The 57,019-nt window shown below is 64.6% G+C and carries 53 protein-coding genes and 2 tRNA genes (1 of these 55 cut by a window edge); 12 read left to right on the top strand and 43 right to left on the bottom strand.

All coding sequences use genetic code 11. The features are described 5' to 3' along the window. The 3 genes from OO12_RS17530 to OO12_RS17520 all read right to left on the bottom strand — a co-directional run. A protein-coding gene (locus tag OO12_RS17530) for a DUF885 domain-containing protein (protein WP_034160020.1) crosses the window boundary here: on the bottom strand, window positions 1–589 show its start. Its footprint begins 1,196 nt before the window's first position; 589 of the gene's 1,785 nt are visible here — the first part of the coding sequence; it begins with the start codon at window positions 587–589; its stop codon lies off the left edge, out of view. A gap of 100 nt (window positions 590–689) precedes the next feature. Next, window positions 690–1,325 (bottom strand): cysteine hydrolase family protein, encoded by a 636-nt coding sequence (locus OO12_RS17525; RefSeq protein ID WP_034160019.1) that lies wholly within the window; start codon window positions 1,323–1,325, stop codon window positions 690–692. Window positions 1,326–1,329: 4 nt separating this feature from the next. Beyond that, window positions 1,330–1,668 (bottom strand): hypothetical protein, encoded by a 339-nt coding sequence (locus tag OO12_RS17520; protein ID WP_034160018.1) that lies wholly within the window; start codon window positions 1,666–1,668, stop codon window positions 1,330–1,332. A 224-nt stretch (window positions 1,669–1,892) separates the two neighbouring features. On the opposite strand from OO12_RS17520, the gene nadC reads away from it, so the two are divergent. The 3 genes from nadC to OO12_RS17505 are packed head-to-tail and all read left to right on the top strand — an operon-like array spanning window position 1,893 to window position 3,970. Then, complete coding sequence (nadC, locus tag OO12_RS17515) at window positions 1,893–2,738, top strand: carboxylating nicotinate-nucleotide diphosphorylase (RefSeq protein ID WP_034160017.1); 846 nt, start codon at window positions 1,893–1,895, stop codon at window positions 2,736–2,738. Between the two features lie 30 nt (window positions 2,739–2,768). Continuing rightward, a complete protein-coding gene (locus tag OO12_RS17510) occupies window positions 2,769–3,257 on the top strand; it encodes a hypothetical protein (RefSeq protein WP_235364850.1) in 489 nt (162 codons plus the stop codon). Further along, window positions 3,257–3,970: a ribonuclease T2 family protein gene (locus OO12_RS17505; RefSeq protein WP_034160055.1), complete on the top strand. Its 714-nt coding sequence runs from the start codon at window positions 3,257–3,259 to the stop codon at window positions 3,968–3,970. Before OO12_RS17510 ends, OO12_RS17505 begins: the two co-directional genes overlap by 1 nt. A 30-nt stretch (window positions 3,971–4,000) precedes the next feature. Here OO12_RS17505 and OO12_RS17500 read toward each other — a convergent pair whose 3' ends face one another. From OO12_RS17500 to OO12_RS17480, 5 genes are all read right to left on the bottom strand, one after another. Beyond that, window positions 4,001–4,432, bottom strand: a complete 432-nt coding sequence (locus tag OO12_RS17500) for a DUF4112 domain-containing protein (RefSeq protein ID WP_034160015.1) — start codon at window positions 4,430–4,432, stop codon at window positions 4,001–4,003. A 6-nt stretch (window positions 4,433–4,438) separates the two neighbouring features. Further along, the gene (locus OO12_RS17495; RefSeq protein ID WP_034160014.1) at window positions 4,439–5,902 is read right to left on the bottom strand and encodes an ABC transporter substrate-binding protein; all 1,464 of its coding nucleotides are present in this window, start codon (window positions 5,900–5,902) and stop codon (window positions 4,439–4,441) included. Between the two features lie 328 nt (window positions 5,903–6,230). Next, a complete protein-coding gene (phnX, locus tag OO12_RS17490) occupies window positions 6,231–7,061 on the bottom strand; it encodes a phosphonoacetaldehyde hydrolase (protein WP_034160013.1) in 831 nt (276 codons plus the stop codon). Further along, window positions 7,058–8,197 (bottom strand): TIGR03364 family FAD-dependent oxidoreductase, encoded by a 1,140-nt coding sequence (locus OO12_RS17485; RefSeq protein ID WP_034160012.1) that lies wholly within the window; start codon window positions 8,195–8,197, stop codon window positions 7,058–7,060. Before OO12_RS17485 ends, phnX begins: the two co-directional genes overlap by 4 nt. Window positions 8,198–8,258: 61 nt before the next feature. Further along, the gene (locus OO12_RS17480) at window positions 8,259–10,712 is read right to left on the bottom strand and encodes a TonB-dependent receptor (protein WP_034160011.1); all 2,454 of its coding nucleotides are present in this window, start codon (window positions 10,710–10,712) and stop codon (window positions 8,259–8,261) included. Window positions 10,713–10,873: 161 nt separating this feature from the next. Here OO12_RS17480 and OO12_RS17475 point away from each other — a divergent pair, with 161 nt between their 5' ends. The 3 genes from OO12_RS17475 to OO12_RS17465 are packed head-to-tail and all read left to right on the top strand — an operon-like array spanning window position 10,874 to window position 14,334. Beyond that, entirely contained in the window at window positions 10,874–11,830 is a 957-nt protein-coding gene (locus tag OO12_RS17475; RefSeq protein WP_235364849.1) for a LysR substrate-binding domain-containing protein, read from the top strand. Next, entirely contained in the window at window positions 11,827–13,113 is a 1,287-nt protein-coding gene (locus OO12_RS17470; protein ID WP_034160010.1) for a DUF5690 family protein, read from the top strand. Before OO12_RS17475 ends, OO12_RS17470 begins: the two co-directional genes overlap by 4 nt. Before the next feature lie 15 nt (window positions 13,114–13,128). Then, entirely contained in the window at window positions 13,129–14,334 is a 1,206-nt protein-coding gene (locus OO12_RS17465) for an aromatic ring-hydroxylating oxygenase subunit alpha (RefSeq protein ID WP_034160009.1), read from the top strand. A 277-nt stretch (window positions 14,335–14,611) separates the two neighbouring features. Here OO12_RS17465 and OO12_RS17460 read toward each other — a convergent pair whose 3' ends face one another. The 30 genes from OO12_RS17460 to aroA form a co-directional block, all read right to left on the bottom strand. Continuing rightward, window positions 14,612–17,236, bottom strand: coding sequence for a vWA domain-containing protein (locus tag OO12_RS17460; protein ID WP_034160008.1), 2,625 nt, complete (start codon window positions 17,234–17,236; stop codon window positions 14,612–14,614). 12 nt (window positions 17,237–17,248) lie between these two features. After that, window positions 17,249–19,228: a hypothetical protein gene (locus tag OO12_RS17455; protein ID WP_034160007.1), complete on the bottom strand. Its 1,980-nt coding sequence runs from the start codon at window positions 19,226–19,228 to the stop codon at window positions 17,249–17,251. Window positions 19,229–19,247: 19 nt separating this feature from the next. Beyond that, on the bottom strand, window positions 19,248–19,784 hold the full coding sequence (locus tag OO12_RS17450; protein ID WP_152616496.1) for a hypothetical protein: 537 nt from the start codon (window positions 19,782–19,784) through the stop codon (window positions 19,248–19,250). Between the two features lie 28 nt (window positions 19,785–19,812). Then, complete coding sequence (locus OO12_RS17445) at window positions 19,813–23,871, bottom strand: two-component regulator propeller domain-containing protein (RefSeq protein ID WP_034160005.1); 4,059 nt, start codon at window positions 23,869–23,871, stop codon at window positions 19,813–19,815. Then, window positions 23,868–25,463 carry a putative baseplate assembly protein gene (locus OO12_RS17440; protein ID WP_034160004.1) on the bottom strand — a complete coding sequence of 532 codons (1,596 nt, stop codon included), beginning with the start codon at window positions 25,461–25,463 and terminating at the stop codon, window positions 23,868–23,870. Before OO12_RS17440 ends, OO12_RS17445 begins: the two co-directional genes overlap by 4 nt. Before the next feature lie 4 nt (window positions 25,464–25,467). Beyond that, a complete protein-coding gene (locus tag OO12_RS17435; protein WP_034160003.1) occupies window positions 25,468–25,848 on the bottom strand; it encodes a GPW/gp25 family protein in 381 nt (126 codons plus the stop codon). Then, window positions 25,845–26,069: a hypothetical protein gene (locus OO12_RS17430; protein ID WP_034160002.1), complete on the bottom strand. Its 225-nt coding sequence runs from the start codon at window positions 26,067–26,069 to the stop codon at window positions 25,845–25,847. Before OO12_RS17430 ends, OO12_RS17435 begins: the two co-directional genes overlap by 4 nt. A 12-nt stretch (window positions 26,070–26,081) precedes the next feature. Continuing rightward, on the bottom strand, window positions 26,082–26,444 hold the full coding sequence (locus OO12_RS17425) for a hypothetical protein (protein WP_052216000.1): 363 nt from the start codon (window positions 26,442–26,444) through the stop codon (window positions 26,082–26,084). Further along, window positions 26,441–27,250: a phage baseplate assembly protein V gene (locus OO12_RS17420; protein WP_034160001.1), complete on the bottom strand. Its 810-nt coding sequence runs from the start codon at window positions 27,248–27,250 to the stop codon at window positions 26,441–26,443. The genes OO12_RS17425 and OO12_RS17420 overlap by 4 nt, the downstream gene beginning before the upstream one ends. After that, window positions 27,247–28,425 carry a hypothetical protein gene (locus tag OO12_RS17415; RefSeq protein ID WP_034160000.1) on the bottom strand — a complete coding sequence of 393 codons (1,179 nt, stop codon included), beginning with the start codon at window positions 28,423–28,425 and terminating at the stop codon, window positions 27,247–27,249. The genes OO12_RS17420 and OO12_RS17415 overlap by 4 nt, the downstream gene beginning before the upstream one ends. Before the next feature lie 2 nt (window positions 28,426–28,427). After that, complete coding sequence (locus OO12_RS17410) at window positions 28,428–28,739, bottom strand: hypothetical protein (protein WP_034159999.1); 312 nt, start codon at window positions 28,737–28,739, stop codon at window positions 28,428–28,430. Between the two features lie 9 nt (window positions 28,740–28,748). Then, entirely contained in the window at window positions 28,749–29,480 is a 732-nt protein-coding gene (locus tag OO12_RS17405; protein ID WP_034159998.1) for a CIS tube protein, read from the bottom strand. Between the two features lie 9 nt (window positions 29,481–29,489). Next, on the bottom strand, window positions 29,490–31,400 hold the full coding sequence (locus tag OO12_RS17400; protein ID WP_034159997.1) for a hypothetical protein: 1,911 nt from the start codon (window positions 31,398–31,400) through the stop codon (window positions 29,490–29,492). Window positions 31,401–31,410: 10 nt separating this feature from the next. Continuing rightward, entirely contained in the window at window positions 31,411–33,435 is a 2,025-nt protein-coding gene (locus OO12_RS17395) for a hypothetical protein (protein WP_034159996.1), read from the bottom strand. Window positions 33,436–33,444: 9 nt separating this feature from the next. Further along, entirely contained in the window at window positions 33,445–35,283 is a 1,839-nt protein-coding gene (locus OO12_RS17390; protein WP_034159995.1) for a hypothetical protein, read from the bottom strand. A 4-nt stretch (window positions 35,284–35,287) separates the two neighbouring features. Continuing rightward, window positions 35,288–35,458: a DUF6760 family protein gene (locus OO12_RS28645; RefSeq protein WP_160296834.1), complete on the bottom strand. Its 171-nt coding sequence runs from the start codon at window positions 35,456–35,458 to the stop codon at window positions 35,288–35,290. After that, on the bottom strand, window positions 35,455–36,225 hold the full coding sequence (locus OO12_RS17385) for a T4 family baseplate hub assembly chaperone (protein WP_034159994.1): 771 nt from the start codon (window positions 36,223–36,225) through the stop codon (window positions 35,455–35,457). Before OO12_RS17385 ends, OO12_RS28645 begins: the two co-directional genes overlap by 4 nt. A 26-nt stretch (window positions 36,226–36,251) precedes the next feature. Further along, the gene (locus OO12_RS17380) at window positions 36,252–36,728 is read right to left on the bottom strand and encodes a phage tail protein (protein ID WP_034159993.1); all 477 of its coding nucleotides are present in this window, start codon (window positions 36,726–36,728) and stop codon (window positions 36,252–36,254) included. 41 nt (window positions 36,729–36,769) lie between these two features. Then, entirely contained in the window at window positions 36,770–38,881 is a 2,112-nt protein-coding gene (locus tag OO12_RS27035; RefSeq protein WP_052215999.1) for a phage tail sheath family protein, read from the bottom strand. Continuing rightward, window positions 38,878–39,195 carry a hypothetical protein gene (locus tag OO12_RS17370; protein WP_034159992.1) on the bottom strand — a complete coding sequence of 106 codons (318 nt, stop codon included), beginning with the start codon at window positions 39,193–39,195 and terminating at the stop codon, window positions 38,878–38,880. The genes OO12_RS27035 and OO12_RS17370 overlap by 4 nt, the downstream gene beginning before the upstream one ends. Then, the gene (locus tag OO12_RS17365) at window positions 39,192–40,214 is read right to left on the bottom strand and encodes a hypothetical protein (RefSeq protein ID WP_152616495.1); all 1,023 of its coding nucleotides are present in this window, start codon (window positions 40,212–40,214) and stop codon (window positions 39,192–39,194) included. Before OO12_RS17365 ends, OO12_RS17370 begins: the two co-directional genes overlap by 4 nt. A 204-nt stretch (window positions 40,215–40,418) precedes the next feature. Next, the gene (locus tag OO12_RS17360; protein ID WP_034159990.1) at window positions 40,419–41,324 is read right to left on the bottom strand and encodes an AfsR/SARP family transcriptional regulator; all 906 of its coding nucleotides are present in this window, start codon (window positions 41,322–41,324) and stop codon (window positions 40,419–40,421) included. Window positions 41,325–41,711: 387 nt separating this feature from the next. Further along, window positions 41,712–41,843 (bottom strand): hypothetical protein, encoded by a 132-nt coding sequence (locus OO12_RS29305; RefSeq protein ID WP_268747927.1) that lies wholly within the window; start codon window positions 41,841–41,843, stop codon window positions 41,712–41,714. Beyond that, complete coding sequence (locus OO12_RS17355; protein WP_160296833.1) at window positions 41,809–43,011, bottom strand: DNA glycosylase AlkZ-like family protein; 1,203 nt, start codon at window positions 43,009–43,011, stop codon at window positions 41,809–41,811. Before OO12_RS17355 ends, OO12_RS29305 begins: the two co-directional genes overlap by 35 nt. A 240-nt stretch (window positions 43,012–43,251) precedes the next feature. Beyond that, a tRNA-Leu gene (locus tag OO12_RS17345) sits at window positions 43,252–43,334 on the bottom strand. Between the two features lie 58 nt (window positions 43,335–43,392). Then, window positions 43,393–43,671, bottom strand: coding sequence for an integration host factor subunit beta (locus OO12_RS17340; RefSeq protein WP_034159987.1), 279 nt, complete (start codon window positions 43,669–43,671; stop codon window positions 43,393–43,395). Window positions 43,672–43,866: 195 nt separating this feature from the next. Next, a complete protein-coding gene (rpsA, locus tag OO12_RS17335; RefSeq protein ID WP_034159986.1) occupies window positions 43,867–45,606 on the bottom strand; it encodes a 30S ribosomal protein S1 in 1,740 nt (579 codons plus the stop codon). 261 nt (window positions 45,607–45,867) lie between these two features. Further along, window positions 45,868–46,419, bottom strand: coding sequence for a hypothetical protein (locus OO12_RS17330; RefSeq protein WP_034159985.1), 552 nt, complete (start codon window positions 46,417–46,419; stop codon window positions 45,868–45,870). A 154-nt stretch (window positions 46,420–46,573) separates the two neighbouring features. After that, complete coding sequence (gene cmk / locus OO12_RS17325; protein WP_034160051.1) at window positions 46,574–47,221, bottom strand: (d)CMP kinase; 648 nt, start codon at window positions 47,219–47,221, stop codon at window positions 46,574–46,576. An 8-nt stretch (window positions 47,222–47,229) separates the two neighbouring features. After that, window positions 47,230–48,564, bottom strand: a complete 1,335-nt coding sequence (gene aroA, locus OO12_RS17320; protein WP_034159984.1) for a 3-phosphoshikimate 1-carboxyvinyltransferase — start codon at window positions 48,562–48,564, stop codon at window positions 47,230–47,232. Window positions 48,565–48,679: 115 nt separating this feature from the next. On the opposite strand from aroA, the gene OO12_RS17315 reads away from it, so the two are divergent. After that, complete coding sequence (locus OO12_RS17315; protein WP_034159983.1) at window positions 48,680–48,997, top strand: FYDLN acid domain-containing protein; 318 nt, start codon at window positions 48,680–48,682, stop codon at window positions 48,995–48,997. Window positions 48,998–49,138: 141 nt separating this feature from the next. After that, window positions 49,139–49,214, top strand: a tRNA-Ala gene (locus tag OO12_RS17310). 159 nt (window positions 49,215–49,373) lie between these two features. On the opposite strand, the gene OO12_RS17305 is transcribed toward OO12_RS17310, so the two are convergent. Continuing rightward, on the bottom strand, window positions 49,374–49,574 hold the full coding sequence (locus tag OO12_RS17305) for a helix-turn-helix transcriptional regulator (protein ID WP_034159982.1): 201 nt from the start codon (window positions 49,572–49,574) through the stop codon (window positions 49,374–49,376). A 570-nt stretch (window positions 49,575–50,144) separates the two neighbouring features. On the opposite strand from OO12_RS17305, the gene OO12_RS17300 reads away from it, so the two are divergent. The 3 genes from OO12_RS17300 (at window position 50,145) to OO12_RS17290 (ending at window position 52,284) form a co-directional block, all read left to right on the top strand. Further along, the gene (locus tag OO12_RS17300) at window positions 50,145–51,038 is read left to right on the top strand and encodes an ArdC family protein (protein WP_052216005.1); all 894 of its coding nucleotides are present in this window, start codon (window positions 50,145–50,147) and stop codon (window positions 51,036–51,038) included. Continuing rightward, window positions 51,038–51,310 carry a sigma factor-like helix-turn-helix DNA-binding protein gene (locus tag OO12_RS17295; RefSeq protein ID WP_082006610.1) on the top strand — a complete coding sequence of 91 codons (273 nt, stop codon included), beginning with the start codon at window positions 51,038–51,040 and terminating at the stop codon, window positions 51,308–51,310. The genes OO12_RS17300 and OO12_RS17295 overlap by 1 nt, the downstream gene beginning before the upstream one ends. A gap of 71 nt (window positions 51,311–51,381) precedes the next feature. After that, on the top strand, window positions 51,382–52,284 hold the full coding sequence (locus OO12_RS17290) for a HEPN domain-containing protein (RefSeq protein ID WP_034159980.1): 903 nt from the start codon (window positions 51,382–51,384) through the stop codon (window positions 52,282–52,284). Window positions 52,285–52,305: 21 nt separating this feature from the next. On the opposite strand, the gene OO12_RS17285 is transcribed toward OO12_RS17290, so the two are convergent. The 3 genes from OO12_RS17285 to OO12_RS27560 all read right to left on the bottom strand — a co-directional run bounded on the left by OO12_RS17285 (window position 52,306) and on the right by OO12_RS27560 (window position 53,470). Further along, on the bottom strand, window positions 52,306–52,809 hold the full coding sequence (locus OO12_RS17285; protein ID WP_034159979.1) for a MucR family transcriptional regulator: 504 nt from the start codon (window positions 52,807–52,809) through the stop codon (window positions 52,306–52,308). 105 nt (window positions 52,810–52,914) lie between these two features. Further along, window positions 52,915–53,127 carry a conjugal transfer protein TraD gene (locus OO12_RS27565; protein ID WP_082006609.1) on the bottom strand — a complete coding sequence of 71 codons (213 nt, stop codon included), beginning with the start codon at window positions 53,125–53,127 and terminating at the stop codon, window positions 52,915–52,917. 16 nt (window positions 53,128–53,143) lie between these two features. Then, on the bottom strand, window positions 53,144–53,470 hold the full coding sequence (locus tag OO12_RS27560) for a conjugal transfer protein TraD (protein ID WP_082006608.1): 327 nt from the start codon (window positions 53,468–53,470) through the stop codon (window positions 53,144–53,146). Between the two features lie 171 nt (window positions 53,471–53,641). Between OO12_RS27560 and traA the strand changes: the two genes are divergently transcribed. Next, window positions 53,642–56,527, top strand: coding sequence for a Ti-type conjugative transfer relaxase TraA (gene traA / locus OO12_RS17270; RefSeq protein WP_034159976.1), 2,886 nt, complete (start codon window positions 53,642–53,644; stop codon window positions 56,525–56,527). 61 nt (window positions 56,528–56,588) lie between these two features. On the opposite strand, the gene OO12_RS28640 is transcribed toward traA, so the two are convergent. Further along, the coding region (locus OO12_RS28640) for a hypothetical protein (RefSeq protein ID WP_034159975.1) at window positions 56,589–57,019 on the bottom strand (431 nt) is incomplete at its 5' end.

Below are 57,019 nucleotides of genomic sequence, written 5' to 3'. Positions count from 1 at the left end.
CCACGCCGCTATTCTGTTTCGCGACGGTGGTGGCGAAGACCTGCGGGACACGGGCGGGCACCAGCTGCGCACGTGCCTGGGCGAGGAAGGCGGGCATTGCCTCCATCCGTGCGGTCGCCGCCTTGAGTCGCTGCGGCCAGGGTGCGAAATCGCGCGCAGCCAGGCCGTACAGCGCGGTGCCGGCAATGTCGTTGTAGACCTGCGCATCCCACTTCCAGCTTTGCAGTGTCTGGAGGTCCCACAGATCGTAGCGCAGCGCATTGTCGAGCAACGCCGCATCGACCTGATTCTCGCGGCTCAGCTGCGCGCGATCGATCTTGCCGAGTTCGGCGAGCAGCGCGTTATCGTGCGCGATGCGCCGCGCGCGCGCCGTCGCCGAGACATCGCCGATGCGGTCGTCGAAGCGGTGGTCGCCAAGTGTGGTGCCATAAACCGGGGAGAATTGCGCGATGCCCTGAACATAACGTGCCGACAGGGCGGCAAAAACGCTTTCAGCCGTCTCTTGCGGCGCCGCCGCGACGACCGGCGTTGCAAGCGGCAGCATGGGCAGGGTAGCGGCGGCAAGCAACAGGGCAAAGGTGCGGCGCATCTGGGTTCCTCCTGAACGATTTTCTTATGCGTTCAGCCTAAGGGGTGCGCGCATTATCGGCAACGCCGGGCAAGACACCTTTCATCCCGCAGGTGGCGGCTCAGCCCAGGCCGGCCACGAAAGCGGCGACATCGGTGATGACGGTATCGCCGTTGAAGCGCAGTGCCGCGACCGATCTCGCCGCTGCCTCCGCATTGCCATGGCCGCACGCATCCTCGATCAGGATCGGCACGAACCCCAGGTCGGCGGCGTGGCGCAACGACGGATCGATGCCGATTTCCATAGCGATGCCACAGAAAGCAACTGCCTTCACCCCGCAATCGCGCAACGTGATGTGGAGCGGCGTGCCCTCGAACGCCGACATGGTGATCTTGTCGAACACCGCCTCATTCTCGTTCGGGGCCAATTCGGACATGATCTCGAACCCCGGCGTGCCGCGCAGGAACCAGGGTTTCACTGCCGCTGGATCGTCGGTTCGCTGCCAGGCCATCGCGGTGCGATAGGCAGTCGATCCCATCAGCGCTTTGGGCAGCGACAGATGCCGGGTGAAGATGGTGCGCACCCCCGCTGCGCGCGCTGCCTCCAGTACTTTCGTGCAAGCCGCAACGACCTGACCCCCGCCGCTGATCTGGCTGCAAATACCGACCTGCACGTCGTAGATGATCAGCGCGAGCTGTGTCGGGTCGAGCAGGTCCCCCAGCGACATCGGAATGGCGAGCCCGTTGAACTGCTTCATGTGACTATTCTCCTGCGCCGATGGTCCGGTCGAAAGGCTCGGCCACATCGATGGCCGCATCGTACAGATTTTCAAGCGGCCAAGGCGCGTCGAGCGGAATATAGTCCCATTCCAGTAACCCCGCACGCGACAGGGGGAAGTCGGCGACATAGCGTTTCGCCGTGTCCACCGAATCGCATTCGAAGACGATCACGACGCCTGGCTCGTCGGCGCGCGCGTAGTTTTCGCGGACGATTCCCGCCTTCCACAGCCGCCACACATTGGAGACTTCATCGCGCAGATAGGGTTGCACGGTCTCCATGGTGACGCCGGGCCTGAAACGGTCAAAGGCGATGATCTTCATGTGAGGCTTTCCTTGGCCGAGAATGGAGAATCGACCTAGGATCGCGACAATCGACGCTCAACGCACCGGATGGTGTGTAAGGTTGGCATTTCCGCCATGGCGAACTCAAGGCCGGCGACCTGTCGGTGAAAATCGGATCGGCAGATTGATCGCTACGCTGTTTCAAACCGAACCGGCCCGTGCAACATGGCCATGAATCGCCGCCAGATGTTCCGGAGACTCCATTGACCTTCACGCTTGACGGTTTCGACCTTGCCGCGTTCGTCGCCGCGACCCTTGCCGAAGACCTGGGCGGTATCGGCGACATTACGTCTGCGGCGGTGATCCCGGCCGATGCGCGTTTCACCGGTGTGATGGATAGCCGCGATGCCATCACCGTCGCCGGCTTGCCGATCGCCCAGGCTTTTTTCCGCGCGCTCGATCATGACGTAAAGATCGAGCTGTTGGTGGAGGAGGGGCAGAAGGTCGTTGCCGGCACCGACCTGATGCGGCTCGAGGGCAATGGCCGAGCGATGCTTACCGCCGAGCGGTCGGCGCTCAATACCGTCCAGCATCTGTCGGGCATCGCGACGATGACGCGCGCCTATGTCGACAAGATCCTTGGCACTGGCGCGATCCTGCTCGATACGCGGAAGACCATCCCGGGCCTGCGCGTGCTGGAGAAATATGCCACGCGCATGGGTGGCGCGACCAATCACCGCATGGGCCTGTGGGATGCGGCGATGATCAAGGACAATCATGTCGCGGTCGCCGGCGGCGTCGGCGAAGCGGTGCGGCGGGCGAAGGCGGCGGGGATCGAGCGGATCATCGTCGAGGTCGATTCGACCGACCAGATCGAGCCGGCGCTGGCGGCGGGGGCGACTCATCTGCTGCTCGACAATATGGCGCCGCCGATGCTGCGCGGCGCGGTCACTCTGGTTGGCGGACGTGTGCCGACCGAGGCGTCGGGCGGCGTGACGCTCGACACGATTCGCGCCATTGCCGAGACGGGCGTGACCTATGTCAGTGTGGGGCGCCTGACTCAGTCGGCGCCGGCGGCCGATATCGGTCTGGATTTTGCCGCCCTGTAACGGTTGCGGGGGCAATGCCCGCAAATCAGGTTGCGCGCGCGCGCGATCGGGCTAAATCTGCGATTTGAGAATAAAGGGGGAACGGGCATGGACCGGCCGGCATCGATCGTGACTTTCGAGCGCCTCTATCTGGGGGCATTGGCCCTCGGCGTGATCAATACCGTGCTGTCCTGGTCCAAGACCGAGGCGCTCATGGCCACGCAGACCGCGCAGGCCCCTCCGGAGGCCGCGCAGATCATCGGCTGGGTCGTGCCGCTGGCCACCGTGATCGGGTTCGGCATCATTTTGCTTCTCTGGTATTTCATCGCGCGCCGGGGCGCCGCAGTCGCAAAATGGATCGCGACCATATTGGTGGTGGCTGCGGTCGGCTTCATGGCCGCCGGGTTGTCGGCGGGCACCTATCGGCCTGGCCTTGGCGGCATTCTCGGGGTCGCTGGCAACCTGCTTCAGGCGGTGTCGATATGGTTCCTGTTCCGCCCGGATACAAAAAACTGGTTCGGCGAAGGAAGCGTCGCATGATGCCGCGTGTCGGGACATTGCTGATCGGTTGCGCCCTCATCGGCATGCCAATGGCAGCGCAGGCGCAGGCCTATAAATGCGCCCTGCCGGGCATGGTGCCCGATCCACGCCCGGACCTGCCCTCGGCCAGCGAGCCGCAACGCGTGCTGCCGATCGGCAGCTATACGCTCGCGATCACCTGGGCCCCGCAATATTGCCGCGATAATGGCCGCGAACCGTCGGCGCGGTTCCAGTGCGGCTCGGGTAATCGCTTCGGTTTCACGCTGCACGGCCTGTGGCCCGACGGCATGGGTAAGACCTGGCCGCAATATTGCACCGCGACGCCCATCGTGCCGCCCGCCGTGATCCGCAGCACATTATGCTCGACGCCCTCGGCGCAACTGATCCAGCATGAATGGGCCAAGCACGGGACCTGCATGGGCACGACACCGGCGGCCTATTTCGAGCGCTCGACCAAGCTGTTCGGTGGCTTGCGCTATCCAGATATGGATCGCCTGTCGCGACGCCCGCTGACCGTGTCGCGCTTCGCCTCGGCGCTCGCGGCGGCCAATCCGGGTCTGCCCGCCAGCGCGATCCGGGTGACCGGCAAGCGCGGCTGGCTCGATGAGGTCTGGCTCTGCCTCGACAAGGGCTTCCGTTATGAACGCTGCAAGGCGGGCAGCGGCGGGTTGTCCGGCAAGGCGCGGCTCAAGATCTGGCGCGGCAGCCGGTAACGGTGCCGGGTTCGGACTTGGGGCGAGACCTTAATTGTTGATGATTGCCGTCGAGGGATGATGACGGTCGAGATGGCGCTTGATGATCTTCAGGTTGCGGGTGTTGGAGCGGAAGAAGAAGTCTGGGATGATGCCGACGACCGGGATCAGCCCCAGCAGAAAGTCGACCCCGACATTGCCGAACATGCGCGCCATCTGAGTCTTCGACATGCCGAGATTGCGTGCTTCCCACACCATCCACGCACCCATCACCGATCCGATCACGTCGCCGCCCACCGGGATCACGTCGAGGATGACGTCGAGACCGATCTTGCGATTGATACCGGGAATGGTGATCAGCCCTTCGAGCAAATGCTCCATCGCCTCGATGCGCTGACGCACCGCGGCGACGTCGCGCCCGATCGGAATCATGCCGGCGATCTTGGCGGCGGCATCGGCGTGCAGTCGGGTCGTGTTGGCCATGTCACCTCAATTGGTGTCGCTACGTAGATGATTCAACGGGTGCCAGGCACGCGAGTTCCCTTGCCATTGCCGCAGCCTGAGCGCGACGAGCGACCAGCGCAAGGGACGGGCGATCGGGATGAAACCGCCATCGGCCGCCAAGGCGGTATCGGCTTCGGCCAGGTGGCGCGCACGCGATACGGCATCGGGTGCCTCGCGCGCTGCTTCTATCGCAGTCCGAGCGTCCTCGCCGCAAGGTGCGCATGCCGTCCCCAAATACCAACGCGCACTATCATAAGGCGCAACCGCATCGATCAGCCGCAGATCGGCATCGGCGTTGAGCGAGACCCGTACCGTGTCGATCCCGATGCTGCGCAGATTGGCGCCGATCAGGGCATAGAAAATGGTCGCGCCAGGCCCCGCGGGCATTGCGATGCGCAGTTGCAGCGGCCCGGGATTGGCGGCACGCCATTCCGACGCGCGTGCGCGTGCTTCGCTGAAGCGATCCGCGGCCGGCAAGGCTGTCCAGCCGGGAATGGTGGGCGGCGCGGCCGAATCGAGCTGTTCGGGCAAGAGCTGCGTGGCCGGAACCCAGTCGGTCGTGAAGGCCGCCAGCAACGCGGCTCGGTCGATCGCACCGGCGATGGCGATTCGGTTGCGTGCCTCGCCGAGGAATCCGGTGCGATTGACCACGACCAGCCCGAACAGGCCTGCCGCCGGATCGAGCCGGCGGTTCGCGGGCGCGACATCGACATGAGCGAGCAGCGGCCAGTCGACAAAGGTGCCGCCGCTGACCAGGTCCGAATCCCGCGCCGCGAAACGCAGCACGGCGCGCGCTGCACGTTCGCCGATCAAGCGCACGTTCGCCGCCGGGCCGGGTTCGGCAACGTCGTCGTCCGGTGATCGCGCAGGATCGAAGGCCGGATGCAGCATGGCATCGCGCTTGCCCGTCGTGGCGATCCGAAACGGGCCGCTGCCGCCGGGTGGGCGGGTGCGGAACACCGCCAACTCGGGCTGGGCGAACAATTTGAGCAAATCGGGGCGCGGACGCTTCAGCCGTACTTCGATCACCTCGGGTGTCATCTCGACCACTTCGTCGATCGCGCTGAGAAATGGCAGCAGCGGATTGTGCGATCCGCGCGCGATCTGGCGGCTCAGTACCGTGGCCACTTCCTCGGCAGTGACCTGGCGCCCATCGCTCCATTCCGCATCACGCAGGCGGAAGATATAGCTCATCCCATCGTCGATCACGATCCAGCGCTCGGCGATGCCGGGTTCGATCTGGCCGGCGGCGTCGAAGCGCACCAGCCCTTGCGCCGTCGAATCGAGCAGCAGGCGGCTCGGCAGTTCCTGGCCGCCGCGCGACGGGTCGTTTAGCCGTGGCGGCTCTCCGATCGCGCTGACGATCACCGGGCCGGCGTCGCTGCGGCGATTGCACCCGCCAAGCGCCAGCGCTGCGGCGATCATCACCGGGATGGCGCAGCGCATCATCGCGGGTGCGTGGATTGATGAAGGGGGCAAGAGAGTTTCATCACCCCATCCTGCCATCCGCGCACGGCGCAGAGAAGGGGCGATCGGTAGGAATTGGCGAAGCGGTGTCGAAGGTGAGTGATCTTGTCCGCGAAGAAATTGCCTCGCTCTTCCGGTTTCCGCCGTGCGCGGGTCATGTCTATCCACCTGAGCTGCCTCGATGCCGACAACACGCTTCGGCACGATATGCGTCATTTCGAATAAACGAAGCATCTGCTGCTCGAGTTGCTGGCGCTCCTTGCGGAGGCCGAGATCGAGCTGGCGGGTGACTGGCCGCCGACCGACGAAATCAGTCGCTCCGGCTGACGCAGTTCGTCGGTTGGCTCCCGGTTCGGCGGAGGGCCTCGATCTCGTCCAGGACCGGCAAGAGGTCGGCAACGCTGTCGATGACGACATGGGCGCCAGCTTCCCTGAGCAAGGCTGCCGACGCGGCGATCCGGCGGCCGCGCTCGGAGGGAGTGAGCGTCATCAATTGATCGGAGGTCAATCCGACGCCATTGCCGGATGCGGCAACGCCCACCGTCCATACGCCCGCGTTACGGCCTTCGGCGATCCCGACCGGCGCATCGTCGACCTTGACGCATGCCGCCGCCGGCCAGACGCCAAGCTCGACCAGCGCGCGCCAGAGCATCAGCGGCGATGGCCGTCCTTCGGCGGTTTCCCCGGCGCAAACCAGGGCGTCGGGCGCATAACCCTGAGCGGCGGCGCGTGGGAGGATCGCCGCCATCATCGCGCGGGTATAGCCGGTGTTCGACCCGATGCGGATACCGCGCGCGCGTAGCGCCTCGACGGTCGCGGCCGCACCAGGAATGAGCTCGGCGCATTCGGCGGCGGCGGCGATCATCAGCGGTTCGACCGCGTCATGGAGCCGGTCGATATCGGCCTGGCCGGATGCCCGGCCATGGATCGCCCGCCACTGCGCTGCCTGTTCCGGCATGGCGAGCAGACGGGCGATATGCGCTCGCTTGGCCATGCCCATGTCGCGCCGGATGTCGGCTTCGCTCGCCTGGATGCCGGCTTCGGCAAGCACTGACTGAAGCGCACGGACCGGCGCGCAACAGCCGAAATCGACCATCGTTCCGGCCCAGTCGAACACCACCGCCCTGATCGCATCGCTCATGCCGCCACTCCCAGGCTGACGTCGTAGAACTTGCCGACAACCTCTTCGGCGATCGCGAAACCGGTCGAGGCACCCGATCCGCTCGTGACCATCACCAACCGCACCGCAGGCTCCGGAGCATCGACGAAACTCTGGTCGGGGCCCGAGGCATAAGTACCGGTCCAGCGCTCCAGCACTGGCGGCGCCTGGCCGAGCAGCGCCGCATATTCATCGAGGATCAGGCGATCCACAGCCTCGGACGCGAATGGGCCGGGAGTCGCGGCATAATGGTGGCTGTCGCCCGCCACCAGCGAGCCGTCCGCACTCTGCACGACGATCAGATGGATGCCGTTGGCGAGATGGTCCGGTTGTTGGGTTTCGAGCAGCGCTTTCAGCGGCTCCGCCTCGGGGAGCGCGGCATAGCCGAGATAGCGCACCATGCTGAGGTCGGACATCAGCGCCCCGGGCATGCGCACCCCCGGATCGGCCAGTCGCAGCATCTGTAGTCGGCAGCGCATCAAGCCGCGCGCGGCGATACGATCGGCATAAAGGCCCGTGAAATCGTCACCCGGGCAGACCACGATCAATTCGGCGTGAAACGTGCCGTTGTTGGTGACGATCGCGGGTGCGGCGATCTCGCGCACAGCCGTCAGCCGTACGAAGGTCACGCCCCAGCGTTCCTCCAGCCATTTGGACAGACGGGGGATGGCAGTACGCGATTCGACGCGCAGGTCATGCGGGCTCCACAATGCCCCCGCCACGTTCCTCGTTCCCTGCAGGGGAAAGCGTGCCTGCATGTCGGCAGCGGACAGGACCATGCAGCCCTCCGCCATCTCGGTCTCGGCAAAGGCCTGGATCACGTTCAGCGCCTCGGGCCGCTGGGCGACCAGCATCAGTCCGCGTTGTTCGATCGCGATCCCGGCCTGGGCTGCGACCTCGGCCCAGATGTCGCGGGTGCGCCGCGCGCGACGCCAGGTGAGACCGCGTTCCTGTCCGGTCACCGTCACGAAACCGAAATTGCGGATCGATGCGCCATTGGCCTGCGCATCGCGATCAATGACCACCACGCGCTTGCCGAGCCGGGCGGCGGCAAGCGCATGCGCCAGGCCAATGATGCCCGCGCCCACGATCGCGACGTCGAATATAGTCTCTGACAAGATATTGTCCTCAGGAAAGCGGCCGGCCGCGCATCCCCCTGCGCGGCCGGCGCAATAGTCGTTAGAAACCCACGCTCAAGGTGGCGGAAACGGTGCGCGGTGCGCCACGCGTGTAGAGTCTGGTGAACTCGTCCAGCATTCCGCCGATATATTTCTCCTCGAACAGATTGGTGACGTTGAGCTGTGCGTCGAGGTAGCGCTTGTCATCGAGCTTGAACCGGTAACCGAGCGAGGCGTCGACGAGGGTATAGGCCGGCAGGTAAAGCGCCGGTGTGTTGACCGCGTCGCCCGGTGTCTTGCCGGTATATTTGGCCCGGATGCCGGCGCGGAAGTCACCGGCGTGGTAATTGGCGCCAAGCGATACCAGGGTAGTGGGCGCGCCCGGCACCTTGTTGTCCTTGGCCACGATCACGTCGGTGCCGGCATTGGCGGTGCCCCCCAGAAACGCCTGTTGATAGGTCGAGCGGTTCCAGGTGAAGGCCGCGTTGACGTCGAATGCGGGCGTCACACGATAGGCGAGGCTGGCCTCGACGCCGCGCGATGCGATGCCCTTGCCGGTATTGGCATAGGCGCCCGACGTGCCAGCGGTATAATTGATCCCGCCGCTCGATCCCGATGGCCCGCCGGCGATGAAGTCGGCGGAGTAGAAAGTGATCGCATGACGGTAATCGATATAATAGCCGGTGATCTGGGCGGTGACCCGACGGTTGCTGTAGCGCAAGCCGGCCTCATAATCATTGGCGACCGATGATTTGAGTTTCGAGGTGTCGGTCTGGGTCTTTTCGAGCGCCCAGTCGCCCACCGCGCCATAATTTTGCGAGAAGCCGGCGAATGCCTGTAGCGCATCGTCGACATGATACACCGCACCAAGGCTGAACAGCAGGTTGGAGTCGGCGTTGAGCTTGGTTCCAAGCGGAGCCACTGGCTTGCCGAACGCGTCCCAGCCCTCGGTCTGGCCGCGAATATCGATGAGGTATTTCTGCACGCCCCCGGTCAGCGTCAGCTTGCCGAGCGTCAGCGTGTCCTCGAGATAGAGTTTCCACTGGTTGGTCTGGAAATGCTGCTGGAAGTCGATCAACTGCGGATCGTTATAATAGGCGGCACCGCGCCGGGCATCGATCACTTGATGCCATTGCCGGCCGAAGTCGCGATTGAGTCGTTCGTACCACACGCCGCCCTCGATGCGGTTGCCGCCGAATTCCGCCGACACTTTCGACGTGAAGCCGAACCGGTCATGACCATAAAGGCTGGTGCGATAGGTCTGCGCCGGGGCGCATGACGCCTTCACCGCGCCGCCCGCATCGTAGCAATAGGACGACAACACCCTGGTCCCGTCGATGTCGGTATAGTCCAGGCCCTTGATGACCGGGCGCTGGCGCCCCGAGGCATCGATATAGTCGAAATAGGATTTCTTGCGCGACGCACCCGGTGCGGTCCCGCCGGCAATGGTGCGGACGCCATTGGGGTCGAGGGCGATCTGCTGATATGGCGGAACCCAGTCGCCCTGGCCCTTTTGCCAATGATAATAAGGCGAGACTTCGATGCTGATGCTGTCGCTCGCCTGATATTTCAACTTCAGATAGCCGAACACATTCTCACGGTGTGCTGACCAGGCATGGGCCCAATTCTCGTTGACGCCTGCGGGGATACCCAGCCAGACCGGCGACGAGCCGTCGGGCGCGTTGGTCGAGTCGAGAAAGCTGCGCGATGCCTCGATCAGGGGATCGTCGACCGCCTTGTCGTATGAAACGCGGCCAGTGATCGAGAATTTGCCGATCTCGCTGACGAACTTGGCCTCGCCATGCCATTCATCGGCACCGCTTTGGTCGGCGCAGCCATAGGCCCAGCGGCACGACGTCAGGCGCGAACCACCGATATAGGCGCGCGTGGTGCCATCGAGGATCCGGCCGGTCTCGACATAACCGGCATAGCGGCGGAGATTATAGTCACCGATCCCGACCGAGATCAGTCCGCCCATCTCTTCCGACGGCGCGCGGGTATAATAGGCGATCGTGCCGCCCAGCGCCGAAGCGGAGGCGGAGCCGACGCCTGCTGTCCCCTGATCGACGCGGATTTCGCCGACCAGTTCGTTGAGCAGATATTTCTGCGCCGGTGCGCCGCCGAGATAATAGGAGGCGTTGTACGCGGGCATGTCGTCGATCGTCTGGCCGATCTTCGACGAACGCAGGTTCACGTCGAACCCGCGAATGTTGATGCCATAGCTCCAGGGATCGGAGTTATAGGCGTCCGAGCCGCGGATCGACACGCCCGGCACATCGGCGATGGCGTTGACGATATTGAGCGTCGAGCCCTGCGTACGCAGCCGGTCCGCACTGACGATGCTGTTGCCGCGCGCAACCGAGGCCGCGGTCACGACGATGTCATCAGCAGGGGCCTCGGCGGCTGATTCCGCCGCCGTGTCGGCGGGCTTGTCCTCCGCGTGCGCGGCACTCGCCAGCGCCAATACGATCAGGGCCGCGCCCGTGGCGAGGCTCTGTCTGGTGGTCCGATGCATGTTGTCTGCTCCCCAGGAAATTCGGGGACGGGAGCGTCGTGCCGCCGTCCTGCGGCAGCCCAATGGTCGGATGTCGCGGCGGCTTCAAAGTCATTGCGTCTATGCCCCCCATAGAAAGGTCCAATTGGCGCGGCATCGCAAACGTCATCAAACGGACATCCATGGCGACTAAAGCGATCTCGTTCGGAACCGGGGTGTCGGTGAATTTCCAGCATCTGAGAGCATTTCACGCGATCGCGGTCGAGGCGAGCGTCAGCCGCGCCGCACGCCGCCTGAACGTGTCGCAGCCAACCCTTTCGCAGCAGCTGAAGGCACTTGAGGAACGCCATGGCGTTACTCTGTTCGAAAGCCGGAAATCGCCGCTCAAACTGTCGGAGACGGGCAAGCAATTGTTCCGGCTCAGCCAGAAACTCTTCTCGGCGAGTGCGGATATCAGCGAAATGCTGGATGGCGCGGTCGGGCTCGACGGCGCGACGCTGCGCATCGCTTCCGACTCGCCGCCCTATGCGGCGCAACTGGTCGCGGCATTTCACCGGCTGCATCCGAAGGTCCAGATCCGCGTCCGCATCGGCAATGCGCGCGAAGTGATTGAGCAATTGCGGCAGGCCGAGGCCGATGTCGCGATCGCCTCCGATCCGCCGGGCGACACGCTGTTCGCCTATGAGCCGCTCTATGCCGATCGCATCGTCATCGCTTTGCCCGCCGGGCATGAATTGGCCGGTTCGGCATGTTTCCCCATCGCAGCGCTGCACGGCGAGACGCTGCTGATCCGCGAGGAAACCTCGCGAACCCGGGCGATTTCCCAGTCGCTGATCGCAGGGGCGGAAATCGAGCCGGTCGCCACCATCGAGATGCACACCCGCGAGGCGATCCGCGAGGCGGTGGCGCTGGGCGTGGGGGTCGGTTTCTTCTTCTCATGCGAGGCACCGCCCGACCCGCGCATCGTCTATCTCCCGGTGGAGGGTGCGGAGGTCGGCTTCAGGCTTTCGGGCTATGTCGTCTGTCTCACCGATAGACGTCGTACGGCGCTGGTCCGCGAGGTCATGGCGATCGTCGAAACCTTGCGTCCATTGAGCCCCGTCCCCTTGCCCGGTGTCGAAAAGGGGGTTGCCCGATGACGCTCGCCGGCCGCCTCGAGCGTGCTCACTCCGTGTTTTTCTGCCTGTTTGCCGGCACGGCATCCTTTTCCGCCTATTTCGCGATGTATGCGTTCCGCAAACCGTTCGCTGCGGCAACCTTCGAGCATGTCTCGAGCTGGCATTTCATCCTCGATTACAAGATCGCGCTGATCATCGCCCAGGTAATGGGTTATGCCCTGTCGAAGATCATCGGCGTCAAGCTGATCTCTGAAATGGGGCAAGCCCATCGCGGCATAGCGATTATCGGCCTGATCGCGCTGTCCTGGATCGCATTGGTGCTGTTCGCGATCCTGCCTGCGCCGTGGAACGTCGCTGCGATGTTCCTCAACGGTCTGCCACTCGGGCTGATCTGGGGGCTGGTCTACAGTTATGTAGAGGGACGGCGGACCTCCGAAATGCTCGGCGCGATCCTGTGCTCCAGTTTCATCCTCTCTTCCGGTGTCGTGAAATCGGTCGGCAGCTGGCTGCTTAGTCTGGGCGTGACCGATTATTGGATGCCCGCGATCGCTGGCGCCTTGTTCTTTCCGCTGCTGCTGGTTGCGGTGATCGGCCTGTCCATGCTGCCTCCGCCCGATGAGGCCGATCGCGCCGAGCGGACGCCCCGCGCGCCGATGAACCGGATCCAGCGCGCGGCCTTTCTGCGCAAGCACGCCGCGGCGATCATCCCGCTGGTCATCGCCTATGTCCTGCTCACCGCGTTTCGCGATTTCCGCGACAATTTCGCGGCGGAGATCTGGCACGCGCTTGGCTACAGCAATGTGGCGACGATGTTCACCGCGAGCGAGGTGCCGGTCGCGTTGTTCTCACTTGTCACGCTCGGCGCATTGATGGGCGTGCGCGACAATCGCCGCGCGCTGCTTTTCGTGCACGGAGCGATCGTGGCCGGTGCACTGCTGATCGGCGGCTCGACCCTGGCATATCAATGCGGCTGGCTCGGCCCGGCGAGCTGGATGATCCTCGCCGGCGCCGGTCTCTACATGGCCTATACCCCATTCAATGCGATGCTGTTCGATCGGATCATCGCCGTCACCCGCGAGGTCGGCACCGCCGGCTTCCTGATCTATCTCGCCGATTCATGCGGATATGCCGGGACGGTGGGGCTGTTGTTGCTCAAGAATTTTTCGGCGATCCAGTTCGACTGGCTGCGCTTTTTCGAAGCGACTGCCTATTGCACCGCGCTTTTCTGCGCCCTCGGCGTGGCGCTGTCGGCACTGCATTTCACTCGGCCGCGATCCGCAATCGGCATGGTCGCCCTGGCCTGATCCGGAAGAACGACAATGACTGTTCAATTGCTCGCCGAGTATCGTCCCGGATACGGGCTACCACGCGAATCCTATCTCAGCGAGGCGGTCTATGCCGAGGAACAGGCGCGGATCTTTCGCCGCAACTGGTTCTTCGCCGGTCATTCGATCGAACTGGCCGGGGCCGGCGCCTATCTGACATTGGACGTCGGCAACGCGCCGGTGGTCATCGTGCGCGACGGCGATGGTGAGTTGCACGGTCACCTCAATATCTGCCGCCATCGCGGGTCGATCATCTGCACCAGCGAACAGGGCAGGGCGGCGCGCCTGACATGCCCCTATCATAGCTGGACCTATGCGCTGGACGGGAGGTTGATTGCCGCGCCGACGATGGGCGCCGAGTTCGACAAGGCGGCGCATAGGCTGAAGCCCGTCCAGGTCGCCGAGTTCGACGGCCTCGTCTTCGTCAATCTCGCTGAAAATCCCGCGCCGATCGATGCGCTGCGCGACCATCTCTCGCCGGTCCTGTCGTCACAGGGGATGGGCCGCGCGAAGATCGCGGTGATGCGCGATTACACGCTCGACCTGAACTGGAAGCTGGTCGTCGAGAACAACCGCGAATGCTATCATTGCACGGCCAACCATTCCGAATATGTTTCGGTGCAATATGACACCGAGAATGACAATCCGGCGTTGCGGGCCGAGATTGCCGAGCGTCTCGTCGACTGTTCGACGCGCTGGGAAAAGGCCGGCCTCGATATCAGCCGGGTCAACACCTCATCCGACTCCGCCGCCGACTGGTTCCGCGCCAACCGCACGCCGGTGCGCCGGGGCATGATCACGGAAAGCCCCGACGGACAGGCGGTGTGCACGGTGCTGATGGGTGGGTTCAACGACCCGGACATGGGCACGGCGCGCGCCAACACCAACATCAATTTCTGGTGCCACGCCAATGCCGATTACGCCCATACGGTACGCATCACGCCGGTCTCGCCGACGCGGACGATCGTGCGCGGCTATTGGCTGGTCGATGAAATGGCCGAGGAGGGGCGCGATTATGATGCGGACCGAGTCGCGGCATTCCATCACCAGGTGATGATGGAGGACTGGGAAATCTGCCGCCGGCAATGGCGAGGCGTCACCGCACCCGGCTTCGAACCCGGACCCTATTCGCCGCTCAAGGAACAGAATGTCGATCGCTATATCCGCTGGTATGCCGGGCAGATGAGCCGGCACAGCTAAGAGACGTCTGCGCGGGGAGTTCAGGTCATGCGCGAGCGTTTTGCGCTGGCGACCACGGCAATGCTGTTTTCCGACAATAAGAAAGAGCGTGCCGGTATCAAGCCGGCAAGGGCTGCATGCCGCATGCTGCGCCATAGTTGAATCGTCGCTAACGACAGGATTTGGGGAAGGGGCGGCGGGAGATATGTTACACCGGTATGTATCATATCTTTTCCACCGCCTCTTCAGTGAAAATCTTGCATAATCCGTTTTATATCAGATGCTTATTGTGACATCGTCAGGGCTTTATACCAAATAGCGCCAGGATGCGGCGGATCAGGCAGCGCCAGGCGGCGCACCAGATCAGCCAGCAGCTCAGCCCGGCAAAACCGTTCGGGTCGTCGAGGCCTGGCCCGGTGGGGTTCATCGGCGTGCCATATATGTCGATCGACACCACGGGCTGGCGATCATTCTGGCTCAGCACCTTGCGGCTGTACGAACCGTCGAGGTGATCAACCAGGTCGCCGTCGAAGCTGCCGTGCGCGACAGTCATGTCGATCGTGTCGGCGCGGAACGGCCCGAGCAACTCGCCCGAGGCGGTCTTCGGCGTGAAGGTCATCGTCCAGCCGCCGGGCACCGTTTGCCAGATCGTGCCGAGCAGTGACGGATCGGGACGGACACCGACCCAGGTCGAGCGCACGAGGACGCGGGTGAAGCGCGAGCCGTCGGGCAGCGTCCCGTCGACGCGCCAGCGGAAGGTGTAGGTTCCTTCCTTGGCCGTGTCGGCGAAAGTGGCGGCGTACTGGCCCGGCGCGCCTTCGGCCAGCCCGGGTGCGGGCGGGGTGACGTCGGGCAAGTGATCGAGCTGCATCAATCGCAGCACCACCGCGTGCATCAGCGCCTTGCCCTTATACTGGTCGGGGCTTTTCGAAATGTCGGACGGCAGATCGCGCAGCACCGCCTTGTATCGGCCGGCGTGCGTGGCGAGGAAGGTGCCAAGCCCTTCGCCGGGCCGCGCGACGTCAAGCAGGACCGAACTGCCCGACACAGGTGCGCCGCCATGGACCAGTCCGCACGACAGGGTGATCGGATCGCCAATGAAATATTGCCGCCGGTCGAACGCGACCTCGGCCTTCAGCATCAGGTCGGCCATGCACAATACCGAATCGTTGGTCATCGGCTGGGGGGCGTTGCCGCTGAAATGCTGCATCCGCCATTGGGTCGCGCCGGTGCCACCGGTGACCGCCGGAATATCCGCGACGATGACCCCGTGTCCCTTGCGCCGGTAGGATTTGACACCGGCGCCGGCGGGATTGACTGCGGTAAAGGCCGCCGCCGACCCTTGCGCGCGCCAGGCGATGGCGATCGTGTCGTTCTGCGACGACCAAGGGACGAGAAAGGCGATTTTCTGTTCGCCCGCCGACATCGGAAAATAGAGCGCGTTCGGCGGCGCGTCGGGATCGGCGATCCCGCCGACCGGCATCACCGGCTGTGCGTCGAGCACCTTGCCGAGCATTTCGGCAAAGGCCGGCAGCATCTGTTTATACTCGCTGGCCATCTGGTAGAAGCCGGTGCCGAGCTGGTTCAGCCGATCGGCGTCGACCTGTTGCCCGACCGCGAGCGTGAACAACCGGTCGCCGATCAGGTCGTTCGCGCCAAGGCCAAGCCGCTTTTGCGCGAATGTTTGCGCGGCCTCGCCGATCGAGGCGGCGATGGTGACTTTGCCGGAATTTTCATAACCGTCGGTCAGCAGCAGGACGCTCGCGCGTTTGGTTTCGCTTCCCGCGTTCAATCCGGCATCGATCGCCTCGAAGCCGGCGACGAGTGCGTCGCCGATTGGGGTACAGGTCTGCGGCGTGCCGAGCACGAGTTCCGCGACATCGCCAAAGGGTGTGAGTGGACTCATCGATGCGGCGGTGGCGGCATTTTCGGGGTTGCGTAACGTGATATCGCCGACCGCCGCCGCTGCTTTCCAGCCGCAGCCATCATGTTCGAAGGTCAGAATGCCAGCTTTGTGTGCGCCGGCGGGGCGAAAGGCGCGGAACAGGTCGAGCCAGGCATGCGCGGCGCGCGTCGCCGCGGTCCAGCGCGACTGGCCGCCGCCGAAACTCGCGTCCATGCTGCCCGATCGATCAAGCACGAGCAGCATGCCATGCGTCACGGTCTGGACCGCCACTGGCAGCGCCGCCGAATTGCGCGGATTGCTGGCCGAGCCGAGCCCGCCGCCATCGATATTATAGGCGCCGGTGATGCGGAACGACAGGTTGAGCGGCGTATAGGCGGCGGGCGCCTTGAATGTCGCGGTCGTGCCGGGGGAGCTGAAATTGCTCACCGCCGCCGGATTGGCGGGCTCCGGAGTCCAGACACTGACGATCGGCGGTGGCGCGGTCAGCACCGCCGCACCGTTCTTCGACTCGGTGCGGGAAACAGTCGCGCCGAGCGAAACATTGGCCAGCTCCTCGACGGGCAGGCCGCTGGTGACTTGCGGGTTCGTGATCGACGGATCGGCAAGCACCCGATCGATCGACAGCGTGCCGCCGGCCGGTTCGAATATGGCATTGCCGGTGAGCGCGCGGGCGATCAGGCGCAGCGTGCCGTTCGGGTTCGACCCATCCTGGTCCTCGATCTGCACCGTCACCGGGTCGGTCGCCGCCCCGCTGGGCATGATCGTGACCGTCCATTGGCCGTCCACCAGGATCGGTCCGGCGACCCAGGCGCCGGGGTTGAGGAGCGTCGTCGCCGCCGCCGTCCAGCTCGCCGGATCGCGCAGCGCGACGAGCGTCGCGTTGGCAGGGAGAGTCAACGTCAGCGATGCGGGGGCGTTCGCGATGTCGGTCAGGGCGATATCGGCCGCGGCGAAGGTCGAGCCGGTGACCGTGAAGGACCCGCCAGGGGCCCAGGGCGTGATGGTGGGATTGGGCATGCTCGCCTCCGTTCAGATGGTTGTGACAATCTGCTTGGTGAAAAGGTTGAAATCGCCGCTGCGGTTGGAGCGGAAGAACAATGTGATCGCGCCGCTCTCGATCGTCGCATAGGCAAAGTCGTTATTGCCGGCCGACGCCGTGATCTGCCGCGCGAGACCCCAGCCCCCGGTCAGCGGATCGCGCCGCGCCGCCCAGATGTTGGTCTGGCCATTGTCGAGATGGCTCCACAGCAGCCAGATGCCGCCATCATCCTCGCGCACCGCGACCGGGCGCGAGTTGCTGCCCGCGGGACCGGCCCCTGCGATCGGGACGGCGGTGGCGGCGGACCATGTGTTGGCGACCACATCGCAAGTGGCCATGAAAATGCCCGCATCCGCGCGCCAGAACAGCTGGACGTGCTGGGCGCCGTCGATCAGCACAAAAGGCTGAGTGTCCGCGCTCACGCCAGGCGAAGCGAGCGTGGTATTGGTCCAGGTCTCGATCGCGCCCGACGCCGGGGTGAGCCGTGCGACGCCAATCGCCGAGGCTGCGACCGCTTCGAATGCGACCCAGACGCGCCCGGCCGCATCCGCCGTCGCATGGAAGACGCCGGGCGTGGTCGACGGCAGCGCGACCTGCAGCGTCGACAAATTGGTCGTTTCGGTGTCGAGCCACGTTGCCGTGCCCTCGTCCCAGGCGGCATTATACTGGCGGCGGCGATAACGGATGAAGTCATTGACGCCCGCGCCGTTGACGATCCAGAACACCGTGACGATCTGACCGGCGCGGACCGCGACCGAGTGCGCTTCGGGGTCGACCTGTTGCGCGACTGGCGTCTCGGCGGCGGCCGGCAGGCCCGCGACCCCCGCGGCGCGGCGGAAGAAGATGTTGTTGTTGCGCTGATAGGTCATGAACAGTGCCGGGGCCGGACTGGTCGGGAGCAGTGTCAACGACGGAAGGTTCGCGGCAACCGCACCGCTCGTCACCTGGATCGGCGGGTTGGTTCCAGCCGAGGCCGGATCGCCGATCGCCCAGCTCGCCGCGAAGATCTGCGGGATCGCCGCGACGCGGTTCGATTCCCACAGCATCACCGTCGTGTCATTGACGCGGGCGAAAGCGCGCGTTGCAAGATCGTTCGCCGGGTCGGGTGCGATGGCCTGATCGACCGAGGCCGGCAACTGACCGCGCAACAATGCGTTGACCGCCGCGCGCAGCGGGATCGCCGGGCGCCCCTCGCCCCGACGATAGCTGTCGGGCGCAAGACCCAGCATATCCTCGATCAGGGTTGCCGGCGGGGTCAGCAGGCGCTGCTCGCGGCGATCGGTGATCTGGCTCGGGAAAATGATCGGGTCGGCGGCGACGCGGGTCAGCATGGCAAGCTGGAAATAACCGTGCCCCGCCTCGAAATCGGGATCTCCCGCTTGCGGCACGGTCGCTGCGGCGCGTGCACGTACGACCCATTCGCGGCGGATGCGCGCACAGCTCTCGGTGCCGATATCGACGAATACCAGGGCTGGAAATTCATCGGGTCGTGCCAGCCGTTCCCAGACATCGAGATAGATGAGCAGCGTTCCGTTAAGGACTGGCAGCTCGGGAATCGTCTTCGTGTTGAGGCGGATCGCGGCGGCGGCGGCACCGAGGTTGGCAACGTGCAGTTCCTGGGCGCGAAAGGCGACGTCGCCGTCGATGATTGCTTCCAGCCCATCGACCAGGCAGCGCCCGGTATGATGCAAGCCGATAGTGAGTGGCGGCGTGCCGCCGGGAGCGGCAGCGACGCCCCGCCCGATCAGGAAGTCATTCGCCGCCGGTGCGGCCAGCGCCTGAATGCGGAAGGCATCGCTGCCATAGGGCACGCCGTCGCCGACATACCAGCGGCGGTACGAGCGTGAGGTGAAGCGCTGGGCATCCTGGCCCTCGTTCCAGTCGGCATCGACGAGCGGGACGCCCTGTTGCAGCCGAACGCTGACAAAGCGCTTGAGCGGATCGAACGTGTCGGGCGTGATTACGGCCATGGGTCGTCCTCCTCAGTGACTAGAATACCAGCCAGAGCGTGCGCTCCAGCGTGCTCGTCGGGTCTTTGTTGATGACGGGATGCGTCACATAGTTGATCAGTGCCGGCGCACCGGCGATCTGGCCGACCAATCCGAATTCGCGCAGGCTGACGGCGACATGCGCGCCGTCGGGCCAGGGCGGCTTGCCGGGCCCAACCGATGCAACGATCTGCAGACGGTTGGTCGGCATCGCCGTCACCAGCCCGCCGTCGAGAAAGTCGATCTGAAGGTCGGCGAGCGGCACCAGGAACGGGGCGGGGTCGACCGGTTTGACTTGCCCCGGCCCAGCCGGCGGCGGTCCACCGACATCCCAGGCAGGAAGCCCCGATCCCAGCCACAGCCCCTGGATGCCAAGTGCCGATTTGCCCGCCATGAAGCTCGCCAGCATTCGTCGGCAATCGAGCACGATGGCGTTGTCGCGCCAACCGAAGTCGTGGATCAATCGACCATCGGGATCGCGCAGCACGTCGCGGTAGCGCCCCTTGATCGCGCCACCTGCGGTTTCGGTAAGGGTCATCGACACCTCCATTGGATGAGGCCCGGCATCAGATGAGATCCGGAAACCAGGTGCGCCGCTTGAGCGTCGCGAGAATGGTTGCCGCGAATGCGCGGCTGTCGAGGTCGTTGGCGATCAGAATGCCGAGACCCGGAATCGTCACGGTGGAACTGTCGGACAGTCCGCCGAGCGTTTCGACGAACGGAATGTCGTCGCTCCATTTTTCCTCGATGTCGGCGTCAGCCGTATAGAGATATTCGACCAGCGGATCGGGTGCGACGACGAGGACGAGTCTGAGATTGATCGGCAGATGGCGCCTCAGCAACTGGCGCAGTCGCGCGATCGCTTCGGTCGTGATCGCCGCGCCGATCGGCGATTGGCGCAGGTAGAGGCCGATCGTGCGGCGCGTGTACACGTGGGTCTGGGTCGGTGCGTCGGCGTCGATCACATCCGGATATTCGGGCGTATAGGCAAAGTAATCGCCCCAGCGCCGCCGCCCGAGATTACGCGCGGCATGCGCGAGCACCGGCGTGCGGGCGCCGGCGTTCAGGGTCAGCGCGCGCACTTCGGGGACACGTTCGCTGCGGCGCGGCGCCGTGCCCGGTTCCGGCACGACCGCGACCTGAGCGAGCGCCAGTGGGGCATCCGAGCGGTGGATCAGCCAGGTCGGGCCTGCTGGAACGGCGACTGCGACGGGGCGGGTCAACTCGGCGGCATCGGCAGCCACCGGTGCGGGCGCCCCGGCCACGCCCGCGCCGCTGACGTCGACGCGCCAAATGGCCGCGCCGCCGCTGCGATCGGATGTGAAGAACAGGGTGCAGCCTGCGCCCGAGGGTAGCGGCGCAGGCTGCCGGTCCGCCGCACCGTTCGGGGGAGGGGCGGTCATGGCGCTTTCCGCGTTCCAGGCGGCGGTGGCGGGGTCGTAGCGCCGCAAGCGCAATGTCCAGCTTTCGCGCTCGGCCCCGGCGACTGCCTCGCGCCGCGACCAGAACAGCCAGGTCCGCCCTCCCGCGCCGACGAACGCACGCGCTTCGCGGTCTCCGCCGCCATTTTGTGCGAGCGTGACGGGGGCGGACCAGCCACCATGGACTCCGGCAATAACTGGCCCGGCAATGCCGTCGGCCAAGGTAGCGACGCTCCAGTCGCCAGCGGGCGCATCCGGCGCGCCAACGACGAGTCCGTTCGCAGTACCGATCGCGAGGCGGCCGTCGGGTAATGCGGCGATCGACCGGAGGTCGGCGGCGGGCAGGCCGTCGGCCAGGGTCCGCGCCCGCCAGCGATTGCCGTCCCAGCGCTCCAGTCCCGCGGCGGTCACCGCATAGAGCGTGCCGTCGGAGCTCCAGGCGACGCTGCGCGCGTCGTCCGACAGCAGCCCATCATTGGTCGTGAAGGTCCGCCAGGCGTCATCAGCGAAGATCGCGACACCATCGGAAGCCGCTAGGGCGACGCGGCCCGCCGCGCCGGTCGCGATCCGGCGCGGTACACCGGCGGGCAGGCCATCGGTCACCGTCCAGCTGCGCCAGCGGCCCAGCGGGTCGAGGCGACTGACTCCGGCCAGCGTCGCGGCCCAGGCGTTGCCCGCCGCATCGCCGGCGACCGCCTGTACATCGTTGCCGATCAGGCTGCCCGGCGCTGCGGCAATGACGCTGATCACACCGGCTGCGGTACGGCGCGAAATCCCGGCTGGGGTCGCCGCCCATAGCGATCCATCAAGCAGCAGCGTTACGTCACGGATGTCGTTCGATCCCAGGCCGCTTCCGGTGTTGAAAACTGTCCAGACGCCATCGGCGCGGCGCTCGGCGACGCCCGCATCGGTGGCGAACCACAGGGCTCCACGCGCGTCGGCGGCGACCGCGCGCACCACGTTGCTCGGCAATCCGTCGGCCATATGCCAGCTGACCCAGGGCGCGCCGCCGGTTTGTTGCGACACACCCTGCGCCGTGACCAGAGTCAGACGGTCGCTCCAGTGCGCTTGCCGCACTTGCCAGCGCGCATCCATATGCTCGCTCCAGAACAGCCGCGCGCCCCCCAACGGATCGGCACAAAGGGCGGGATCGATGACGTCACGCGCGGTCGCGGGGCCGTCGAGCGGTCCCGGCCAGTCGATGGCAGCTGACCAGGCGCCGCGCCCGGACAGCTGACGGTCGGCAAGGCTGAGCGCGCGCGCAGCGGTCGATGCGGTCAGGTCGATGGCCAGCCGTGCGCTGTCACCCGTCGCTACGGTTGCGATGCGTATGCCCCCGCCGGCGGCGATGGTGGCGTTGAGGGCCGGGCATTGGGTGTTGATCGCCGCGGTGACTTCTATCGCGGTCGCGGCGGCCAGCGCGACATAATCGGCGGGCTGAACGGTGAAGACCTGGCTGCCAAATGCGCCGGTAAAGGTGATGTGCGATCCGCCGATCAGTGAAAATGGCCCCGTCTTGCGGCCGGCGATGCTCGCGGGCGTTGCTGCTGCCGCCGCTCCCGCCGCCATGCGCAGACGGCTGCCCGTAGGACGGTCAGCATCGATCCAGGCAATCGCGATGCGACCGTCACCAAGCAACGCCGAACCCGGTGACGATGCCGCGCCGGTCCAGTCGGGCAGCGCAACCTCTCCGCGCCAGCTGCCATAGGCAAAGCTTTTGATGGTGATCGCGCGATCGACGCGTGGCCGGGTTTCGCCCGCAGCGGTCATCCCTTCACCCTGCGCGACCCGTTGTTCATAGACGATCCGCAGCCGACCTTGCGGGTCGGCAAAGGCGCTGACCGGGCCGTCGGGTGCGTCATTCAACGCGAGCAGGCTGGTGTCTGCAGGCGCGATCTCGAGCGCGGCCAGCGGGCCCGTCGCAACGGTGACGAGTTCGATCGCTCCGGCGACGGCGCGCGCGTCGATCGTGTCAAATGCCGCCGCGATGACCGCAGCGACCTCGGCAGCGCTCGCGGCACCGATATCGACGAAATCATCGGGGCCAAAGCGGACCCGCGCCGGAACGTCGTCATCGACGATGATCGTCAATTCGAGCCCGGCGCGCAACGCGAACGGCTCGACCGCGCCCGAGACAAGCTGAGCGGGGAAACCGCCCGAGCCATTGACCTGGCCGACGGGGAAGGCGAACATGGGGGCTGCGTCGTCGGCTCCGCGCCACACGCTGCCGTCCAGCCGTCGGAGATAAAGGTTGCGACGCGGGGTGGTGTTGGCGCGCATGACGCTCTGCGCGAACTCGGCGACCTGCGCGCGCCAGCCGGTCTGATGCGTGACGAGCGCGGCGAGTGCGGGCACCGTACCGACCACGTCAAACAGACGCGGCGCGGTCTGCAGCTCGTTCCGCTGTCGGGCGATGGGGATCGTGCTCGCGGTTTCCCAGCCGATCATGTCGCCAAGCGGTGCAAGCAAGCCGGCCGCGACGTTCTGCGGATCGCGCAGTGCGCCCAGCCGTTCGGCCGAGCTGCGCAGCGCATCGGCGCCCATGCCGAACATGTCGATGAAGCGCCGCAACTGCCCACCCGTTGAGCTGGCTTCTGGAATGCCCGAGAAAGCGAACGCGGGCGCCAATGTGCGGCTGTCGTGTGTCTTCAGATTTTCGGGCAGCATCCCATGCATCGTCAGGTTGAGCCCGTATGTTCCACCCGGCGCGGCGATACGGCGATAGCGGGCGATGGCCTCGGCGTCGGGGGCCGAGCCGTCATCAAGTTCGTAATAATAGGAATCGCCCGGGGTCAGCGCACCGGCATCGAGCAACGTCTCGCGGACGCGCACCGGTGCACCGCCAGCATCGTAGAAGATCGAGCGCTTGCGTCGCTGGATCTCGGTCGCGCGCGGGCCGACGAGAGTCGCGACCGAGATTGAGTCGGTCTGAACCCGCCAGCCGTCCTCGATCGTGTCCTCAGGCGGCAGGTCAATCACCTGCAAGGCGCCCGGTACCGGCGGCGGCGGGAATGCCGCACCGTCATAGACGAGATAGGCATCACCGGGGACAAGCGGTGGAAAGTCGAAATCACGCCGCTTGCGCCGCAAGAGCACGGCAGGAGCATCGGCGGGCGTTTCGAGCGCGTCGAGCGCATAGTCCCAGCTCAGCCAGATGCGCCCGCCGACAATGTCGGGCGACGCCGAGAAGCTTTCCAGCCTCATTGCGGCGCCACCGAAAGGATCAGCGTCCTCTCGCCCAGCACCGCAATTTCGTCGTCGGCGAGCTCGATGCGTCCGTCAGCCTCGACATCGGCACGCAATGCTGCCCGCAGCGCGAGCGGAAGTTGATCGACCGGCGGGAGGTTAAGCGAAGCGAGTGCCGCCGCGACTCCACCGTCGCTGGCGTCGCGGCGTTTGAAGCGGGTGACATTGGCGATACGGACGCCAGCGACTTCGCTGATTACATCATGGATCGCCGACAGATAGACCGGCTTGCCGAACTCGACATTGGTATAGGCAAGAAGCCCCCCAAGCGCGGCTTCGACGGCCAGACGCACCTCGTCGGCGCGGCGGCGCTCGTCATAGCCGATCTCGACCGTCACATCGATGAGCACCGGACGCGCGTCGAGCACGCGCACGAACGCGCCGGCCATGCGGCGATCCTCGAAGAAGGAGATCAGCCGCCGCCGCAGCGGTTCCGGCAGCGGGCGTAATTCAGGGCCGGCGGGCGCGACGAACAGGTCAATGACGTTCCAGCTGCGGGCCCGTGCGCGCGCCTTGGCGACGCCGCCCGCGAGGTGCGCCATCGCCTCGTAATCGGCCGCTGTCACCGCACGGTCGCGCGAGCGGAAGGCGGCAGGACCGAACCGCACGGCGTCCTCGGTCGTTTCGCTGTCCGAACCGCCGGCTGCCGGGTTGGGGTTGGCGACAGCGGCAAGGTTGGTGATCGGCGTGACGATTTCGCGGATTGTGCCTGCCGCGACATTGCCCGCCGCGCCGCCGCCCTCCCGCCAGGCCGCGCGGATGTTGTTGGCACCGCGCGGCGGTCTCCGCCCGAAGCGGCCATCGCCGAAGCGAAGTTCCGCATTGCCCGTTTCGTCGAAGCGGACGTAATAATGACGCGCGTCGGGGTCGGACAGGCGCACGCGACCGTCGGGGCCGATGTCGTAGAGCAAGCTCTCACGTCGATCCCACCGCACCCAGCCGGCACCTTCATCGACTTCGACCGCCAGCGTGTCCGCGAGCACCGCACCGGGCGGCAGCGCGAAACCCTGATTGGGTTCGCCGGTCGACCCGCCGATGACGCGCATCGCGAGCGATTCACCCTGAACCAGCGGCAGGCCGCGATAGCGTAGTCGACCGTCGGCGAGTGGCTCGACCTGGTTGGACGCGAAAGTGATCGTCAGGTCGGGGCCGGGATATTCGAAGAGTTGCGGCACCGCGATACCCGCCGCGCGAAACCGTGCCCCGGTTGGTACGATGGCTGTCATGAGCCCGGGATCGAAATCGAGATCGATCTCGGCGACGGCCGCTGCGGGCACGCCGAGTTCATAGCCGATCAGGCGAAGATGCTCGACGATGCTGCGCCGTTCGGTCGCCAGTTGCAGGAAGGATTCATTGGCGATCCGGTCCTGATAATACAGCACCACATCGCCCATGAACGCGAACAGATCGACCATCAGCATGCCGAAATCGGCCGTGCTCCGGTCAGTCCATTCGGGGAGGCGGAGCTTGGCGAATTCGAGCATGGCGCCGCGCAGCGCTTCGAAATCCTTGTCGGTATAGTCGATCTGCGGTGCCAGGTTCGTTGTCATCGCTTCACCCCAGCTGCACGAGCATGATTTCGGTGCGCGCATCGTCCGCGAGCTGATAGGTCAGCTCCAGAGTCAGCTCCCCGTTATCCTGGTGAAAGGTGATGTCGGAGACGATGATGCGCGGTTCGAGCTGCATCAGCCCCTCGCGGACATGACGCGCGATCAGCCGCGCGAGTCCGCCTTCATTGGGCTCATGGACCAGTGAATGGATCGGCGTCCCGAAGTCCCGCGCCATCGGTCGTTCGCCGGTGCGGGTGGTGAGGATGAGCCGGACATTGTCGGCGAGTTTACGCTTGCCGTTCGACCAGGCGACACCGCCGGTTTCGGGGTCAATGGCGAAGGGATAGGCTGGGCCACGTACCGCGGCGATGCTCGACTGGCTCATGACAGCTTCACCGCGGCGCCCTGCACGGCGTGGCCGATCGGATTGCCGCCAGTGTCGGTCACGTCGCTTTCGACACCGGCGATCTCGCCGTCGCGGACATAGAGGTCGATCGCGTCAGCCATGGCGCCGGCCGACTGTGCAAGCGTCCAGTCAGGGTCGTCCATTCCCGCCTGGAAGGCGGCCTCGAGCGCGGTGGCGAGGGCGGATTTATCGAGGGGCATGGTCTCTTCTCCTCAATCCAGCGGACAGGGTGGCAGCGCGGGGAGCGCGGGCAGGGCGGGAAGCGGCGGCAGCGATGGCAGACCCGGCAGCGCCACCGATGGCAGGGCGGGCATTGGCAATGTCGGAAGCGTCGGCAGGCCCGGCAGCTCCGGCAGGGAGGGGAGCGCGGGCAGTTCGGGCAGCGGCGGGAGCGACGGCAGGCCGGGCAACGCGATCGACGGCAGGGCGGGCATCGGCAATGTCGGCAGCGCAGGCAGGTCAGGGAGCGCCGGGAGCGACGGCAGTGCGGGCAATGGCGGCAACGCGGGCAGGCCGGGCAGTGCCGGCATCGGCAACGCCAGTGTCGGCAGATCGGGGAAGGCGCAGCGGCTCATTTGACCACCGCCGCGCTGGTCAGATGAATGCCGGGTTGCAGCGGCAGAATCGGGGGTGTGGCCGGACCCGATGGCCCCATCGCGGTCGGGTGGACATGCGCCGCGAGCAGATTCCACAGGATGGAGAAGGCATTGCCCATGATGGTCGGGTCGGTGGCGCCGGCACCCACCGCGACAGTGGTCCCGCCCAGCGAGATCGTCTTGGCGAGGATCGTCGCCGTCGTGCCCTTCAATTCGACGACGGTGCCGCCGTCATTGACCAGCACCAGCGCGTCCTTGGTCATCGTGAGCAAATGACCCTGCTCGCTCATCAGGGTTGTTTCCTTGCCGTCCGCGTTGAGGAAGAGGTTCGCGCCGGACTTGTTCGAAACGACCACGCTCCCGTCGGGCTGGAGCGCCAGAAAGGCATTCTTGCCGTTGCGCACGACGAGCTTTTCGGCACCCTCCTCGTCCGACAATTCGATGGTGTGGCCGGATTTGGTCTGGATCACGCGGTGGGTCGGCGGGGATTTGCGGGCTTCCTCGGGCGTCTTGTCTTTGGCCCACCACACCCCGACCCAGATCGGATAATTGGTGTCGCCGCCCTCGAATTCGACCCAGACCGGCGTCCCGATATCGGGAATGAAGAAATGACCGAAGGGAAGGCACGGCCGGGCGCGGACGCTCGCTTCCGCACCGAAGATCGCCGGCACCGTCACCATCACGGCGCCGCGCTGGTCGGCGTCGCTATTGTCGCTGACCGTACCGCTATACTTGCCGTAATATTTGTCGGCGTGGCGCATCATGTCGGAGGGGCGCGTGGTCATCGCGTTGCCTCGAACTTCGAGCGGAAGCTGACCGAGATTTTTTTGTCGAGCGCGGTACGTTCGAAGATGTGGTTGACGCGGCGGACGTACCAGCGCCCCGAGGCCCAGCTGGCGAGCCCGTCGATCTTGACCGGCCCCTTCGCGCGCAGGAACACCGTGCCGATCGCCGTACCCGTACCGGTGTAACCCAGGATGCGCGTCTTGTCCTGCTTGATGCGGCGATCGCGGGCGGCGGGGTCCGACGGGCCGCCGGTCGGCTCCTTGGTCGCGCGCAGCGCCGCGGGTTGTGTCGCGGCGTCGCTGGCGACCTGCATTCCCTGCGCATGGTCGTTGGCCCGCGCGGCACCGAGAACATCGGTGACCTGATCGGTACGTCCGGCGGACGGGGCGGGTTGCGGCTCGGGCGGCGCCGGCGGCGTAGCGCCCGTTTCCGGTGCGCCCGTATCGGGATTGGCGACCGTCGCCGAGGCGGCGGGAGAGGCGCCGGAGCCGACACTCTTATACTCGAACTGGAGCAGCTTGCCCATGCCGCGGCAATAGAGCAGCGTCCCCATCGGCTCCTGCGCGATCAGCGCGTCCTCCGACATGAAATAGAGTTTCGGCTCGCCTCCGGCCAGCTTGACCGCTTCCTTGTCTCCGGGATCGGCGTTGACTTCGACGAACGCGCGCGCGCGCGATTCTTCCGCCAGGTCCTGCAGGAACTCCCAGTCGGTGCGGTCGCGCTGCTGACAGGCCTCGGTCTCGGTCCAGGTCTTGCCGGTCGCGACGTCGATCTTGCCGATCGGCATGTTGACGCGCTTGGCGATGCGGGTGACGATGTCGGTGACCGTGCCGGTATATTTGCGCTCGCCGAGCGGCGGGCGGGTGTCGAAGAGATAGGACTGATCCTTGCAGGTCACCTCGATGCGCCCTTGCGGCCCGGCGCCCGCCAGGCTGCGCGTCGATGCGATGCGCCCGACAAAAGCCAGCGCATATTCGGTTTCCCAGCCGAGCTCGATCCTGACCGTGGCCCCCGGACGCAGGACGTCGCTAGTCGTCGATCCCGGATCGTCGAGCAGAAAGGTCGCCTTGTCGGCGCCGCGATCGACATCCTCGACATCGACCCGCACCACCTGCGGACCGAGATCCATCGTCTCGACCTTTACCTTGACGGTTGCTGTTGTGTCTGAGGGCATCGTCAGAACTTCCGTGTCCGGACGACGCGATTGATCGACCCAGGCGATGCGACGCGGATCGTGGCGCCGGGGCGGTAATCGAGCGGAAAGGCGAGCGGATTGCCGTCGCAGATGCGCCACCACACGGCGCTGCGCCCATAATAGCGCCAGGCGAGATATTCGACATTTTCGATCCCGCTCAGCCGGTGCGCGACCGTGTCCTGTTCCGCGATGACCGCGTTGGGGCGGACCGGCAGAGTCGGGGTCGGGCCGTTCTCGGTGGGCGCGGTGTAAGCGGGCTGCACCCAATAGCGCGAGCGGATGTCAACGGGCATGGCATATCCTCACAGGAAAAGATCCACGAGCGGCTTGATCGGCGATGCGGCGTAGATGTCTTCACCGATTCCCTCGCGTCCCAGCGCGCGCGCGGCGCCGGCGGTGCGAGTCAGGAAATCGGTGATCGGCGTCGTCGAATGCGTCTGTTCCAGCAGGCGCACGGTGATTTCGGCACGCTGTGGCGACAGGTCTTCCTTGAACGCGGTGATCTTTATGTCGAGATCCTGCATGACGCAGTCGAAGCTCAGCGAGCCGTAAATGAAGGTACAGGTTGGTGGCCGGTTCCAGCACGGCGGTTCCCAGCCCCCGCCGCCAATGCCCTTGGCCACCCAGCCGATGACGTCGACATCGTCCCAGCCCGGGTACATGAACGACCGCAGCACCGCGAGATCGGGCTCGATGCTGCCGCCGAAATGGTCGTCAGTGTCCATTGGCCCCGGCGTCGTTGCGTCGAGCTGAAATTCGATCTGATACTCGCGCGGCTCGCCTTCCTTGGCTTCGAAGGGACGGGTGGCGGTGAGCAGCGGGCCGATCTCCTTCAGATCCTCCCACAGGCCCTTGCCGATATCGAGCAGCGAGCCGGCCGATCCCGCGCTGGTCTGGTCGAAACCCCAGCGCCCAAAGCTGTTCGACTGCTCGTATTTATAGCGCTTGCGCTCCTGCAGCAGGTCGGGGTTCCACTGAAAGCGGAAGATCAGCGGCGGGATGGCGAAGATGTTGGCGAGCAGGCCGCGTTCCATATCAGGTTCCTAAACAAGCATCGCGTCGAGCTCGGCGGGGCGGATGCCCCGATCCTCGAGTTCACGTTCGTGGCGGCGCACGGCGAGCCAGATATTTTCGTCGCTGTGCGTCGGGAAATCGCCAGGGCCCCATTCCGAGGGCGGTGATTTTTCGAATTTCATCGGTGCCTCGCCGGGCTGGATGACGATCTCGACTTCGTCGATCTCGATCGAGGCGCGCGGCCGGTCGAACTGGCCGCGCAGCAGGCGCAACGCGCCGGTTGGCGCGCCGTCGCCCTGTTTGGGGGCATCGGTAAAATGCTTGGACGCTTCGTCGAGCACCGATTTCATGCCGCCGCCGGTGAGCCACTGCTCATAGCTTTTCGCGATCAGTTCGAAGCCGGTGGGGGCAGTGTCGGCCGCGACCGGCGTCGTGATCGCCTTGGTCAGGTCGCCGGCATTGGCGGTAATCTGGGCGCCATATTTGGTCAGCACGCCCGAGGAGAATGTGGCCTCGTCGCGCGCCGCCTTGTCGAAACGGCCCGACACGCCGCCTAGGGTGGTGGTGATGCTGCCGATCGACACTTTGACGTCGTTGACGACATCGGCGCCCGTTGCGTCCACCGCGCTGCCCAGCGTCGCGCCCAGCGCCTTGAAGTCGGTACCGAAATCCGGAAATTTGCCGATGATCTGGGCGGTGGTTGCAGGCCCCTGATTGACCACTGGCCCACCGGTACCGGGCTGAGCGGCCGCGGCCGGCGCGGGATTGAAGGCAGCGTCGTGCGCAGCGGTCAGCATTCCCTGCACATCGGCGGGCAGCGCCTTGCTCGCCTTCAGCATGTAGATCGCCGACAACAAGGCGGGCAGCACCTTGACCAGATGATCGACGGTCCGGAACACGGTCAGGTCGCCGATCGCGCGCAACACGTTGAACAACCCGTCGACCAGCCAGGTGAGGAGCTTTTCCACCACCTCCTTCAGCGCGCTTGCCAAGGCTTCGAGCGCATCGAACGCCGCTTCGAGCAGCTTCTTGATGATGGCGAAGATCGCGGTCAGCACCGACAGGATCGTGTCGCCGATAATGCCGACAATGTTCGCGGCGAGCCGGGCGGCCGATGCGACGGTTTCGAAGACGATGGTCAGCAGCACGCCGCGCAGCACCAGCGCGTTGCGGAGCAGGAACTGGATCGTTTCGAGCAATGCGCGCCGGATTTCGGCGAGATTGGCGATCAGAAAGGCGATTGCGCCGACGGCCATCGGGATGAGCAGTATCAGGCCCTCGACCAGCCGGTTCGTCCGCTCGAGGAAAATATTCACGCCATTGAGGATGGCCATCCAGCGCTCGCCGGTTTCAGTCAGCGGTTTTTGCGACGTACGCGCGGCATCGGCGGCGCCATCGGTGCCCTTGCCCGCCCCGACCTCGAACAAGGCGGTCACGTCCTTGACGAGATCGCGAATGCCCTCGAACGTCGCCAGCAGGCTTTCCCCCGTCTTGGCCTGCGCCTCGGGGGCCGATTTGGCGTCGTCAGGCTTTGCCTTGTCCTTGCCGATGCCGAGTTTGTCGATGATTTCCCCGATCTTGGGGACGATCCGGTCCAGCCGTTCGATCATCTTGGGGAGCGCCAGACCGCTCAGCGTGCCGCCGACCACGCCGCCGATCAGATTGCCGAAGAAATTGCCGACCCCGCCGAGCATCGCTTCGATGAAGCCGCCAAAGCTGTTGCCCGGCGCCAGGTCGTTGATGTTGACGACATGGACCATCAGCGCTCCGTCGAACAATGGCGGCGCGCCAAACCGCTCACCCGACGCGAACGCCTTGGAGAATTCGAAACCGCCATAGCGCGAGGTGCTGCGCTGCACGTCCTCAAGTGCGCGCCGCGCGCTGCGAAGCTGGGTGAGCAGCGCACCGATCGCGGCGGCGACGAAATCATCCGGATCCATGCCGCGCCCCCTATGCTGCCGCCGCCAGGCGGCTCAGCCGCTCGGCACCGGTTCGATAGGCGGCCTCCACTTCGTCGCGGAACGCGGCGGCGACTCGCTCCGCAAGCTCGCGGTCGATCGGGTTGCCCGAAGCGACGATCCGCAGGCGTGGCAGATGGACCCGGCCCAGTTCGGCGCGCTGGAGCAGTTTCTTGGGCGACGTCGGCATGACCTGCAGCGGCAGATCTTCGTTCTTTGCGATCTGCTCGGTCCACTCGTCGAGCATGAAGCGGATGTACCCGCTCGCCATGTTTGCGATCGTGTCGAAACCGCCCTGCATCCATGCCGAGAAGGCGAGCGCGACGGCTTCGAGTCCGGTCTTGCGGGCTTCGGGCGACTGGGTGCCGAACAGGCTCTTGAGCAGCGCGTCGGTGTCGCCGACCATGCGCATCACCAGTCCTTTCGGCCCGAACGCGGCCGAGTCCTGTGCCTCTTTGTGGAACGCGTCGGCAGTCTCGTTCAGGCGCTTTTGCGCCGATCCGAAGACATCGCCGACCGCGCCATCGGCCGCCGTACCGACCTTGCCGACCGCGTCGATCAAGCCGATCCGCAGCGGCCGCACGACCGCGGCGACCAAATCCGGGGCAGTGCTGAGGTCGACCTTGAGCACGGGTTGCGCACGCCCCGGGTCGCGCGGCAGCGCCAGCGCCTTGGCCAGCATCTCGAGCCCGGTCACGACATTGTCGATATGGATGTCCTTGGCTTTGAACAGCGCGCCCTTGTACAAGATCGCCCAGGTCCCCATCGCGTGGTGAACGGCGAAGCCGAGCCGGGCGGCGGCAATATTGATCTGATTGTTGGCCTCGGCGCCGGGGCCTTCGTTGAGGACGAGCTCGCCGATCGTCACCGCGAATTGCGCGGGCGCGGTATAGGCGGCCGGGCGATGATCCTTGTCGTAGAATTCGTCGGCAAACCAGGCGATGACTTCCTGGATCGTCACCAGCGCGTTGTGGATGACTTCACCGATATCGACCGCCGCAATCGATGCGACGAAGCCGGCCACCTGATTGATCAGTGCGATAACGCCGCTCCAGAAGGAGCGTATCTGGTCGGCCAAGCTGACGACGCCCGCGGTCAGCCCGCGCAAATATTCGACGCCGATCGCGACGAAGGCGTCGATGATGCCGGTGATCCCTCCGCCGATCTGAAGCAGAAGTTGCAGCGAGGTTTCGGTGATCGCCGACATGCCGTTCAGGAAGCTGCCCAGCAACGCCTTGCGATAGGCCCAGGCCTTCGTCTCCCACTCTTCGAATTTCGCCAGGGCCTTGTATTTGGCCAGCGTCAGGGCGTCCTTGCCGATGATGCCGAGCAGGCGCGACACGGCCGGAATGACCAGCAGCCCGGCGACGACATAACGCGACAGTTCGTCGATCTGGAAAGCGAGCGGCAGCCCCGGTTCGCCGGCTGGCTTGCCGTCACCGGCTGAGCGCATGGTGCCGCCATTGTCGTTGGCGGGTGCTCCAAGACCCTGGGCCAGCCGCGCCGCTGCGCTGTAGATGCCGGTCCGATTGGCGCCGATGGTGCGCCATACCAGCGCCGCCATGCCGATAATGTCCGATGCGGTGTGCCCCTTTGGCTCGAACATCTGGGCATTGGGTGTCATGAAGCGATCGAGCGAGCCGAGCACGCCGTCCACCATTCCCTCGACAACGCGGAAAACTTCACCGGGGAGTCCCGCCGAACGTGCCTGCTGCGAGATGTCTCGCGGCAGATTCCATTCGTCGAGCGCGCGCTCGACATGCGTGCCGATGCTATCGACCGGGACCGTCAGGAGTGAGCCGAACTGCATATCGGCGACCCGCGCGGTCAGCGCCGTGTTGTAATAGTTGAAGATGGGGAAGGCTGCCGTCGCCTCTTCCATGCGCTGGGCGGCGGGCACGCGCTTTTCGAGCCAGCGATCGAGCAGGAATGTCGAACGGTCCATGTTCTGCAGCCAGCGCAAGACATCGCTCGCATGAGGCGCCATGGCTTCGGCCCAGAGGATGATGATCGGCACCGCCCCCCCTCAGGCCGCTCGCGCGAGATAGGGCTGCTTTTCGAACGCCGCGACGACGATGTCGCGGAATGCGCGCAGGTCGGGTGTTTCGGCATCCGTGCCGACGAAGCTCAGCTTGCCGACCTTGGGGAACAACAGGCCAGTGTCACCAAGATCCTGCACCGGCAGCAATTGGTCGGCGAGTGCGTCCTTCTGTTCGGGCGTTTGCGCGCCCGCGCCATACAATTTCTCGTCGAGCGTATCGAACAGCGCCCGAGCCTGCGGCGCATAACCCCGCAGCGCCGGCGGCAACACCCGACCAACGGCGAGGTAGATCGCATCGCGCAGCGTCGAATTGTCGAGCGTGAGCACCGGCATTGCCGCCGAGCTTTCGAGCGCCTTGCGTGCGCCGGCGAATGCGCTGGGCGGACGCGCCGAGAATTCCGGCGGCAACTTCATGCCCGAATAAACCTCGCTGGCCTGGTCGAAAAGATCGGAGGCCAGCGCGCCGAAGTCGGGCAGTTCGGGGCGGGGGTGCGCCTTCTCGATCGCATCAAGGTCGGGCATCTTGGGCATGGCCGGAAGGTCCGGGACCTTCAGGTCGGGCAGGTCAGGGAATGTCAGCCTGTCGATCGAGCCGAGCAAGTCCGCCGCCGCGCTGCGCACATCGCCCAGATTGAGCGCCTTTGCGCCAAGCCATTTCCCGACTCCGGTTGCCTTGTCGCGCAGCGGACCATCGTCGTCGTCGGCCGGCTTGGGGATCTCCTGATAGGCTTTTTTCCACGCCGGCAGCATGTCGACCAGCGCCTTGATCCGATCGATCAGCAGCGACAGCACTGTCTTGGAGAATGCATCCTTGAGCCGCGTGACGAAGCCTTCGCCATAATCCTTGACCTGCTTGCTGACGCCGCCGACCACCGGGCTGATTTTCGCCTTTGCTTCCTTGATGGCGGCTCTGACCCGTTCGATGATTTTGTCGGGCAGTTTGAGCAGGCGGTCGATGATGCCGTCCAGAATGTCGGAGATGCCCGGCTTCTGATCGAACGGCGCGAACAACGTATCGACCACGCCTTTCAGCACTTCGGTGAGTGCGGCCATCACCGTGTCGACCAGCGCGGACATCGCGCGAAACTGGGCAAGCAGCCCCGGCACCAGCGGTAGCAGCCGGTCGAATAGAAAGGCCACGAACCCGATCACCTGAATGAACAGCCCCGCGAAGCGGTCGAGCGTTTCGAGGATGTGGCGCAGCAATGGGTTCTTCACCTGATCGCGCGGTCCCGACAACTGGTCCCAGAAGCGGCCCATCGCGTCGATCATCAGGCCGAGATCGCCGAGCAGCGTGATCACCGATCGCGTCGTTGCATCGCCCGCGATGCCCAGGCCCAGCGCCGCGAACAGGCCAAAAGGAAGTCCGATGCCGACCACCACCCCGGCGATGAGGCCGGTCAGCGGCAGGAACAGAATGATCGCGCCAATGACGGTGACGATGTTCCAGATCGGCGCGATCGACGATCCGACCTTGGTCAGCTCAGTGACGATCAGGATCAGCCCGGTCGGCGACATCGCGGCGCCCAAGAGTGCACCGGCGATTCCGGACAAGGGGCCAAGGAGGCTGATCCCGGAGATGGGGTCGGGCCGGCTGCGTTTCGCGAGCTGGTATTGGTCGCGCAACGCGGCGATATTGCGGATGGCGATGTGCAGGTTCAGTTGTTTTTCGGGCACGTTCGGCCCGAACCATGCGGTCAGATAGGCGCTTTCGACGCGCCGCAGCAGCGTCTGCTCAATCCCGACCAGCCGGCTCCAGGGCGCCAATGCCATTCCGGTGCGCCACAGCTGGAAGGTCAGCTCGGGGAACAGCACCAGCGGCATTGATTTATCCCTTTCTCGCCGCTTTGACCTGGGCGTTCTCGCGCTCGATTTGCTCGCTGAGCAGATTGACGAAGGTGCGGCGTTCCTTGGTGTCCATGTCCATGATCTCGGACCAGGACCAATGCAGGTGGTAGGCGAGAAAGAAGACTTCCCGCCGGAGCGCGTCGGTGCTCATTCCGGGGCCAGGAAATGCGTCATGTCGAGGTTGGCCTTGATGTCCGCACCACAGGCATAGCATTCACGGTCGCGCATCAGGTCGACGCCCGGCGCCGCCTTGTTGAGCGCGCGGTCGATCAGCCGCCGGTCGGTCAGCGTCAGCTCCGAAAACAGCCGTGGCCCGAGCGCATCGACGCGATGCTGCGGCATGTCGCCGACCTTTTTCAGGCAACGCGCAAGCAAGGCGTTCTTGCCCATTGAGGCGTTCTTGCGAAGGACCGGGGCGACCGCCGCCTCGTCAGTGCCGCGCGGCAGGGTCAGCGTTACGGTCGTGTGGCAGATGTCCTTGTCCCAATAGCCATCGACAAGCTCGACCGTGATGTCCTCGAGCGTCTCGTCGTCACCGAGGACGCGCACCGGCAGGTCGTCGAGATTCTCGACCACATCCTGCTTTTCGCCGCACTGCGAACAGGTGTAGGTGGCGGGCAGTTCGGGGCCGAAGGTGAAGCTGCGCAGGCGGATCAGCACATAATTGCGATCGGCCGAATACCAGTTGGCGATGTCCTGTTTGCTCAGCTTCTGCTCGCCCTCGAATTGCGTCACGCAGCTGTGGAGCAATTCGGTCACCAGCTTGCCGCCATTATGCTGGTTGGCGCGATCGGCAAGGATCGCCTCCTCGCGGCCGGTCATCTTGCGCAGCATGCCGGCACGGCGCAGTGCGCCGTCGCCGTTCATATAGCCGATCGGCAAGTTGAACTCCATCTCGCGCGACATGGTCATCGTCATCGTTGCTCTCCGGAAGAGGGAGCCGCTCAGGCGGCAGGAATGCGTTCGAGCCCCTCGTGCTCGATCTCGATCGTCTGGGTGAGAAAGCCGTCGGACCCTGCCTCGAGGTCGCTGAACTTCGACGACTTGATCCACCCGTCGAAGAACATGAAGGCGAGTACGGGCACGCCATTGTCGCGCTTGATGATCTGCCCGCTTTTGCGAACGCGCGACCCCTGGCTGCGGTTTTCGCTCAGGTAATAAGTGTCGCGCCACCAATCCTGCCAGCGCTGGTCTTCCGGGCTGCCATCGACGCGGCGTTCGATCACCAAGGTGTCGAACTTGACCTTGGTCGAGGAGATCTTGTGGATGCGGAAGCCGCCACCGTCGGGCTGTTCGACGGTGTCGTACATCCCTTCATTGAGTCCCGTCACCTTGGTCACACCAGGACTTTCCGTCCCGTCGATCATGATGACGAACTCGGTCGCCTTATAGCCTTCCCAGATTTCGCCGACCTGCGGCATGGCGCTACTCCTTTGCTGCGATTGGATCAGTGATCGAGGGGTCAGGCGTCGGAGGACGTCTCACCGCTCGGCTGTTGGCCGACCTTGACGACGATCGTTTCGGCCGGGACTGACGGGTAGAAATAGATTTCGACGTTGAGGAAGCCGAGTTGCACCTGGCTCGGCGGGTTGTTGGTCGCGTCGCAAATGACCGTGAAGACATGCGCGGGCGTGCCGGTGCCGAACGCCCCCTGGCGCCACAGGCGCATCAGGAAGGGCCGGATGCTGCCATAGGTGACGAGATTCCACAGCGTGTCGCGGTTCGGCTCCTGCCGCACCCAGCGCAGCCCGGCGCGCAGGCTCGATTTGACGTAATTGAACAGCAGACGGACGTTGACATAATACCAACGCGGATCGCTGCTGAGCGTGCGCGAGGCATCGACGACGATACCGGCCCGTGGCAGCGCGCGGATGCCGTTGATCGATCCTTCGCGGACCAACTGGGAATGCTCATTGTCGGACAGGCGATAGGAGACGTCGAGCGCATTACGCAGCCGTGCCTCGTCGCCGGCTGGCGCTTTCCAGATGCCGCGCGTCCGTTCGATCCGCGCATAGACGCCCATGACGTGACCGACGGGCGGAATGCTCTTGGTTGGCGGGGCGCCCGGAAGCGTGTCGGCGACGGTGATCCAGGGACCATAGAGCGCGCCGTAGCGCTTTGTGCCCTGCAACGCCTGACCATAAGCCAGGGCGGTGCCGCCCTCGATCGACCCGTCGGGCACCGCGCCGACATACATGCAGTCGTCGCGCGCCTCGCAATAGCTGATGCCGGCTTCGGCGATGGCCGGATCGGTGCGCTCGCAGGTCAGCAATTGGACGTCCAACGGATCGAACGCATAAAAGCCGGTGCGGGTGGACTGATCGCCGATGAAGTCGTTCGAGGTCGCGACGCCATCGACACCGCCGGTGTTGAGCGCCAGAGCGGCGGGCATATTCGCCGGACGGTCATTGCCGATCGGCGTTGCGCTGTGCTCGTCGATGGCGCGGACAAAGCCGGAGCCCTTGGTCGGGTGGTTGAGCCTGGTGATGGCGTAATTGTCGACATCGCCTTCCATCGACAAGCCGGGCCAGGTTTCCTTCAGATTCTGACCGGGATCGGTCCCGCCCAAATAGACCTCCAGATCGAACTCAAGCGTTGCGATGCGGAGCGCGGTCACGGTGTAATTGGCCGGGGTTACCGCCGGCGCCCAGGTGATCGCGCGGGTCACCGGATTAATCGTCATCACCTTGGCGCGCTCGGGCGGAGGCGCCGTGCCATCGTCGAACTGGATCGCATCGCCGACGTTGAGGCCAGACACCGACTGCAGCGTCGCACCGTTCGTGCCGAGCGCCGCAATCGTCGCGTCGGCATTGACGGGGGCCGCGAACCCCAGTGTCGCGTTGGCGGCGACCGCGAGCCGCGTGAAGCCGCCATTGGTCATCGCGATATTGCCGGTCGAGGTCAGCCGCAGCTGATTGCCTCCGTCGAACGAGGCGTCGAAGTCGTTGGTTCCCGCGTTGATCGCCGCGAGGATTTCCGCTCGCGTCGCCGCTGCCGGATTGGCGAATTGGGCCGCGTTGAAGGTGACGGTGGTCGCCCCCGGTGCGTTGTCGACAGTAACGATCAGGCTGGGAAAGGCCGCGGCGACCATGTCGGTTGCGGCCGGAAGCGCACCCGCGGTGACGACAGTCGCCGCCGCTGTCTCATTAAGGCGAAGGCCGGAAACCAGCGACCGCCGGGTAGTCTTGACGTAAATGCCCAGCCCCCAGGATCCCGGATCGGCAACGCCGCGCGCGCCGGCCTCCAGCGTCAGCGTGTTGACGGGGCCTGTGTCGAGCAGCGTGCGTCGCGCTGGTGTCGATGCCCCGCCGCCGGTCGCGACGACTCGGTTGACGTAGGCGGTGGCGCCGTCGTTGTCGAAGAACCCCTTCACCAGATAGGAGCCGAGCCCCTGAGCGAAATGGCTGCCGAACTGCTGCTCGAATTCCGCGAACGACCCGATCCGCACCGCTTTTTGTGCGGGACCGCGTTTGGTCAGGATGTTGAACGCCGCAACCGATGTCGCGGCACCGGGAATTGCCGGTGCGCCGGTGCCGTCAACCTCGACGACGTTCAGGCCGATATTATAGGTCATGCGCCTTCTCCCTTGCGGCGGCTCGTCTTGGTCGGTGTCTTGCCGGCCGGTTGCTGTTTAACCGGCGGCTTTTTGACTGGCGTCTTGTTGACCGGTCCCTTGCCCTTTCGCGGCGCGGGGGCGGGCGTGGCGATCGATGTTGCGGGCGCCGGATGTACGGTCATCAGCCCGCGATCGATCAGCGCCGCATGACGTTCATCGATTACCGCAACCTCGATCGTGCTGTCGGCAGGGACAATGGTCACTGCCGCACCACCATGAAGCTCGATCGGTCGCCGCGCGATGTTGCGCAGCATCCAGCGCTGGTCGGTCATGCCGCCTCCTCGTTGAGTTCGGTGCTCAGCCGCATTTCACCGACCGGGCGCACCTGGATTGCATTGCCGCGTTCGAGCGATGTCGTGAGCCGGTAACGGAGCAATGGGCCGACCGCTTGCTTGTCGCGGCGCTCGGTCTCGCGGATGCGTTCGATCCGGTGCGCGAGGCCGCCGATATCGAGCGTCGCGCGTATCCCGAGCCGTGCCAGTGTGAAGTCGAGCATCGCCGATTGCGCGTCGGCGTCGTCGCTCGCGAATTCGATGCGATAATGCAGATGCCAGGCTTCGGCCTCGGGGTAGATGCGGTGGCCGGTGACGGTATAGTCGCCGTGTCGTTGCGGCTGTCCACCAAGCATGTCGGCGGGGGTCGCGCTATAATTGACGATGCGGGTGTAGGGCGTTGCTGGAAGGACCATGCCGGGGACATCGATCACGGCGGGAACCGGCGTGCCGCCGATCAACAGACCTCCGTCGATTGCGCCGACCAGAGCTGCATCGGCGTCAGCCACCATCTGTGGCGCGGCGGCACGGAGATCGTCGAGCCAGATCGACACCGCGCCATCGCCGGGCAACACGAACAGCGCGATCCGTGTCGCCGCACCGCGTACGGCCGGCGGCAGGTCGTCAAGCGCCAGCCGCACCAGCGACCAGCGCGCGGCTGGTGCGATGGGCAGTCGGCGATGCCAGTCATTGCCAGGTGCGTTGATCGGCAACGCCGCCGAACCAAGCCTGAACTCAAGGCGAAACGGCGCCGCCGATGCCTCGGACGTCGGCTGACTGCCGCGTATCCAGAAACGCAGTTCGGAGAAGGTGTTGAGATTAGTGGCAGGAATGACGCGTTCGATGCGATGTCCCGTCGCGGTCGCGGCGATGTCTGCGCGCAAACTCTTCCCGCCAGCCGGCAACGCCGGGCCGGGAGCGTCGAGTGCAATAGCGATGTCCAGCGACGGGGTGTTCGCCGGAGTCAGTGCCTGCCAAGGAGCCAAGCTACCGAAATCATCGATCAGCGTGGTCGGCATTTTCGACTCCATCCCGCGCCAAGATCAGCGCTTGGCAGGAGATGTAATCGAGTCGCGCCTCGGCCTCGTTTCGTAACCACCCCGCATCCGTGACGCCGGAGTTCGACCCGCGTCTCGCATATGCCCAGTACGCGTCTCATTTGCGTCTCATGGGTGCTGCGCGCGCGTGTGCGGCGGCTCGAAAACGCCGCAGGAACGTGAATTTCAGGCCAGGGGAGAGGAGGCGGTCGCGCGCGGTTCTTCGGATCGCGCATTGGTGCGGCGGACGATGGCCAGCGCGTCGGCGATGCTTGCATCGACTCGTTTGGCCGTCCGCTTGAGATGAACTTTGGGTTGTGCGTTGCGCCGTTCGCCGCCGCACGGTTCGGTCAACGCTTCGCGCAGCGCGACCGTTTCCGCCATCGGGGTGATGCCGAGCTCATCGCGCAGAGCGCGTTCGCAGCGCGCATATTGGCGGAGAGCCGATGGCCGGTCGCCCATCGATAAATGGCATGCCATGATCGCGCGGTGGAGATGTTCGCGCAACGGGTCGAGCACGAGCGCGCGCTCCGCCCAACTGATCGCCAGCAACCAGCTCTGCCGCCGCGCATGAAAGTCGGCCACGCGCTCGACCAGCGTCAGATAGGCGTTGTGCAGCCGTTCCTGTTCGACCGCCAGCCATTCGTCGTGAAGCCCGGCGGCGCAATCGCCGCGATAGAGCTGCGCGGCGATCGTCATCGCTACACCATCGGCGGCCTGGAGTGCGTCGTCGGCCTTGGCGTCGGTCATTGCGATTGTGTCTTCGAATGCCCACAGGTCGATCCAGACTGGCCAATCCCCACGGAATCCGAGCTGATACGCGTCGGAGTAGACATGACCACCCTCGCCGCCCTCGCCCTCCAGCGCGCTGCGGATGCGCCAAAGCGCGGTGCGCAACGCTTTGCGCGCAACGGCTTCGGACTCGTCAGGCCATAAGGTGGCGCAGACTATCTCGCGATGGATCAGGCGATCGCGGTTGAGGATCAGATAGGCGAGGAGCAAACGCGATTTGGGTGTCGGCGGCAGCGCGACGACGGCACCATCGCGCTCCAGCGCGAACCCGCCGAGCAAACGAACGTTCAGCGGTGCCATCACGCGAATTCTCGCGGGTGATTGGTAAGATTGATCAAATGCACCACCGGCCTGCTCCCGAAGAAACACAAGAGCGCAACGACTGCGCTTACGATTGGAGCGACCTGTATCGGCTGTTTGATTCGCGAGTATCTCGCAAGTATCAGATTCGATCAACCTCCTGCTTTGGTTAATTCCAACCAACATGGAGGGATTCAACCATATGTCTCGTCGGCATATATGTATTGGCGCTTATACAAATGCTGGTGTGAAGAGGTGCCTGGATCGGTGTCCCGGTGTTTGTATCTTTAACCAACCTTGCGGAAAGTTCGGCATTGGATTGCGATGATGGTCAGTCTTACAGTCTTCTCACATCATCTGATTTGAACATTGATCGTGTGTGCCTTGTCAGCGACCGCGCAAAAGGAACTCGACCGGCGGCACCAACTCGATCGAATCGCCGGGCTCCTCCCTGCGCCGCTCATGATAGGGCGCGGCGGTCTGGCTATCGCGATCGGCGAACAGCGCCTTGATTGGCATGTGCCGAAGCCCCGACCGAGAATATGTCAGGGCGATCTTCAAACATAGGCAGAGAGGCGTGGTTCGTCAGCAGTCCCTCAAGGCGGCGGCGGCGTGAATCGATCAGTGCCGAGGTGCCTTTGTCGAGGTCGCCAAAGAGAACGCAACCGATACGGCCGGTTCGTTTGTTGAACTGCCAGATGCCGGCGACGCGGCCATCGGCAAGGATCGTCGCGCGGGCTTCGCCGATCAGGTTGAAGACCTGAGGGTAATCGGCGGCGGCGACGAACCGGGCGCGTGATATCTTGTAGCCCTTCAGGAGATTGTCCTCATAGGCGAGAAATTCGACATGAGGTTCGGGACGGTGATCCACGAGCGCGTCGCGATCTTCGGTGAAAAGATAGCAGGCGGCGGCGACGCCTTCGACCGCGACCTCGACCAGGTCGCGCGCGTTGCCGGCGATGAACTGGCGGACCCGGGTTTCACCGATCCCCGACCACCAGGTGGCGTCGGCGATTGAGGCGGGGCCGTATCGGCGGAAATAAGTAGCGAGCAGCGCGGCTGTCGCCTCGGCAGGGTCGAGGCCGTGAAGGTCGAGGCTGGGATAAACGTCGCGGAGCAGGGCGTAGACGCGGCCCTCCCGCTTCCAGTCGGAAGCAAGGTTGCGGATGCAGAGATCGCCGCGCTCCCACAAGGTTTTGATGAGCGTGCGAAGATAGGGGGTCGGGTTCGTCAGGCCGGTTTTGCGCGAGGCGCGCATCCCGATCTCCGCAACGATCTGGTCGGACGTCAACGCCCGGCCGGCGAGGCTGTCGAGGATGGCCTCGATGAGGGCCTGTTCCGCCTTCGGCTCGACTGCGAAGGGCTTGGCGAGACTGCCGCACACAGCGAGGCGGGCGGCGCGGGTGGCGGCGTGGAGAGTGGGCGCGAGCTCGAGCGGCGCGATGTGGAGGGTGCCGCGCATGCAGCGCAACTTGATCAGGTCCGGCGACCGGTGAAGATGCTGGGCGAGGCAGTGGGCATCGACGCCATCGATCCGGGTCGCCATCGAGACGATGGGGGATTGCAGCCGGGCGGCGTGGATGCCGATCATGCCGGCGGCTATCCGGGGGATGTCGCCGGGCCCGGCGCGGCTAGCGAGATGGAGTTGGGCGATGCTGTGCCGGTTAGCCGTCCGCGCGGCGATCAAGGCCCCCATATCGGCTTTCAGCTGGCGTTAGAAAAGATGCGCGAGCATCGCCGCCACGACCTCGTCCGCGCCAATATCATCATCATCCGCCTCAATGGCTGTCCAGCGAGGTGCGGCGAGGTTTGCACCGCAGGTTGAGCAAGAAAATAATTTGACCACAAATTCGCGATCTAAAACAATGGCTTAGTCGGCTCTTTTGCTCGCGGGCCAAAAAAATATAGCGCTATTTCAATAACTTAATGGTGCGGACGGCGGGACTCGAACCCGCACTCCGAAGAGGGAGATTTTAAGTCTCCTGCGTCTACCGATTTCGCCACGTCCGCACGCTCGCTTACGTGGCGCGTCAATCGGCGATGGTCAACGCCTCAAACGTTCGGGGCCTCAGACGTTGAGGCGTGCGCGCATTTCCTTGCCGGGCTTGAAATAGGGCACGCGCTTGGCGTCCACATCGACGGTTTCGCCGGTGCGCGGGTTGCGGCCGGTGCGGGCGTCGCGAGCGCGGGTGGAGAAAGCGCCGAAACCGCGCAGTTCGACCCGGCCATCGGCGGCCAGGCGGCGCGAAATCTCATCGAAGAATGTGCTGACGATCGCCTCGATGTCGCGCAGCGCGAGATCGGGATTATCCTGGGCCAGCATTTCAACAAGCTCGGATCGAATCATGGCGTGTTCATTCCCCTCTCGATCGCGGACCGCACTGCGACAGACAGTGCAGAGACAGACCCGGATCAATCATCCCAAAGGGACGTCTGCGAAACGATATACTGATCTGTGTCATACCGATAGGTCGGATACGACACCAAAGCCTCAAAACGGGTAGGGCGGGAGGCGAAAATCGCGCTCCCGCCCGCCGATTTCTTACTTCTTGTTCTCGTTGCTCTGCGCCTTGAGCGCCGCACCGAGAATGTCGCCCAGCGACGCGCCCGAGTCGGACGAGCCATACTGTGCCACAGCCTGCTTCTCTTCGGAGATCTGCATCGCCTTGATCGAGAAGGTCGGCTTCTTCGAACGATCGAAGCCGGTGACCATTGCGTCGAACTTCTGCGCGACCTGGAAACGCTCCGGACGCTGCTCGTCGCGGTCGCGGCCGAGATCGGTGCGCTTGATGAAGCCGGTCGCGCCATCGTCGCCGACCTGAACTTCGAGGCCCGCATCGCGGACTTCGAGCACGGTGACGGTGACGATCGCGTTCTTGTTGAGGCCGCCCGAACCGCCGCCGCTTGCAGCGGCAGCACCGCCGGTCGCGCCGACCGCGGGTGCGCCGCGCTCAAGCTGCTTCATGCCGAGCGAGATGCGCTCCTTCTCGGCGTCGATGTCGAGCACGACGGCCTGAACCGTCTCGCCCTTGCGGTGCAGGTTGAGGGCGTCCTCACCCGACACGCCCCAGGCGATGTCCGACATGTGAACCATGCCGTCGACATCGTTGTCGAGGCCAATGAACAGGCCGAATTCGGTCGCGTTCTTGACTTCGCCTTCGACGGTCGAACCGATCGGGTGCGCCTCGGCAAAGGCTTCCCACGGATTGGCCTGGGCCTGCTTGAGACCGAGCGAGATACGGCGCTTCTCGGGATCGACCTCGAGCACGATGACATCGACTTCCTGCGAAGTCGAAACGATCTTGCCCGGATGGACGTTCTTCTTGGTCCAGCTCATTTCCGACACGTGAACCAGGCCTTCGATGCCCGCTTCCAGTTCGACGAATGCGCCATATTCGGTGATGTTGGTCACGCGGCCCGACAGCTTGGCGCCGACGGGGTACTTGACCATCGCGCCTTCCCACGGATCGCTCTCGAGCTGCTTCATGCCGAGGCTGATGCGCTGCGTGTCCTTGTTGATGCGGATGATCTGCACCTTCACGGTGTCGCCGATGTTCAGCACTTCGCTCGGATGACCGACGCGCTTGTAGCTGAGGTCGGTGACGTGCAGCAGGCCGTCGATGCCGCCGAGATCAACGAACGCACCGTAATCGGTGATGTTCTTGACCACGCCGTCTATGATCTGGCCTTCCGCGAGCGAAAGGATCAGGCCCGAACGCTGCTCTGCGCGAGTCTCTTCGAGGATCGCGCGGCGCGACACGACGATGTTGCCGCGCTTGCGGTCCATTTTCAGGATCTGGAACGGCTGCGGGATGTCCATCAGCGGGGTCACGTCGCGGACCGGGCGGATATCGACCTGCGAGCCGGGCAGGAACGCCACGGCGCCGTTCAGGTCGACGGTGAAGCCACCCTTCACGCGGCCGAAGATCGTGCCTTCGACGCGGGCGGTCTTGGCGAATTCGGTTTCCAGCTTGTCCCAGGCGGCTTCGCGGCGTGCGCGGTCGCGCGACAGCATCGCTTCGCCATGGACGTTCTCGACGCGGTCGACATAGACTTCGACTTCGTCACCGATCTTCAGATCGGCCTTCTGGCCCGGCGCTGCGAATTCGCGCAGCGGCACGCGGCCTTCCGACTTCAGGCCGACGTCGATGACGGCGAGGTCGTTTTCAATTCCGGTAACGGTGCCCTTGACGACGCGGCCTTCGAAGCTGTCGGCTGCGCCGAGCGTTTCTTCGAGCATGGCGGCGAAATCGTCGCGGGTTGGATGTGCCTGAGTGGCCATAAAATATGTACGTCCTAAGTTCAGTTTCCGGCCAGCCGGTTGTCTCCGGCGGTCTTGGCCAAAACGCCGCGACGGCCGAATACCGGCGCGGCATCCGTTCGGGCGGGCACAGGAGGATCTAGACGCGTTGAAATGCGAAAAGGGCGCGAGAGCATGGCTCCGCGCCTTCCTCCGAGAGCACCCGCTCGCCGGACGGACGCGCACATAGCGCCATAGGGGTAGAAAGGCAAGATCGCGCGAGGGAGCACGAGGTGAGGCGCCCTAGGTGATCGGCTGGGCGCTGTCCCCGGCGAGAAGCAGCTGCGGAACCTGCGAAAAGGTCCAGGCCGTGGCACCGGGCGCCTGGTCGAGCACCCAGACCATATCGAAGCGATCGCCGGGCCAGGGTTTTGGTGCGACCTTCGATCCAGCCACCTTGTCAACAAGGTCCGGAATGTCCTGATGCTGCCAGGCGACCAGCACTGGACCCTTCGCCGCGGCGGCGACCGCAGCGGCGGCCAGTGCCTTCTTGTCCTTCTTGGCGATGGTCGTGTCGGTCGTGATGCCCAGCACCTGTGACAGCGGCAGCACGGTATGTTCCGGGCGCAGGCTGGAATCGGGGCTTGCCGCAGAGGCGGCGAAGAGCGTGGCCGGGGTCGCGATGCCCGGCGCAAGACTGGCGGTGTCATGCGGCGCGAAGAAGCGGACCAGCGCGCCCGCTCGCTGCCAGCCAAGGACGATCAGATCCTCCTTGTCGGCCGCACCGCTGAGTTCGACGCCGGCGATGCCCGTAACGGGCTTCTCGGCATGCCGGATGAACATGATCTTGGCCATATACTCCCCAAGCAAGCAGGACGATCCTGCCGCCGGGAAAGTAATGAGCGAGTCGAGCCAGCGTCAAGAAATTGAACCGGGGAGATCGATCCGATCCGGACGGTAAAAGAAGGTTCTTTCCCAAGATCGGGAAATGATCTTCATTACTCCCAGCTCAACTATGCGCGGCGTTTTCCGCTTTTAGTTGGACCTGGCGGTCGACCAGTTCGATCGCGCGCTTGATCGCCGCTTCGATCGACAGGAAGCTGGTGTCGAGCAGTGCGGCGTCATTGGCCGGCACCATCGGCGCGGCGGCGCGCATCGAATCGCGCAGGTCGCGGGCACGGATATCGGCCAGGACCCGATCGATGCTGACCGAGGATCCGCGCTCGCGCAGTTCGGCATGACGTCGCCGGGCGCGGATCGTCGGTGTGGCGCGGACGAACAGCTTGGCACTGGCATCGGGCGCGATGACGGTGCCGATGTCGCGTCCGTCAAGCACGGCGCCCTCGGGCTGGCGGGTGAATCGCCGCTGGCGGTGCAGCAGCGCGGCGCGCACCAGCGGGTGGGCGGAGACGATCGAGGCGAGCTTGCCGACCTCGTCCGAACGCAGCACCTCATCTTCAAGCAGATGATCGTCGAAATCGCACGCGGCGACCGCATCGGCTTCCTTTTCGGGGTCGAGCTCGAGGCGGCGGACATTTTCGCCGACCGCGCGGTAGAGCAGGCCGGTGTCCAGATAGGGCAGGCGGTAATGCTTCGCCAGCGCGCGCGCGATCGTGCCCTTGCCCGATGCGGCGGGCCCGTCGACGGCAATTACCAATGGTCCGGTCACAGCGCCTGCTCTCTCAATTCATCAAGCGTCTGGAAGAACATAGGATAGCTTGTTGCGACTGGCGAGACATCATCGATCGTCACGCTGTGCGTCGAAACCAGGCCGGCCACCGTCATGCTCATCGCGATGCGGTGATCGAGTAGTGACGCGATCTGTCCGCCACCGGGGAGCAGGGCACCGCCGCTGCCCTGGATCGCCAGGCCGTCCTCAAACTCCTCGGTCTCCACGCCGATCGCGCTAAGCGCCGTGGCCATCGCGGTGATGCGATCCGATTCCTTGACGCGCAGCTCATGCGCGCCGCGCGCCACGGTGCGCCCGGTGGCACAGGCCGCGGCCACGAACAGCACGGGATATTCGTCGATCATGCTTGGCGCGAGATCGGCGGGCACCTCAATCGCGTGCAGCGCGGCGTGACGGACGTGCAGGTCGGCGACCGGCTCGCCACCGACGATGCGGGCATTTTCCTCGGTTATATCGGCGCCCATCAGCCTGAGCGCGGTGAAGATGCCGGCGCGGGTCGGGTTGAGCCCGACATTGGCGACCACCACGTCCGATCCCGGCACGATCGACGCGGCCACCACCCAAAAGGCGGCGGAGGAGGGGTCGCCGGGTACGATGATGTGCTGCGGCTTCAGTTCGGCCTCGCCGACCAGCGAGATGACCCGGCCCTCGGCTGATTCCTCGACCGTCAGCTCAGCGCCGAATCCGGCCAGCATGCGCTCGCTATGGTCGCGCGTCGCGACCGGCTCGATCACACGGGTGATGCCCGGCGTGTTGAGTCCGGCAAGCAGGATCGCCGACTTCACCTGCGCCGACGCGACCGGCAGCGTGTAGTTGATCGGCACCGCCGGGTTCATGCCGCGCACCATCAGCGGCAGGCGCCCGCCGGGACTCGCGGTGATCTCGGCACCCATCGTCGACAGCGGATCGATCACGCGCGCCATCGGTCGCGCGGAAAGCGAGGCGTCGCCCGTGAAGGTCGCGGTGATGCCGTGACTCGCGACCAGGCCCATCAACAACCGGGTCGAGGTACCCGAATTGCCCATGTCGAGCGCCTGTTCGGGTTGCAGCAAGCCGCCGACGCCGACGCCATGGACGGCCCACACGCCGTCGTCGTCGCGCACGATATCGGCGCCCATCGCACGCATCGCCGCGGCAGTGGCGAGCACATCCTCACCTTCCAGCAAGCCCTCGATGCGGCTTTCACCAATCGCGAGCGCGGACAACATCAGCGCGCGATGGCTGATCGATTTGTCGCCGGGTACGGTGAGATGGCCGGTCAATGGGCCGGTGTGAGCGATTTCGAGCGGGCGGGGGCTTGCATGCGACATTGGGTCGGCGCTTTGACAGTGCGCTTGCGCTATGGCAAGGCGCGCCCCACTTTGCAGGCTACCCTCGCAAGAGGAACCTCAAATCCCAGATAGTCTTGAAAGGTCTAGTCGGCACATGATCAAGCCGGAATGGGGCACGAAGCGATCGTGTCCGAAATGCGCCACCCGTTTCTACGATCTCGGCAACGAAGATCCGGTCACTTGCATCGAATGCGGTTCGACCTGGAATCCGGAACCGATTCTGAAGTCGAAGCAGCCGCTGCCGTTCGACGCACCGAAGCCCGAACTCATCAAGAAGGATGACGACCTCGCCGGTGACGACGAGGATCTGGACACCGGTGAAGATGAAGAGCCCTCGCCCGACGACGAAGTCGATCTGGGCGGCGATGACGATCTCGGCGTCGAGACGCCAGTGGACGAAGACGAGCATTGATCCGACCTGCCGGCCCGGAATTTTCCGGGCCGGCATGGAATTGATGTGAAATTGTTCCAGGCTGGGGTGATTCACCCGCTTGCCAACAAAGCGTCGCCCGTTTAGGGGCGACGTTCCCAGGGCCCAAGGGCCTGAACGGATGGGGCCGTAGCTCAGCTGGGAGAGCGCTGCGATGGCATTGCAGAGGTCTGGGGTTCGATCCCCCACGGCTCCACCATTCAAGTAAAAAATTTGGCCGATTTACAGCGACTTCGCTGGATCGGCCAACTCTTGTCCCACATTCCGGTCCCACATTATGCCGGGCTTTGGTGGGGTGATGATGGAATTCCTGAGACGAACTTGAGCTTTGGCTGCCGCCTTTCGGCAGGAAAATCGTCTAATCATCAACGCTGTAGAACATCGGATTGCGCAGCCAGGCGTTGACCGCCGATTCGCGCCACCCAGCGTAACGCTCGCTGAGCTTGAGCTGTTTGGGAAACGTGCCGACTTGGATCTTGCGGTAGAGTGTCGATCGGCTGAGGCCGGTCAGCGCGAGCACGGTCTTGAGGCGAAGGATGCGGTCGGGAGTATCGGTCATGATCTGGTCCTGTCTGCGTTGCTTTGGCTCCCCGCGGACAGGATTGGCATGGTAGAGGACGGTGCAAGAGGACCGGAGCCGAGTTGCACCAGAGAGGTCCTTGTAGCGCCCAAAAAGATGCGCTGGCGTAGGTGAGCGATTTTGTAGTCGAAATCCCAGGGCGTCTCACGCTTTCGGCGTGACCGCGCTCTACGCCGCTGCCGCGTCGCCGAGTCGCACATCATGCGTCTCGGTCCATCCGGATGACGATCGCATGACGCGGGATTGATCAGGGGATCAATCAGGCCGGCGCTTCGTGCCGGCAAGCGGACATCGCGCACGCGCGATGGCGTGGTGCCTCCGGCATCGATCTGGCGGGTGGGCGTCGCTTGCCCTTAGTCCCGCCGCGGCGTGCCGCAACTCCGGCTGCGCCGGAGTCCTGCTCTTCGTTTCGGCCCAACGGGACCCTCCCCATCGCTGCGCGATGAGGGCCCCTCGGGTGCGGCCCGCCTTCATCGGCGGGACTGTCGGTCCGCTCCTGCCGCCCACCCGCCATTCCGGCGCCGGCTGCGGTGGTTGGGAGTAAGGATGATGAACGAGACCGAAAATGACCGGCAGAGCCTTTATGCCGAGGTGACATCGCGGGTAATCGCCGAGCTGGAGGCAGGGCGGCTGCCCTGGGTGCAGCCTTGGGACGGTGCCGCGTGCGGCTGCACCATGCCGCATAATGCCGGGACCGGGCGGCGCTATTCCGGGATCAACGTGCTGATCCTGTGGGCGGCGGTGATCGAGGGTGGTTATCAGTCGCAGCGTTGGCTGACCTATCGGCAGGCGCAGGCGGCGGGCGGCAATGTCTGCAAGGGCGAACGAGGAACGACCGTTTGCTATGCCGATCGCTTCACGCCGAAGGGCGAGGAGGCGCGTGCACGGGACGAGGATCGCGATGCGCGGCAGATCGCGTTCCTCAAGCGCTTCACGGTGTTCAATGTCGATCAGTGCGAGGGATTGCCTGAGATGCTGACCGGAGCGCCCGATGTTCCGGCGGCGGCGGATATCCTGCCGCAGGTCCAGGCACTGATTGACGCAAGCGGCGCTGACTTTCGGGTCGGTGACGCGGAAGCCTATTATTCGCCGGGCGCAGATTTTGTTGTGGTGCCGCCGCAGGCCGCGTTTCATGAGCCGATCAACTGGTATCGCACCGCGCTGCACGAACTTGGCCATTGGACCGGGCATCGCAGCCGATTGGATCGGGATCAGCGTGGCGGGTTCGGCAGCGGCGACTATGCGCGCGAGGAACTTGTCGCGGAAATGGCGAGCGCCTTTGCCTGCGCATCGCTGTCGATCGCGCCGACTGTGCGGCATGCTGACTATATCGGTAGCTGGCTGGCCGTGTTGCGTGAGGATGAGAAAGCGATCTTCCGTGCGGCGAGTGCTGCCAGCAAAGCGGCCGATTACCTGCTCGCTTTCGCACAGGAGGGGGTGTGATGCGCGAAGAGTTGAGCGACGCCGAGACTATTGCGCGGCTGGAACGGGCGCTACGTCGGATGCCAAAGTTACAGCGCGAAATCTTCCTCGCGATCCGGTTCGATAACCTGGCCTATCCGGAAATCGCCGAGCGAACCGGGCTCAGCGTCAGACAGGTAGAGCGGCATTTCGCCAAAAGCCTGAGGCACATTGTCGATGCGCGGGGTGGCCGGGCGCGTGGGGCGATCTGGCGGCGGCTGTTCCGATGGATCAAGGAGAGGAGGCATTGTTGAGGTTCGGACAGTCTCGCCGCCTTGCCAGCGAGGCTGTCCGAACCGCGATCGTGCCGTTAGGATGAGCCGCAATGCGAACCGATCTCGATCATCTCCCCGACAGGAAGCGACGCGACCTCGAACGCGTCGTGCAGATCCTGTTTGCGGAATTCGAGGATGCGACCGCGCTTGCCACCCAGAAATGGAAGAAGCGGGGCCGCATCCTCAAGGTCATCCTTTACGGCTCCTACGCACGCGGCGACTGGGTCGAGGATCCGGTCGGCGGCTATTATTCCGACTATGATATTCTCGTCGTGGTCAGCGATGAGCGGCTGACCGACCCGATCGAATATTGGGCCAAGGCCGACGACCATCTCCTGCGCGAGGTGACGATCTCCAAGCGGATCAGTGCGCCGGTCACCTTCATCGTGCACAGCTTGTCCGAGGTGAACGACCATCTGATTCATGGCCGTCCGTTCTTCATCGACGCGATCGAGCAAGGCATCGCGCTGTACGAGGCCGGAGATTATCCGTTCGCGACGCCTCAGCCATTGTCAGAAGAGGCTGTGCGAGCCGAGGCGCAGAAGTATTTTGACGAATGGTTTCCGTCGGCAACGAAGCGATTTCACATCGCCAAATTCGACATCGAGCAAGGGTATCTCAAGGACGCGGCGTTCGACCTACATCAAGCGGCTGAACGCTTATATCACTGCGTGCTGCTGACGCTGACTCTCTACAGCCCGAAGTCGCACAAGCTGAACTTCCTGCGCAGCCAGGCCGAGCCGCTGGTGCTCGATCTGATCCAGGTCTGGCCACGCGACACGAAGTTCGGACGGCGCTGCTTTGAACTGCTGCAGCAGGCCTATGTGAACGCGCGCTACTCGCCGCACTACAAGATCACGCCCGTAGAACTGGAGTGGCTCGCCGAGCGGATCGAGCTGCTGCAGACACTGGTGAAAGAGGCGTGCGAAAAGCGGCTCGCGCCGCGCGACTGATCGCGCGGCGCTCGCGGTTTTTCAGGCAGTCTTGGTTTTGCGCGGCGCGCGCTTGGCCGGAGCGGGCGCTGCGGTGGCCAACGCCGTCGCGCGGGCGGCACGGCCTTTCTGGCCAAGGCCGATCCTGTGCGCCATCGCGCGACGCGCCTGTGAATAGCTCTCCGACACCATCGGATAATCGGCCTTGAGATTATAGCGCTGGCGGTATTGCTCAGGCGTCAGACCGTGCCCTGAGAGGTGGCGCTTGAGCGTCTTGTACGGCTTGCCGTCGATCAGCGAAAGGATGTGATCCTTCGACGCCAGTGACTTGCGCACCGTGACTGCCGGCACATAATCTTCGGCAATCTCATCGGCGTCGGCCGGTGCTTGCGGCGCGCTCGTTGAAAGTTCGGTCAGCGTTGCATGCATCGTGCGCAGGAACGCCGGCACATCGTCGGCTGCCACGCGGTTGTTCTGGTTGCCGAGCCAGGCAATCGTCAGTTCGGTCGCAAGCTCAACCGGGTTGAGTGTTGTTTCGTCAATCATGTCGGGATCCTGATCGCTTCTCAATTCTGGGGAGGGATGACGCAGCGTCCTTGCTACGAAAATGCGTACATAGCCAACTGCGCGCGAAAGTCTTGTTCGAACCGATTACGTGATTCCTACATCTTCGAACGCACGCGCGCCACGACGGCGCCACAAGACAAGTCGACGCTCGCGATCTTCGCTGCACAATATTGCGGCGGCCTCTACCAATATACCGAGCATCACTGCGCGATCGTCATGGGTCAATTCGACCAGACCAGACTTCGCGACCAGACCTCCAAGTTCGATCAGCTGGCGCGTGCGTTCGCGGCGTTTCATGACCCAGTCTCGCGTGTCAGTTCTCGCGCGCGCGACTTCCAGACGATGACGAGCCACCGTCATTCTTAGTAGTACCAACCGTGTCTTGGTGAGCGCCGTGCGAAGTGTCATCGCCTGCGCGTCGAAAGAACGCGCCGCCGCGTTTGCGCCAAGCCTCCCTCGCCGAAGTATCCTTGCTTTCGATGCCGGCGAGCAAAAGCCCGGCCAGTTGCTCGATCGGCAACGTGTCGGCGCCACACGCAATCACCAACTCGCCAAGCTGATGGACCTTACGTTCCTTCAGCTGTCTGGCCTTGTCGCCAAGCGCCTTCAGCTCGGCATCGAAATCGCGTGGTTTGCGCACAGCTAGTCCTTCCATTGCATGGGTTGGACGGACCAGTTATCGGCTTGCTCGATCAGGCTCAATGCCCTGAAATCTCTTGAGACTTTCCCGTCCCGAGATTGATGAAATCTTTCGAGGGCGCGCTTATACGTCGTGCCGACGTGCGCTTTGAAGTGTAAGTGGATTGCCGTCATGGCGATCTACCATTTCTCGGCCAAGGTCATCTCCCGCGCCAACGGGTCGAGCGCCGTTGCTTCCGCTGCCTACCGTTCGGCCTCGCGCCTGCATGATGAGCGGCTCGATCGCGCCCATGACTTCTCGAACAAGGCCGGCGTCGTCCACTCGGAGGTGGTGCTGCCGGACGGCGCGCCCGAGCATCTCTCCGACCGCGAAAAGCTGTGGAACGCGGTCGAGGCGGCCGAGAAGCGGATTGACGCGCAGCTTGCCCGCGAGATCGAGTTCGCCATCCCGCGAGAGATGACCAAGGAACAGGGCGTGGCGCTTGCCCGCGACTTCGTTAAGCGGGAGTTGGTCGATCGCGGGATGATTGCCGATCTCAATGTGCATTGGGATGTCGGCGCCGACGGCGTGGCGAAGCCGCACGCGCATGTGATGCTGACGATGCGCGATGCGGATGAGGACGGGTTCGGCAAGAAAAACCGCGACTGGAACCGCACTGACCTTCTGGAGAAATGGCGCGAGCGCTGGAGCGAGCACGTCAACCAGCGGTTGGCCGAACTGGATATCGACGCGCGGATCGATCACCGCTCACTTGCGGCACAGGGTATCGAGCTGGAGCCGCAGCACAAGATCGGCCCGGCGGCGTCACGCATGGCAGCGCAGGATCTGGAGTCCGAGCGGCATTCGGAGCATCTCGAAATCGCCCGCACGAATGGCGATAAGATCATCGCCAGTCCCGGCATCGTGCTCGATGCGATCAGCCACAGCCACGCGACGTTCACGACGCGCGATCTCGCGCGGTTCATCCACCGGCACAGCGACGGCAAGGAGCAGTTCGATCAGGCAATGGGCGCGGTCCGCGCTTCGCCGGAGCTGGTGGCGCTTGGCAAGGATGGGCGCGGCGAGGACCGGTTTACCAGCCGCGAGATGATCGAGACCGAGCGACGGCTTGAACGGGCTACTGCCGGGCTGGAAGCGCACCGGCGCCACGGCGTGGCCGATCAGCATCGCAAGCTCGCGCTCGTCCGCGCCGCGATGCGCGAACTGGTGCTGTCGCCGGAGCAGCGTAGCGCCTTCGAGCATGTCACCAAGGCACAAGGTGTGGGGGTCGTTGTCGGCTATGCCGGTACCGGCAAATCGGTAATGCTCGGCGTTGCGCGCGATGCGTGGGAGAGCGCCGGCTATCAGGTCCAGGGTGCGGCGCTATCCGGCATCGCCGCGGAAAACCTGGAAGGCGGCTCCGGCATTCAGTCGCGCACGATCGCCAGCCTCGAGCATCAATGGTCGCAGGGCAGGGAGCTGCTGACCAATCGTCATGTCTTGGTCATCGACGAAGCCGGGATGATTGGGACGCGGCAGATGGAGCGTGTGATTGCCGAGGCCGAGAAGCGCGGCGCCAAGGTTGTGCTGGTCGGCGATCCCGAACAGCTCCAGGCCATCGAAGCCGGCGCGGCATTCCGCTCGATCGCCGAGCGTCATGGCAGCGTGGAAATCACTGACATCCGTCGTCAAAACGAGGATTGGCAGCGCCAGTCGACACGGCATCTGGCAACCGAACGCACCGCAGAAGCGATCACCGCGTATCGCGATCATGGCGCCATCCACCCAGCCGCTACGCGGGAGGATGCGCGCAACGAACTTGTCGATCGCTGGGACCGCCAGCGGCAGGCTGAGCCCACCTCCAGCCGGATCATCCTGACCCACACGAACGACGAGGTCGCGGCGCTCAACCTGGCCGCACGGCAGCGGCTGCGCGAGGCGGGAGCGCTCGGTCCCGACGTTACGTGGCAGGCAGAAAAGGGCGAACGCCGGTTCGCGACGGGCGAACGGGTGATGTTCGGGCGCAACGAGCGTGGCCTCGGCGTCAAGAATGGTTCGCTGGGGCACATCGAAAGCATCACGCCAACGCGCATAGCGGTGAGGCTCGACGATGGTCGCGCAGTCGCGTTCGATCACAGGGACTATGCCGCGATTGATCACGGCTATGCCGCGACCGTGCACAAAGCGCAGGGGGTGACGGTTGATCGCGTCCACGTGCTCGCAACGCCCGGTCTCGATCGCCATGCAGCCTATGTCGCGCTGTCGCGGCACCGGGAGAGTGTCGACCTTCACTATGGCCGCGATGACTTTGCCGACGACGGCAAGCTGGTGCGGACGCTGTCTCGCGAGCGTGCCAAGGACATGGCGTCCGACTACACCCGCGACTTCGCCGATCGCCGTCAGATCGTCCTACCCGCACCGGCGCTGGAGAAGGCTATGCCTGAACCCGCGCGCGATCCGTTCGCTAGGGTCGGGCTTAGCACCAGCACTTCGGAACTTGCGCGGCCATCAAAGGCGTCAGCATTTGAACCCTTGCCAGCGCTGCCGGACGCCGTAACGCGCCATACACGGATTGTCCGCGCCATGCAGTTTGCGCGCTCGGTCGGAGAGCCGTTCACGGCTGATCAGCGACAGCAACTGTCCAATAGTCGCGCGGGGCTGAACGCGATCAGGCCGCACGGGGCGCTGGATCTTGAGACGGCACTGGCCAATGATCCGCGGCTGACCCGCGAAGCCGCCGAGGGGCGAACAGCAGCCACGGTCCGCGCCATGCAGCTTGAGGCCGAACTTCGCGCCGATCCACAGCTTCGCGCCGACACGTTCGTCCAGCGCTGGCAAGCGCTCGATCGCCAGCGCCGGATGCTGCTACGCGATCACGAAGATAACCGCGCAAATGCCGTTGGCAATCGCATGCTGGGCATGGCGAAGAGTCTTGAGCGCGACCCTCAGGTGGAGTCGCTTCTGCGCAATCGTAAAGCCCAACTCGGCTTGCCAGAGATGCCGGGGCGCAGCGTTGGGCAGAGCCTGGCGGACGTTATTGGCCGAGGTCGGAATCTGGGCCTTGGAATTGGGATGTAGAGAGGTCTGCTTCGCGTCCAAAGTCAGTTATTCAAGGCGCGCCATCCCCCAGCTAAACGGCTCAGCTGAGGGCAACTCCCTCAAGCCGCGCCTTATCAAGTACCTCGATCAGGATGATACTCTGTTTCTCGGTGGGAATTTTGGAAGGCATTTGCATCGCGATCTGGAGGATTCCGGCTTCCTTCGTCGAAAGCACCTTTTTCAGTGCAAGCGCCTTGAACACTTTGCTCCAATCATCCGCCCGGATTTCGAGGACGCGCATCTGCGCCTCGATGCCGTTGTCGAGCTTCTGAATTTTTTTCGCTATCTGGGCTTCAGAGGCCTGGTCATCTGCGGATAGAAGTTCTTCGAAGAATGCCTCGGAGTGAACCGCGCCGGGTTTGCCGGAGGCTCCAACTCCTGAGAAGGTGGAGCCTGTATGAGCAAGACGACGAACAAGTTTGCGCCGGAAGTGCGCGAGCGCGCGGTGCGTATGGTGGTCGATCACGAGCG

Origin of the sequence: Sphingomonas sp. ERG5, assembly GCF_000803065.1 — a bacterium.
Lineage (GTDB): Bacteria > Pseudomonadota > Alphaproteobacteria > Sphingomonadales > Sphingomonadaceae > Sphingomonas.
This window is presented reverse-complemented; position numbering and strand designations above follow the sequence as displayed.

What these genes read in the sequence shown, in the direction of transcription:
- OO12_RS17300 (WP_052216005.1), top strand. Translation starts at nt 50,145, where the DNA reads ATGAACGAGACCGAAAATGACCGGCAGAGCCTTTATGCCGAGGTGACA.
- OO12_RS17480 (WP_034160011.1), bottom strand. Translation starts at nt 10,712, where the DNA reads ATGCATCGGACCACCAGACAGAGCCTCGCCACGGGCGCGGCCCTGATC.
- OO12_RS17455 (WP_034160007.1), bottom strand. Translation starts at nt 19,228, where the DNA reads ATGGCCGTAATCACGCCCGACACGTTCGATCCGCTCAAGCGCTTTGTC.
- OO12_RS17505 (WP_034160055.1), top strand. Translation starts at nt 3,257, where the DNA reads ATGCCGCGTGTCGGGACATTGCTGATCGGTTGCGCCCTCATCGGCATG.
- OO12_RS17360 (WP_034159990.1), bottom strand. Translation starts at nt 41,324, where the DNA reads ATGGCACCGCTGAACGTTCGTTTGCTCGGCGGGTTCGCGCTGGAGCGC.
- OO12_RS17410 (WP_034159999.1), bottom strand. Translation starts at nt 28,739, where the DNA reads ATGCCCGTTGACATCCGCTCGCGCTATTGGGTGCAGCCCGCTTACACC.
- rpsA (WP_034159986.1), bottom strand. Translation starts at nt 45,606, where the DNA reads ATGGCCACTCAGGCACATCCAACCCGCGACGATTTCGCCGCCATGCTC.
- OO12_RS29305 (WP_268747927.1), bottom strand. Translation starts at nt 41,843, where the DNA reads ATGCCAATCAAGGCGCTGTTCGCCGATCGCGATAGCCAGACCGCCGCG.
- OO12_RS17370 (WP_034159992.1), bottom strand. Translation starts at nt 39,195, where the DNA reads ATGACCGACCAGCGCTGGATGCTGCGCAACATCGCGCGGCGACCGATC.
- OO12_RS17425 (WP_052216000.1), bottom strand. Translation starts at nt 26,444, where the DNA reads ATGAGCCGCTGCGCCTTCCCCGATCTGCCGACACTGGCGTTGCCGATG.
- OO12_RS17465 (WP_034160009.1), top strand. Translation starts at nt 13,129, where the DNA reads ATGACTGTTCAATTGCTCGCCGAGTATCGTCCCGGATACGGGCTACCA.
- OO12_RS17430 (WP_034160002.1), bottom strand. Translation starts at nt 26,069, where the DNA reads ATGCCCCTCGATAAATCCGCCCTCGCCACCGCGCTCGAGGCCGCCTTC.
- OO12_RS28645 (WP_160296834.1), bottom strand. Translation starts at nt 35,458, where the DNA reads ATGAGCACCGACGCGCTCCGGCGGGAAGTCTTCTTTCTCGCCTACCAC.
- OO12_RS27035 (WP_052215999.1), bottom strand. Translation starts at nt 38,881, where the DNA reads ATGACCTATAATATCGGCCTGAACGTCGTCGAGGTTGACGGCACCGGC.
- OO12_RS17500 (WP_034160015.1), bottom strand. Translation starts at nt 4,432, where the DNA reads ATGGCCAACACGACCCGACTGCACGCCGATGCCGCCGCCAAGATCGCC.
- OO12_RS17495 (WP_034160014.1), bottom strand. Translation starts at nt 5,902, where the DNA reads ATGATGCGCTGCGCCATCCCGGTGATGATCGCCGCAGCGCTGGCGCTT.
- OO12_RS17520 (WP_034160018.1), bottom strand. Translation starts at nt 1,668, where the DNA reads ATGAAGATCATCGCCTTTGACCGTTTCAGGCCCGGCGTCACCATGGAG.
- OO12_RS17475 (WP_235364849.1), top strand. Translation starts at nt 10,874, where the DNA reads ATGGCGACTAAAGCGATCTCGTTCGGAACCGGGGTGTCGGTGAATTTC.
- OO12_RS17390 (WP_034159995.1), bottom strand. Translation starts at nt 35,283, where the DNA reads ATGCCGCTGGTGCTGTTCCCCGAGCTGACCTTCCAGCTGTGGCGCACC.
- OO12_RS27565 (WP_082006609.1), bottom strand. Translation starts at nt 53,127, where the DNA reads ATGAAACGCCGCGAACGCACGCGCCAGCTGATCGAACTTGGAGGTCTG.
- OO12_RS17420 (WP_034160001.1), bottom strand. Translation starts at nt 27,250, where the DNA reads ATGACCACGCGCCCCTCCGACATGATGCGCCACGCCGACAAATATTAC.
- OO12_RS17460 (WP_034160008.1), bottom strand. Translation starts at nt 17,236, where the DNA reads ATGCCCAATCCCACCATCACGCCCTGGGCCCCTGGCGGGTCCTTCACG.
- OO12_RS17330 (WP_034159985.1), bottom strand. Translation starts at nt 46,419, where the DNA reads ATGGCCAAGATCATGTTCATCCGGCATGCCGAGAAGCCCGTTACGGGC.
- OO12_RS17305 (WP_034159982.1), bottom strand. Translation starts at nt 49,574, where the DNA reads ATGACCGATACTCCCGACCGCATCCTTCGCCTCAAGACCGTGCTCGCG.
- OO12_RS17285 (WP_034159979.1), bottom strand. Translation starts at nt 52,809, where the DNA reads ATGATTGACGAAACAACACTCAACCCGGTTGAGCTTGCGACCGAACTG.
- OO12_RS17445 (WP_034160005.1), bottom strand. Translation starts at nt 23,871, where the DNA reads ATGAGGCTGGAAAGCTTCTCGGCGTCGCCCGACATTGTCGGCGGGCGC.
- OO12_RS17385 (WP_034159994.1), bottom strand. Translation starts at nt 36,225, where the DNA reads ATGACGATGACCATGTCGCGCGAGATGGAGTTCAACTTGCCGATCGGC.
- OO12_RS17295 (WP_082006610.1), top strand. Translation starts at nt 51,038, where the DNA reads ATGCGCGAAGAGTTGAGCGACGCCGAGACTATTGCGCGGCTGGAACGG.
- OO12_RS17405 (WP_034159998.1), bottom strand. Translation starts at nt 29,480, where the DNA reads ATGGAACGCGGCCTGCTCGCCAACATCTTCGCCATCCCGCCGCTGATC.
- OO12_RS17380 (WP_034159993.1), bottom strand. Translation starts at nt 36,728, where the DNA reads ATGCCGCAGGTCGGCGAAATCTGGGAAGGCTATAAGGCGACCGAGTTC.
- OO12_RS17450 (WP_152616496.1), bottom strand. Translation starts at nt 19,784, where the DNA reads ATGACCCTTACCGAAACCGCAGGTGGCGCGATCAAGGGGCGCTACCGC.
- OO12_RS17315 (WP_034159983.1), top strand. Translation starts at nt 48,680, where the DNA reads ATGATCAAGCCGGAATGGGGCACGAAGCGATCGTGTCCGAAATGCGCC.
- traA (WP_034159976.1), top strand. Translation starts at nt 53,642, where the DNA reads ATGGCGATCTACCATTTCTCGGCCAAGGTCATCTCCCGCGCCAACGGG.
- phnX (WP_034160013.1), bottom strand. Translation starts at nt 7,061, where the DNA reads ATGAGCGATGCGATCAGGGCGGTGGTGTTCGACTGGGCCGGAACGATG.
- OO12_RS17400 (WP_034159997.1), bottom strand. Translation starts at nt 31,400, where the DNA reads ATGGATCCGGATGATTTCGTCGCCGCCGCGATCGGTGCGCTGCTCACC.
- OO12_RS17440 (WP_034160004.1), bottom strand. Translation starts at nt 25,463, where the DNA reads ATGACAACGAACCTGGCACCGCAGATCGACTATACCGACAAGGATTTC.
- OO12_RS17365 (WP_152616495.1), bottom strand. Translation starts at nt 40,214, where the DNA reads ATGCCGACCACGCTGATCGATGATTTCGGTAGCTTGGCTCCTTGGCAG.
- OO12_RS17340 (WP_034159987.1), bottom strand. Translation starts at nt 43,671, where the DNA reads ATGATTCGATCCGAGCTTGTTGAAATGCTGGCCCAGGATAATCCCGAT.
- OO12_RS17470 (WP_034160010.1), top strand. Translation starts at nt 11,827, where the DNA reads ATGACGCTCGCCGGCCGCCTCGAGCGTGCTCACTCCGTGTTTTTCTGC.
- OO12_RS17415 (WP_034160000.1), bottom strand. Translation starts at nt 28,425, where the DNA reads ATGCCCTCAGACACAACAGCAACCGTCAAGGTAAAGGTCGAGACGATG.
- OO12_RS17435 (WP_034160003.1), bottom strand. Translation starts at nt 25,848, where the DNA reads ATGAGCCAGTCGAGCATCGCCGCGGTACGTGGCCCAGCCTATCCCTTC.
- OO12_RS17290 (WP_034159980.1), top strand. Translation starts at nt 51,382, where the DNA reads ATGCGAACCGATCTCGATCATCTCCCCGACAGGAAGCGACGCGACCTC.
- OO12_RS17525 (WP_034160019.1), bottom strand. Translation starts at nt 1,325, where the DNA reads ATGAAGCAGTTCAACGGGCTCGCCATTCCGATGTCGCTGGGGGACCTG.
- aroA (WP_034159984.1), bottom strand. Translation starts at nt 48,564, where the DNA reads ATGTCGCATGCAAGCCCCCGCCCGCTCGAAATCGCTCACACCGGCCCA.